The following is a 55,682-nucleotide window of genomic DNA, read 5'->3' on the forward strand; positions in this document are numbered from 1 at the left end:
CGTAGGGCGACACCCAGTTCTCGAGGATCTTCGACGCGCACGTCGTCGGCATGTCGGTGGTCGTGAAGACGTCCTTGAGCGCGATCGGCACGCCCGCGAGTGCCGACGCCGGCTTCTCACCGGCAGCGATCGCGGAGTCGACCTCCCTGGCGGCGACCAGCGCCTGCTCGCCCGCGACGTGCAGGAAGGCGTGCAGCTCGCCGTCGACCTTCGCGATCCGGTCGAGGTGCGCCTGCGTGACCTCCACCGAGGAGACCTCGCGGGAGTGGATCTTCGACGCCAGTTCGGACGCGTCGAGACGAGTCAGATCGGTGCTCATTCGCCCTCTCCCAGGATCTGCGGAACGGCGAACCGATCCTCTTCGACGGCCGGGGCGCCCGACAGCGCCTGCTCCGGCGTGAGGCCCGGGACGATGACGTCCGGCCGGGTCACGTTCGAGATCGGGTTGGGGTTCGCGGTGGGCGGGACATCATCTGCCGCGACCTCCGACACCGCCTTCACGTGGCTGAGAATCGAATCCAGCTGACCGGCGAACTCGTCGAGTTCGGCGTCGGTCAGGGCGAGCCGGGACAGCCGGGCGAGGTGGGCGACCTCGTCACGGGAGATGGCAGGCACCTTCGGTGACCCCTTTCAGGTCGGAAGTGTTCGTTCCCGACCAGCCTAGAGCGTGGCCGGATCGGTCGTGCAGCCCGTCACCCCAGCGGGCGCAGACCGGGAGTGAAAGGATGGAGGAGGCGGGGGCCCGCACCGTGTCCCTTCTTCGGCACCGAACTCGGCATCGAACCCGAGGCTTCGAACGACTGGAAAGGTCACCCGTGTCCTACCTGCTCCGCGTCCAGCTTCCCGACCGGCCCGGCAGCCTCGGCGCACTCGCCGTCGCGCTCGGTTCCGTCGGCGCCGACATCCTCTCGCTGGACGTCGTCGAGCGGGGTGCGGGATACGCGGTGGACGATCTGGTGGTCGACGTCGAGGCCGGATCGCTGCCGGACACGCTCATCACGGCGGCCGAGAAGCTGGCGGACGTCCACGTCGACTCGATCCGCCCCTACTCCGGCATCCTCGACACCCACCGCGAGCTCGAGCTCATCGACCACGTCGCGACCGCGCGCTCCGACCGGCTCCAGGTGCTGGTCGACAACGCGCCGCGCGTGCTGCGGGTGGGGTGGTGCACGGTGATGGACACCGGCCCCCACGGCGCCTTCCGGGTGGTCGGCAGCCCCGGCGCCCCGGAGACCCACGCCGGCGACGCGCCGTGGATGCCGCTGAAGAAGGCGACGGTGCTCCACGGCGACGAGGACTGGGTGCCGCAGACGTGGCGGGACATGGACACCACCCTCGCCGCGGCGCCGCTCGGCTCCACCGGCCGGGCGCTGCTGCTGGGCCGGCCCGGCGGCCCCGACTTCCGCCCCTCGGAGGTGGCGCGGCTCGGCTACCTGACCGGCATCCTCGCCACCGTCCTCGGGTAACGGTCCGACAGTCGGGAGAGTCCTTCTCAGACGAGTTCGCGCACCAGCGCCGTGAGCTCCACACCGGGCACGGGCTCCCAGTTACGCTCCGGGACCGGCACGAAGCCGTTACGGTCGTAGATCCGGCGGGCGTCGACCATGTCGGACTGCGTCGAGATGACGACGGCACGGTCGCCGCGCTCGTAGGCGACGTCGAGCACGTGGCGCACCAGCGCCGATCCGACGCCCTTGCCGCGCGCCGTCTCCGAAACGGCGAGCATGCGGAACTCGAGTTCGCCCTTCTCGGCGACGTCGGCGAACGGTGACGCCGGCTCGGCGATGGTCACCGAACCGACGATCTCGCCGTCGACCTCGGCCACCACGACATCGGCCTGCTCGGCACGGGATGCGGTGTCGCGCAGGCTGTCGGCGTACGTGTCCGTCACCGATACGAAGCCGCCACCGATGTAGACGTCGGCGGTCAGTTCGCCGACGATCTCGTAGTCGGCAGGGGTAGCGGGTCGGATATCGATCATGGCGTCACTATGTCAGCCGCTGGCCCCGGCCGGAAAACCGATTCAGAAGCCGATTTGAGACTCGCGCCACATTTCCGGCGAATACGATCGTCGGCCACATCGCCACCGACCCGGACCGCCGCCGCGCCGGCGCAACCGTGCCCGCACCGACCCCCACCAGCGTCGACGCGACTCGGCGCCACATTCGACCCCAGGGCCCGCGGGGCCCGATTTCCGGCCACCGGGACCAGTCGTCAACGACCGGCCGTCGTAGACGTGGCGTTCATCACGTAGACAAGCGCCGCGCGACAGTGTGAATGTTGCTGTCGCACTGTGCTTCTGCACCGTGCCGGTGGTTTTCTCAGATTCCGTCCGGTCCGTTTTCCAGAAGACGACGGAAACCCGCCTCGTCCAGGATCGGCACGCCGAGTTCCTCCGCCTTGGCCGCCTTCGAGCCCGGGGCGTCACCGATCACGACGAACGCCGTCTTCTTCGACACCGACCCGGCCGCCTTGCCGCCGCGGATCAGGATCGCCTCCTTCGCCTCGTCGCGGGTGAAGCCCTCGAGCGAACCCGTGACCACGATGGACAGGCCCTCGAGGTTGCGCACGATCGACTCGTCGCGCTCGTCCTCCATCGTCACGCCCGCGGCCCGCCACTTCTCGACGATGTCGCGATGCCAGTCGACGCCGAACCAGTCGACGACCGCGGCGGCGATGGTGCCGCCGACGCCGTCCACCGCCGCCAACTCCTCGACGCCCGCATTCTCGATCCGCTCGAGGCTGCCGAACTCGCTCGCGAGGGCCCGCGCCGCCGTGGGGCCCACGTGCCGGATCGAGAGCGCGACCAGCACCCGCCACAGCGGCTGCTGCTTGGCCGCACCCAGGTTGTCGAGCAGTCGACGGCCGTTGGCGGACAGGTTTCCGGCCTTGGTCCGGAACAGCGGCGCCTCGAGCAGGTCGTCCTCGGTGAGCGAGAAGAGATCGCCCTCGTCGCGGATCACCCCGGCCTGCAGCAGCGCGGTGGCCGCCTCGTAGCCGAGCACCTCGATGTCGAACGCGCCACGGCCCGCGACGTGGAACACCCGCTCGCGCAACTGCGCCGGGCACGAGCGCTGGTTGGGGCAGCGGATGTCGGCGTCGCCCTCCTTGGCAGGCGCGAGGGTGGTGCCGCACTCCGGGCACTCGGTGGGCATCACGAACTCGGTCTCGCTGCCGTCGCGGACGTCGACGACGGGGCCGAGCACCTCGGGGATCACCTCGCCGGCCTTGCGGATCACCACGGTGTCGCCGATCAGCACACCCTTGCGCTTCACCTCGGACGCGTTGTGCAGCGTCGCGAGTGACACCGTCGAGCCCGCCACCAGCACCGGCTCCATGTACGCGAACGGCGTGACGCGTCCGGTGCGGCCGACGCTGACGCGGATGTCGAGCAGTTTGGTGGTGGCCTCCTCCGGCGGGTACTTGAACGCGACCGCCCAGCGCGGGGCCCGGGACGTGGAACCGAGACGCCGGTGCAGCGACATCTCGTCGACCTTGACCACCAGGCCGTCGATCTCGTGCTCGACGTCGTGACGGTGCTCGTCCCAGTACTTGACCTTGTCGACCACGGCATCGATTCCGACGACCCGTGACGTGTGCGTCGACACCGGCAGCCCCCACGCCGCGAGGGCGGTGTACGCGTCGTACTGCCCGACGGGGTCGAATCCCTCGGTGCGGCCGAGGCCGTGGCAGATCATGCCGAGCCGGCGGCGGGCCGTCACGGCCGGGTTCTTCTGTCGCAGTGAGCCGGCCGCGGAGTTGCGCGGATTCGCGAAGGGCGCCTTGCCGTCCTGAACGAGCGAGGCGTTCAGGGCCGCGAAGTCCTCGAGCCGGAAGAACACCTCGCCGCGCACCTCGAGCAACGCCGGGATGGGGTATTCGCCACTGGGCGTGAGGGTTTCGGGGATGTCGGCGATGGTGCGCGCGTTGAGCGTCACGTCCTCGCCGGTGCGCCCGTCACCACGCGTCGCGGCGCGGACCAGCTTGCCGTTCTCGTACACGAGGTTGAGCGCGACGCCGTCGATCTTGACCTCGCACAGGTAGTGCAGGTCGGGACCCGTTTCGACCTCGACGCGACTCGCCCAGGTGCGCAGTTCGTCGTAGTCGAAGACGTTGTCGAGACTGAGCATTCGCTCGAGATGATCGACCGCGGTGAACTCGGTCGAGAACCCACCGCCGACGAGCTGCGTCGGCGAGTCCGGCGTCCGCAGATCCGGGTGGCGCTCCTCGAGGGCGTTCAGTTCACCGAGAAGCTGGTCGAATTCGCCGTCGGAGATGATCGGCGAATCGAGCACGTAGTACCGGAACTGGTGATTGCGCACGATCTCGGCCAGTTCCAGCCAGCGTTCGCGATCCTCGGCGCTCGCGGGCTCCACCACGGCGTCGGACGGGTTGGTCATGGCGGTGACGGCTTCGTTCTGGTCCACCTGGGAAGGTTATCGCAGCCTGGCGACAGTTTTCGCGGCCGCGAACACCCGTTCAGGGCATCGCGGACGGGTCCGCACCGTCAGCGAACGCGCGGGTCAGTTCGTTCGCCGCGCGCAGCGCCGCACGGGCCCACTCGATTCCCGCCCCCGCCAGGCCGCAGTTCGGCGTCACGGTCACCCGCGACGACAGCAGGGTGCGGTCGAATCCGAGCCGGTCCAGCAGTCGGGTCGCCGGTTCGGCCAGTTCCCGCCACCCCGGCGCGCGGTCCGGCGCGGTCGTGGGGACCAGACCGAGGGCCAGGTCGACACCCGCGTCGAGCAGTTCCCCGACGCCGTCCAGATCCGACGTGCGCAGTGCGCTCACATCGAAGCCGACCATCGCGGCACCGCTGCGGCGCAGCAGATCCCACGGTACGTCGGCCCCGCAGCAGTGCACCAGGACCGGTGCACCGATGCGTTCGATCGCCTGTTGCAGTAGGTGCAGGGCCTCGGGCTCCGGCAGTGCGGGCGGCGCCTGCAGGATCGACACGCCGGGCAGCGAACCGGCGAGAACCGCCGGCAGCGCGGGCTCGTCGAGCTGGACCACGACGGGCGACTCGAGCCGTCGGGCGGCGTCGGCGACGTGCGTCGCGATCCCCTCGGCCAGCGACTCCGCGACGTCGCGCAGCGCGCCGCGATCGGTCAGAACCCGGTGACCACCGAACAGTTCCACCTGCGCCGCGACGGTCAGCGGGCCGACGGCCTGCACCTTCACGGGCTGGTCGGTGCCGCGCCGTCCGGCCAGCTCCCACGCCTCTTCGAACGCGTCGAGGTCGCGGGCCAGCAGGTCCCGCGCCGTGCGGGTGGCCGCGCCGACCCGCTGGGCCAGGCGGTACCCGGTGGTGGAGGTGTCGAGCGGCATGTCGACCAGCAGCGCCGCCGCCCTGCCGATCATGTCCGCGCCGATGCCCCGCGCCGGCAGCTCCACCAGGTGCGGCAGCGCCGGCAGTTCGCCGACGACGATCTCGGCGGCCGCACGGGGATCGGTGCCCGGCCAGGATCCGACACCCGTCGCGACACCGACGGGGATCCGCGCGTCCGTCACGGCCGATCCGACGGCGAGCCGGTGCCCGTGCCCGAGATGGTGCCGCTGCCGATCACGACGTCGCCGGCCTCGTCCGGGCGGTACAGCACGACGGCCTGCCCCTTCGCGACGCCGGTCAGCGGCTCCGACAACTCGACCACGATGCCGCCGTCGTGACATTCCCCGTCGCTTCGCTCGCCCCGGACTGCCTCGGCGACCGCGCGGGCGGTGCCCCCGTGCGCGCGCACCTGCACGACGCACTCGACCGGGCCGACGGGCGACTGCCCGGACGTCCAGATCGCGCGGTCAGCGGTGATGGTCCACACCTTGAGGCGCTCCGCCGAGCCGACCCGCACGGTGCCCGTCTCCGGTTCGATCGCGGTCACGTACCGCGGCTGACCGTCCGCCGCCGGGCCCTGCACACCGAGGCCCTTGCGCTGGCCGATCGTGAAGCCGTGCACGCCCTCGTGCTGCGCGAGGACCTCGCCGGTGTCGGCGTCGACCACAGCGCCGGGACGGATCCCGATCTTGGCGCCCAGGAACGCGCGGGTGTCGCCGGACGGGATGAAGCAGATGTCGTGGCTGTCGGGCTTGTTCGCGACCGCGAGCCCGCGCTCGGCGGCCTCGGCGCGGATCTGCTCCTTGGGGGTGTCCCCGACCGGGAACATCGCCCGCGACAGCTGGTCCGACGTGAGGACCGCGAGCACGTAGGACTGGTCCTTGTCGGCGTCGACCGCGCGCCGCAGCACGCCGTCCTCGAGCCGCGCGTAGTGGCCCGTCGCGACGGCGTCGAAGCCGAGCGCGATCGCCCGGTCCGCCAGCGCCGAGAACTTGATCTTCTCGTTGCACCGCAGGCACGGATTGGGCGTCTCGCCCGCCGCGTACGACTCGACGAAGTCGTCGATCACGTCTTCCTTGAAGCGATCCGCGAAATCCCAGACGTAGAACGGGATTCCGAGGACGTCGGCCGCCCGCTTGGCGTCGCCCGCGTCCTCCTTGGAACAGCATCCGCGCGAGCCCGTGCGCAGGGTTCCCGGGGCCGTCGACAACGCCAGGTGCACGCCGACGACGTCGTGGCCGGCCGCCACCGCGCGTGCCGCGGCCACTGCGGAGTCCACGCCGCCGCTCATCGCTGCCAGAACTCGCATCTAACGATCCCCTCCGTTGGTTCCCCGGGCGCCGGCACTGGCCAGTCCGGCGGCGCGGGCGCGTTCGATCACCTGCGGCAACGCGGACAGCAGGGCCTCGACGTCCCGCTCGGTTGACGTGTGCCCCAACGAGAAACGCAGCGATCCGCGCGCGACGGCGGGGTCTACCCCCATCGCGATCAGCACATGACTCGCGCTCGCGACACCGGCCGTGCACGCCGAGCCCGTCGAGCACTCGATGCCCGCGACGTCGAGGAGCATCAGCAGCGAGTCGCCCTCGCAGCCGGGGAAGGTGAAGTGCGCGTTGCCCGGAAGTCTGCCGGCGCCAACCGGACCGTTGAGGACCGCGTCCGGCGCGATGCGCTGCACGCCCTCGATCAGGCTGTCGCGCAACGAGATCAGCTCGGCGCCGCGCGCTTCCATCTCCGATGTCGTGATCCGCAGCGCCGAAGCGAGCCCGACGATCGACGCGGTGTCCTGGGTGCCGGAGCGCAGGTCCCGCTCGTGACCGCCACCGTGCGACAGCGGCACGCAGGGCACCTGACGGCCGAGCAGCAGCGCACCGACGCCCTGCGGACCGCCGAGCTTGTGCCCGGCGATGCTGAGCGCGGACAGCCCGCTGGCCGCGAAGTCGACGGGCAGGTGCGCCGCGGCCTGGACCGCGTCGCTGTGCACCGGGACGTCGTACTCGGCCGCGACGGCCGCGATCTGCGCGATCGGGTTGATCGTGCCGATCTCGTTGTTGGCCCACATGACGGTGACGAGCGCCGTCTCCGCCGCGTGCACCGCCAGCTCGGCGCGCACGACCTCGGGGTCCACCGCACCGCTCGCGTCCACCGGCAGCCACGTCACCTGCGCGCCCTCGTGCGCGACGAGCCACTCGACGGCGTCGAGCACCGCGTGGTGTTCGACGGCGCTCGCGAGGATGCGGGTGCGCCTGGGATCGGCGTCGCGCCGCGCCCAGAAGATGCCCTTGACGGCGAGGTTGTCGCTCTCGGTGCCGCCGGAGGTGAAGATCACCTCGGACGGCCGGGCACCGAGGCACGCCGCGATGGACTCGCGGGACTCCTCGATCCGGCGCCGGGCCGCGCGGCCCGAACCGTGCAGCGACGAGGCATTACCCACCGTGGCGAAGATCTCGGTCATCGCCTCGATCGTGGCCGGATACATGGGTGTGGTCGCGGCATGGTCGAGGTAGACCGCAGAGCTGTGGGCAGACGAGATCATGGCCCGTCAAGGATAGCCCTTCGCCCGGAACCGGCACGTCGGCGGACATCCGCATCACGCGGCGTGCTCGCTGCGACCGCCCTCCAGGTCGGCGAGGAGGCGACGGGCACCGAGGTCGGTGGTGCGCCGCACGTGCTGCTCACACCGCTGCGCGAGTTCGCGGCGGCACGATCCCGGATCCTGACGTGCCCCGACGACCACCCGGGCCCGCAGTCCCCGACTGCGCAGGACCCGCCGCATCGCGGACACGATGCCCTCGTCGCCGACGAATCCCGGACCGGTCGTCCGGCCGCCGGAGGCGTCGACGTAGTCGACCGACAGCGGCAGGACCGGGCGGCCCGCGTCCACGGCGGCCTGGAACAGCGCCGGCCGGAACCTACCGAACGACCGACCGCACCACGTGGTGCCCTCGGGGAACGCGATCACCGTCTCGCCCGCGATCAGCCGGTCCCGCACCACCGCGACCGTCGCCGGCAGCCGGCGCAGGCTGTCGCGCACGATGGGGATGACGCCGGCCCGGCGGGCGACCACGCCCAGCAGCGGCCACGACACCAGATCGGCGCGGGCCACGAACCGGCCGGGCAGCACGGCCGCGAGCACCAGCACGTCCAGCCACGACACGTGCCCGGCCACGACGAGCACTCCCCCGTCGACCGCACCCACGCGCCCCGTCACGTCGAGTCGGATCCCGATGCCGCGCAGTGCCGTCCGCGCGAGCAGCCGGTGCACGGCGCACCGCCGCCGGGCCGGCAGCAGCCGCACCACTGGCAGCAGCAGCGAGCACGACGCCACCGCGACCAGCGCAATCCAGCGACCGCACGCCGCGGGGATCGACACCCGCGCGGGCCGCTGCGGCAGACACCCCGCTCCACACGGGCTGACCGGCACCCAAGGGTGGCTCACGCCGCGGCCTCGATGGTGGCCGATGCCCGCCGCAGCCGCTCCAGGTAGCGGACGTCGGCGCCGTGCAGACTCTGCAACGCCACGAAATCCGCCACCCCGAAGTCCGGATCGTGGGCGGGTTCGCCGCAGATCTTCGCGCCCAGCCGCAGGTAGCCGCGCAGCAGCGGCGGCACCGCCGGACGTGCGGGTGCGGCGATGTCGTCGAGCGACCGCCCGTCCACCCGGACCGGGCGCAGCGGCCGCACCCACCGCGAACGGTCCGCGGCGTGCCGGTCGAGCAGGAAGTCGCGCACGGCGCGCACGTTCGCGCCCGCCACCGCGTCCGGCCGATCCTGCATCGGCACCGAGACGCAGCCCATGACCGTGTCGTGGCCCGTCAACTGGAGGTAGTGGAGGATGCCCGACCACATCAGCGCGAGCACCGAACCCGAACGGTGCGCCGTGTCGACGCACGCGCGCCCCATCTCGACGACCCGGTGCGCGGCCGGATCGAGCGCGGAAAGATCGAATTCGGTGGCGGTGTAGTAGCCGCCCGCCGCGCGGGCGCCGTCCGGCGGCAGCATGCGGTAGCAGCCGACGAACTCGTCCGAGACGTTGTCCCGGACCAGCAGGTGGTCGCAGAAGTCGTCGAACCGGTCGACGTCGCGGGCGTCGGGCGACCGCGGGATCACGAAGCCGGGTTCGGTGGCAAACACGCGGTAGCGCAGGCGCTGCGCGGCCTCGCGGTGTTCACGGTCGGAGGAGACGAGGAGGGAGTAGCGGGGCCCCGAGATCTCGGGCGCCGGCGCGGAACAGACGGTCTCGACTAGCGGCGAAGTTGTCATGGCGCAGGTTTATCGACCGTGGGCAGCGCTGGGGCGTCGGCTCCGTGTCGCGTCGGTGCAGGTTCGGTGAACGTGCCGCGCCGCGGCCTCCCCTCCGCACCCACCACCGACGACCATCGATGCCATGACCGAGCCGACACCGCCGGTGCTGCGCCGACGCGACGCGATCGCCCGCGGGTACACCGACGCCGAGATCCGCACTCTCTGCACGAACGGGGATCTGCGGCGCCTACGTCCGGGCACGTATCTCAGCAACGCGGCCCACTCGGGACTCGAACCGTCGCAACGACACCGGGAACTGATCCGGGCGACCCTGCCGGGTGTGGCCGCCGGCGCGGTCGTCAGCCACCAGTCCGCGGCGGTACTGCACGGCTTCTCGCTGTGGGACATCCCACTCGACCGCGTCCACGTCACGCGGGACCGGGCCGGAGGCGGACGACGCACCCGGCACCTGCACGTGCACTGCGCACCGCTCGGGGACGGGGACGTGGGCGTGCTGGACGGCATCCGGCTCACGTCCGCGGCTCGGACCGTCGCTGACCTGTGCCGGACCGCGCCGCTCGAGTCGGCCGTCGCCGTGGGCGACTCGGCCCTGCGTTCCGCAGGACTGCGACGGGCCGCCGTGGCCGAAGCACTGTCGTATGCCGTGGGGAGGCCCGGTCATCCCGCCGCGTTGCGCGCACTCGCCTTTCTCGACGGCCGCAGCGAGAGCGTGGGCGAGTCACGCAGTCGGATCGCGCTGGCCGCGCTCGGCCTGCCGGCACCCGAACTGCAGGCTTCGCTGCTCGATCCGGACGGCCTGCCGGTCGGACGCGTCGACTTCCTGTTCGCCGACACCGGCGTGGTCGGGGAGTTCGACGGAAAGGTCAAGTACGGCAAGTACCTTCGCGCCGGCCAGGATCCGGGCGACGCGGTGTTCGCGGAGAAGCAGCGCGAGGACCGGATCCGCGACGCCGGCTGGGACGTGGTGCGGTGGACGTGGCAGGACCTGGACCGCCCGGCGCGGTGCTGCGCGCGAATTGACGCCCCGCGCGCACGATTGCCCGCGCGGGAGACGCATCCGCGCGCGGCGGAGACCGAACGAACACGAAACCCCCGCCACCGGTTCCGGTGACGGGGGTTTCGAGAGCCTCGAGCGGTATCAGCCCTTGTGAGCCTTGACGGCCTCGGTCAGCTGCGGCGCGACGTTGAACAGGTCGCCCACGACGCCGAAGTCCGCGATCTCGAAGATCGGGGCCTCTTCGTCCTTGTTGACCGCGACGATGGTCTTCGAGGTCTGCATGCCGGCGCGGTGCTGGATGGCACCGGAGATGCCGAGCGCGATATACAACTGCGGCGAGACCGTCTTGCCGGTCTGACCGACCTGGAACTGGCCCGGGTAGTAGCCCGAGTCGACGGCGGCACGCGAGGCACCGACGGCGGCACCGAGCGAGTCGGCGAGCTCCTCGACGACCGAGAACTTGTCGGCCGAGCCGACGCCGCGGCCACCGGAGACGACCACGGACGCCTCGGTGAGCTCGGGACGGTCGCCACCGACGATCGGCTCACGCGAGACGATCTTCACGGCGCTCTCGTCCTGCGCCGGAACCTCGACGACGACCTGCTCGCCGGCAGCGGCCTGCGGCTGGGCCTCGACGGCACCCGGGCGGACCGAGATGACCGGAACCTCGCCGTTGGCCTTGGCGTCGACGGTGAACGCGCCACCGAAGATCGAGTGGACGGCGCTGCCGTCGGCCTTGATGTCGACGACGTCGGACAGCAGGCCGGAGCCGATGCGAGCCGCCAGGCGACCGGCGACCTCCTTGCCCTCGGTGCTGGCGGCCACGACGACGGCGGCCGGGCTGGCGGTCTCGACCAGGCCGGCGAGGACGTCGACCTTGGGGGTCACGAGGTAGCCCTCGATGTCGTCGGACTCGGCGACGTAGATCTTCGCGGCACCGGCGGCGGCCAGCGCGTCGGCCAGCTTGCCGGCGGTACCGGCCGGGCCGGCGACGACGGCGGACGGCTCACCGAGCACGCGAGCGGCGGTGAGGAGTTCGGTGGTGACCTTCTTGAGCGCACCCTCGGCGTGCTCGACGAGCACCAGTACTTCTGCCATTGCTTACTTCTCCCTGTCTTGTCTGCTGGTCTCGAGGGGGCTGGATCAGATGATCTTCTGGCCCACGAGGTACGCGGCGATCTTGGAGCCGCCGTCGCCCTCGTCGGTGACGCGCTCGCCAGCGGTACGCGGGGGCTTGGGGGTGGAGGCGGTGACGGTGGTGCCCGCATTGGCGACACCGACGGTCTCCGGGTCGACACCGAGGTCGGCCAGGGTCAGGACCTGAACTTCCTTCTTCTTGGCGGCCATGATGCCCTTGAAGGACGGGAAGCGCGGCTCGTTGATCTTCTCGGTGACCGAGACGATGGCCGGCAGGCCGGCCTCGAGGCCGAAGACGCCCTCGTCGGTCTCGCGCTCGCCGGTGACCTTGCCGTCGGCGACCGTCAGCTTGCGCAGCTGGGTCAGCTGCGGCAGGCCCAGGTACTCGGCGATGATGGCCGGGACGGCGCCGATGCGGCCGTCGGTGGCCTCGTTGCCGGCGATGACCAGGTCGGCGGCCTCACCGTTCTCGAAGCTGATCTGTCCGAGAGCGGCAGCCAGGGTCCAGCCGGTCTGGATCGCGTCGGAGCCGTGCAGAGCCGGGTCGTTGACGTGGACGGCCTTGTCGGCGCCCATGGACAGCGCCTTGCGGATGGCGTCGGTGGCGCGGTCGGGGCCGGCGCACAGCACGATCACCTCTCCGCCCTGGGCCTCCTTGATGAGGAGAGCTTCCTCGACGGCGCGCTCGTTGATCTCGTCGAGCACGGCATCGGCGGCCTCGCGGTCAAGCGTGAAGTCGCCGTCGGTGAGCTTGCGCTCGGACCACGTGTCGGGGACCTGCTTGATCAAAACGACGATGTTCGTCATGGGTCTTCGTCGACCTCCTGTTTGTAGCTAGCTGATGATCGCGAGCAACTCCGCGACATGCCGAGCTCTCGTAAGCAATTTCGGTTGCACGTTGGCTGTGCGACAGATTACCCCACGGCAAGTTACCAGCCGGTAACTTAGGCGGAATCCGGTCTCACCATAACCGCCGACGAGCGCTTTCACGGCTGTGATGTGGACCACCTCGACGGTTGCCTCGTCCGGTGCCACTAACCTCGCTGAGGTGAGCGAATCCACAGTTGGTTCCACGACCGAGCGCGCCGACGCATCGAACGAGGCGTCCACGCTGCCGTTGACCGGCGAACGCACGGTGCCCGGAATCCCCGAGGAGAACTACTGGTTCCGGCGCCACGAGGTGGTCTACCGCGACCTCCTCCCCCGCTGCGCCGACCGCGTCGTACTCGAGGCCGGGTCGGGAGAAGGCTACGGCGCCAACATGATTGCCGACGTGGCAACGAAGGTCACGGGACTCGACTACGACACCTCGGCCGTCGAGCACGTCCGCGCCCGCTACCCCCGCGTCGAGATGCTGCACGGCAACCTCGCCGAGCTGCCGCTCGCGGACGAGTCCGTCGACACCGTCGTCAACTTCCAGGTGATCGAACACCTGTGGGACCAGGCGCAGTTCCTGCGCGAGTGCCACCGCGTCCTGCGCCCCGGAGGCGAACTGCTCGTGAGCACCCCCAACCGGATCACGTTCTCGCCCGGCCGCGACACCCCGCTCAACCCGTTCCACACCCGCGAGCTCAACGCGGCCGAACTGACCGAACTGTTGGTCGAGGCCGGGTTCCGGGTGGCGCTGATGACCGGTGTCCACCACGGTCCGCGCCTGCGCGAACTCGACGCCAAGCACGGCGGGTCGTTCATCGACGCCCAGATCGAGCGCGCGCTCGCCGGCGAGCCGTGGCCGGAGGATCTCGCGCGCGACGTCGAGCGCATCGGCGTCGACGACTTCACGCTCCGCGAGGCCGACATCGACGACAGCCTCGACCTCGTCGCGGTCGCGATCAAGGATCCCGTGACGTGACACGAACCGAGGGGGACGCCGTGACTTCGCGTGAACCGGGCATGTTCTGCCTGGTCCTGCACTCGCACCTGCCGTGGCTCGCGAACCACGGCCGCTGGCCCGTCGGCGAGGAGTGGCTGTACCAGTCGTGGGCGGCGACGTACCTGCCGGTGACGGCCGTGCTGCGCCGGCTCGCGGCGGAGGGCCGCACGCGGCAGCTCACGCTGGGCATCACCCCGGTGCTCGCGGCGCAGCTCGACGACCCGCACTGCCTCGACGGCATGCACCACTGGCTCGGCAACTGGCAGATCCGCGCGCACGAGGCCGCCGGGATGCGGTCAGCGTCGCAGCGCGAACTGGGGGCGCGCGAGCACCGCGCGTCGGCCGCGGCGCTGGAGGACTTCGAGACCCGCTGGCGTCACGGCGGATCCGCCGTCCTGCGCGAACTGATCGACGCCGAGACGATCGAACTGCTCGGCGGCCCGCTCGCGCACCCGTTTCAGCCGCTGCTCCACGAGCGTCTGCGCGCGTTCTCGCTCACCGAGGGACTCGCCGACGCGCGGGCCCGCTGGAACCACACCCCGTCCGGGATCTGGGCGCCGGAATGCGGGTTCACCCCCGGCATGGAGACCGGCTACGCGACCGCCGGTGTGTCTCACTTCATGGTCGACGGCCCCGCGCTGCGCGGCGACACGTCGGCGGGCCGGCCGGTGTGGGACTCCGACGTCGTCGCGTTCGGTCGCGACCTCGAGGTGAGCTACCGCGTGTGGTCGCCGAAGACCGGCTACCCGGGCCACGCCGCGTACCGCGACTTCCATACCTACGACCACGACACCGGGCTCAAGCCCGCCCGGGTCACCGGCCGCACGGTGCCGTCCGAGAAGAAGGCCCCGTACGACCCGGCGCTGGCCGCGGTCGCCATCGACAAGCACGTCGACGACTTCGTCGAGACCGTGCGCCGACGCCTACGCAGCGAGTCCGAGCGGGTGGGCCGGGACGCGCTGGTGGTGGCCGCGTTCGACACCGAACTGTTCGGACACTGGTGGTACGAGGGACCGCAGTGGCTCGAGAAGGTGCTGCGCGCGCTGCCGGAGGCGGGCATCGAGGTCGGCACCCTCGCCGACGCCCGCGCCCGCGGCTACGTGGGACAACCGGTGGAACTGCAGGACTCGTCGTGGGGTTCGGGCAAGGACTGGCGGGTGTGGGCCGGCGACCAGGTGCAGGACCTGGTCCGGCTCAACGCCGAGGTGGTGCAGACCGCGCTGGACACCATCGACAAGTCCCGCGACGCGAATCCGGAACACCCCGAACTTCGCAATCGGGTCCACGACCAGATGTTGCGTGAGACGCTGATGGCAGTCTCGAGCGACTGGGCCTTCATGGTCAGCAAGGACTCGGCGGCCGGGTACGCCCGGGACCGGGCCCACAAGCACGCACACGCGTTGCGGGAGATCGCCGACGCCGTCGCGTCCGGGCGGGACGACGTCGCACGACGTCTCGCCGCCGGCTGGAACGCCGCCGACGGTCTGTTCCCCGCACTCGACGCACGGCGCCTGCCCGGTCGCGGGGCCGCAACAGCCGCATTCGCTGGGAGCATGTGATGAGAGTTCTGATCGTGTCGTGGGAGTACCCGCCCGTCGTCGTGGGCGGGTTGGGACGACACGTCCACCATCTCGCGACCGAACTGGCCGCGGCCGGCCACGAGGTGGTCGTGCTCGCGCGGCGACCGTCGGGCACCGATCCGTCCACGCATCCCACGACGACGGAGATCGCCGACGGCGTGCTGGTGGTCGCCGTGGCCGAGGATCCGCCGCACTTCGTGTTCGGCGAGGACATGCTGGCGTGGACGCTGGCGATGGGGCACGCGATGGTTCGCGCGGGAGTGGCCCTGTCGAAGGAGGGCATCGGCGAGGGCTGGCAACCCGACGTCGTGCACGCGCACGACTGGCTGGTGGCGCACCCGGCGATCGCACTCGCCGAGTTCTACGACGTCCCCCTGGTCTCCACGCTGCACGCGTCGGAGGCGGGCCGGCACAGCGGCTGGCTGTCGGGCCGGGTGAACCGCCAGGTGCACTCGGTGGAGTGGTGGCTGGCCAACGAGTCCGACTCGATCATCACGTGCTCGGCGTCCATGGAGGACGAGGTCACGGCGCTGTACGGCCCGGAGCTGCCGCCGATCACCGTGATCCGCAACGGCATCGACGTCACCACGTGGAGCTACCGCCCGCGCGCACCGCGATCGGGCCCGGCAACGCTGCTGTACGTGGGACGACTCGAGTACGAGAAGGGCGTGCAGGACGCGATCGCGGCACTGCCGCGGATCCGGCGCAGCCATCCCGGCACGACCCTCGCCGTCGCCGGTGAAGGCACCCAGTTCGAGTGGCTGCAGCAGCAGGCCCGGGCGCACCGCGTCGCCCGGTCGGTGACGTTCCTCGGCAACCTCGACCACGAGGAGTTGCTCGGCTGGCTGCACGGCGCCGACGCGATCGTGCTGCCCAGCCGGTACGAGCCGTTCGGGATCATCGCGCTCGAGGCAGCGGCCGCGGGCACGCCGCTGATCGCGTCGACCGCCGGCGGACTCGGTGAGGCCGTCGTCGACGGCGCGACCGGACTGTCGTTCGCGCCGGGCGACGTGGAGGGTCTCACCTCCGCGGTCCGGGAGACGCTCGACGATCCGGACGCGGCGCAGATCCGGGCGCAGGCGGCCCGCGATCGGCTGACCGCCGATTTCGACTGGGGCAAGGTGGCCGAGGAGACCGTGCAGGTGTACTCGGCGGCCAAGCGCCGGGTCCGGCACCCGTTGGCACGGCCGGAAATTCCCGAGCGCCCGCTACCCGGTCGGTAGCGGGCACCCGGCCCGGCTCACTTCGGGGCGGCCGCCCCGTTGCCGTTCACCGCGGGAGCGGCGTCACCGTTCGCCGCGGCCTTCTTGCGGGCGATGTCCTCGAGGGCGGCGATGTACTTCGCCCGCTCCTCGGCACCGGACTCCCAGTCGACGCGGCGGTTCTTGACGGCCTTGGCCGGGGAACCGACCGCGATGCTGAAGTCGGGGATGTCGCCCTTGACCACGGCGTGCGCACCGAGCACACAGCCGCGGCCGACGCGTGTGTTGCGCAGGACCGTGACTTTCGCGGCGATCCACGTGTCGGGTCCGATCCGGACCGGCCCCTTGACGATGCCCTGGTCCTTGATCGGGACCGTCACATCCTCGGTCCGGTGGTCGAAGTCGCAGATGTAGCACCAGTCCGCGACGAGGGTCGACGCGCCGATCTCGATGTCGATGTAGGTGTTGACGACGTTGTCCTTGCCGAACACGACCTTGTCGCCGATCCGGAGCGAACCCTCGTGGCAGCGTAGGGCGTTGCCGTCACCGATGTGGACCCACTTGCCGATCTCCATCCGCGACAGACCGGGGGTGGAGTGGATCTCGACGTTCTTACCGAGGAACACCATGCCGCGCGTGATGATGTGCGGATTCGCGAGTTTGAACTTGGCCAGGCGGTAGTAGCGGACCAGGTACCACGGCGTGTACGCCTTGTTCGCGATGACCCACTTCAGCGAGGCCAGCGTCAGGAATCGGGCCTGCTCACTGTCCCGACGTCGAGATCCGCGCCACCTCGAGCGCAACGGTGCGCCCCACATGCTCGTCATGACACACAAGCCTACGGACCGCGACTGTGTGTCTCGTCACGTGCCCTCGGTGTCGGTTACGCAGCGCGTCGTCCGACGCCGTGATCACCCCACGCCTCTCCGCTCCAGGACCGGCTCGCCCAACTCGGGATGACGGTGACGTGACGCCGCCGCGCCCGCTGCCGACGCCGGCGCACCAGCCAGTCGTCGTCGTGCGCGACCAGAAAGGCGGTGGCGGCCCCGACGACAGCGGTCACGAGCATGGCGACGATCGACGCCATGAAGAGACCCACCGCACCGGCGATCCCGGCGACGAGGAGAGCGGCGACGACGCGACCCGCCGAAGGGGATCCGAGGAGATAGTCGTCCTGCGGGTCGGCCGCGACGGACGATTTCTCGCGAGTGGGGGGCGCCGCCGGGTCGACGGCCTTACTCGTAACGGGTTGATGCGCTTGCTCTTCGGATTCCATCCCCGATCCCGGCTGCATGAAACCATTAGACACAATCACGGGTGTCGTGTCGCAGGGAAATTAGATAAACGATCGGCAACAATCACCGGACACGCGAATTACACGGTTGACGTTCACACCAATCGGACAGTTCAACCACGCAGTGCATTTTCCACCGACACGTGCGGCAGCGCGTGCGCCAGCGCGACCGGCGCATGTGTCACCTGCCCGGACCAGGTATTGAGCCCCTCCGCGAGCGCGGAGTCGTCGCGCATCGCTGCGCGCCAACCCTTTCCGGCGAGCGCCGACACGAACGGCAGGGTGACATTTACCAAAGCGTGGGTGGACGTGTGGGGAACAACGCTCGGCATATTGGGAACCGCATAAATAATAGAATTGTGAACTACATAGGTCGGTTGATCGTGCGTGGTGGGCTGCGAATCCTCGAAGCACCCGCCCTGATCGATCGCCACGTCCACGAGCACACTCCCCGGCAGCATCCGGGACACCTGCTCGGACGACACGAGATGCGGTGCGCGGGCGCCGTGCACCAGGACCGCGCCGATCACCAGGTCCGCGTCGGTCAGAGTCAGCTCGAGTTCCGTGCGCGTCGAGATCGCCGTCGAGATCCGGGACCCGAACCGCACGTGCGCGGCCCGCAGGCGCTCGACGTCACGGTCGAGCACCGTCACCCGGGCGCCCATGCCGACGGCGACCGCCGTCGCGTGCGTCCCGGCGCTGCCCGCGCCGATGACGACGACCCGGGCCGGCTGGACGCCGGGCACGCCGCCGAGCAGGATGCCGCGCCCGGAGCCGTGCCCGGAGCCGTGCCCCGACGCCGTCGCCTGCAGGGCATGCGCGCCCACCTGGGTCGCCAGGCGGCCGGCGACTTCACTCATCGGGGCGAGCAGCGGAAGCGAACCGTCGGACCGTTCCACCGTCTCGTACGCGATCGCGGTGACACCGCTCGACAGCAGCGCCTCCGTGCACTCGAGCGACGCGGCGAGATGGAGGTAGGTGAACAGGACCTGCCCGCGTCGCATCAACCCATACTCCGGCGCGAGCGGTTCCTTGACCTTCACCACCAGATCGGCCTCGGCCCACACGTCCTCGGCGCGATCGAGGATCCGGGCGCCGGCCGCGACGAATTCGCCGTCGGGCATCGACGAGCCCACCCCGGCCCCACGTTCGACGAGCACCTCGTGTCCCTGCACGCGCAACTCGTTCACCGCGAGCGGCGTGAGCGCGACGCGTAGCTCCCCGTTCTTGATCTCCTTCGGCACACCAATTCTCATGATGTCTCCTCCGCCGGAACGGATCCGTGGGACCCGCCGCGACGACTGACGGAGGGCCTTTCATCGAGGGTCCCACGAAATGCGCCGGGGCGGTTCGCCGACGCCGAATCGTGGCCGGGATAGTCTCTGGTCCGACCAGATTCCGACTCGAGGAGATCCAATGCGGCGTGCCCTCAGGTCGTCGGCGGCAGCGCTGACGGCGATCTCGGCCCTCCTTCTCTCAGGATGCGGCGGGGATTCCGGCACCGAGAACGTCTTCGGCGCGGGCGGCTGGCCGGGGATGCACTCCGACGCCCGCAACAGCGACACCAGTGCAGTGACGGGCTCACGCTCGCTCGACTTCTCGTGGTCGCGTCCGATCGGGGGCCCGACGCCCACTCGGGCGACCGTCGCCGCCAGCGGTCAGGTCTTCCTCACCTCCCAAGCCGAGCAGGGCTGCAATCTCCTGTCGTTCCAGATCGAGTCCGGCCGCAAGCGCTGGTGCAACCGTGTCGGCCCCGGCGCCGCCGCCTCGTCGCCGGTCGTGGACGCTGCCACCAACGTCTACGTCGGCGAGGAAGGCGCGATGAGCTCGTTCAACGAGCACGGCCAGTTGCGCTGGCGCACACCGGTCACCGGGACTCCGCTTTCTGCCCAGTTCACCGGCGACGGCAACCTGCTGTTCGTCACCCAGCTCGGTCAGATCAACGTGCTCGACCCGCAGACCGGCTTCAAGGTGCTCCCGTCGTACGACCTGATTCCGCCGGCGTCGTGGACCCAGGGCTCGAACGTCGAACCGGTGCCCAACGGACTCGGTCTCGACCAGTGCTTCGACGGCGCGTCCCCGTGCCCGGTCTCGAGCTCCCCCGCGCTCGACCTGAGCAGCGGCCGTTTCGTCTTCACGTTCTGGCGGCCCGGTGCGGCGCAGGCCGACCTCGTCGCGATGCGCTACACCGGCGGAAGCGACCCGAGAATCGAGCAGGGCTGGTCCACGAGCACCCTGCCCGGCGGCAGCCCGTCCAGCCCGGTCCTGTCCGCCGACGGAAAGACTGTGTACGGCAACGACAATGCCGGGCATTTGTGGGCGGTGGACGCCGAATCCGGCACCCCCCGGTGGAGCCACGACCTCGGTTACCGGTCGCTGGGCGGCCCGTCCGTCTCGGCGGACGGACTGATCGTCCCGGCCGGCGGCGAGAACGGACGACTGCTGGCCCTGCGGGACCGCGGGGACCACGCCGAAGTGGCGTGGGAGCGCGGCGATCTGCGGCAGGTCGGCGCGCCGGCACAGACGGCCGGCGCGACCGGGTACACGGTGGTGCGCGACGGCGACAGCGGGACCGCGCTGCTCACGTTCGACACGAAGACCGGCGAAACCCTCGACCAGGACGCGCTCCCCGGTGCCACCGGCTTCACCGCGGGCACGTCGATCGGGCCGGACGGCGAGGTCCTCACCCCGACCCTGATCGGCGAACTGTTCGTGCTGAAGTAGACCGGAGGCCGGTCAGTCCCGTGCCGCGCACACGAACGCGACAGGAGTGCGCCCGATCCGGGTGAGCACCACCGACAGCGGTGTGGTGCCCCGCAGCTTCAGGCGCGGCCGCAGCACGGCCGGGTCCACGTCGAGGCCCCGCACCAGGATCTCGGCCGAACCGCAGTCCCGCGCCGCGAGTTCCTGCCGCAGCGCCTTCTCGGTGTACTTGAGCCGCGCCAGCACCCGGAACCCGCGCACCCCCTCAGGGACGCTGTCACCGGTCAGGTAGGCGATCCGGGGGTCGAGTTGCCAGAGCCCGTGCCGGGCCGCGTAGTGGCGCACCAGGCCCGCGCGCACGACCGCACCGTCCGGGTCGACGATCCACTCCCCCGGTTCCTGTTCGGGGATGTCGTCCGACTCGGCGTCGGTGATCTCCCACGCGGACCCGTCCGAGCGCAACACGCTCGCGCGTCGACGCACTCCGGCGCCGGACAGTCCCGGCGACCACAGGCACGCCTCGCGCACCCCGCCGTCGAGCGAGACGATCTCCACCTCGCCGTCCCAGTCGAGACGGTCGAAGTCGAGTCCCGGCGCGCATTTCACCGCGAGATCGCGCCCCGCGTAGACGTCGAGCAGGTCCGGCAGCGGCGGCATCAACGCCGCCGGGTCGTACGTGCGCTTGCCGCCGGACCGGCGCGCCGGGTCGGCGATCACGACGGTCTCGCGCGTGCACGGACGCAGTGCGTCGGCCCGCACGAGCGTCGCGCCGGGCACATTGTACGTGGCCATCGCGAGCCGCACCGGATCGAGATCGCTGCCGATCACAGTGTCCGCCAACGGGACCAGCGCCGACAGCTCGGCGCCGATCGAACAGGTGACGTCGTGGACACGTCGGCCCGCCAACCGGGCGCCGCGGTGCCGCGCGACGGCCAACGGCGTCGCCTGCTGCAACGCGTCGTCGGTGAACAGCCACGACGCGGCGCCGTGCAGTTTCGCCTCCGCCTTGCGCCGCAGCAGCACCGTCTCGATCAGCAGCGCGGCCCGGTCACCGAAACGCGCACGCGCCCGGCCGATGTCGGCCAGGCGCGTGCGCGTGGACAGCTCCGACTCCGCCGTCTCCGCCAGCGCCGTGATGCCTTCCGCGCTGCGCAGGTAGTCGACGTCGTCGATCGTGAAGTCGTATCCCAAAGCTCGTACGAATCGTTCAGTCGGTGGCGCCGGGCTTCACACCGGTGATCATGACGTTGTAGAAGAAGCCGCGCGGGACGACGTGCTGGAGCACCTTCTCGTCCACCCAGCTGAGGGTCTTCCAGCCGCCGAACGCGAACCTGCCCCAGCCCCAACCGAGCTTCTCCGGCGGCACCGCCGCCTCGAAGGTGCGCACCGGCCACCCCAGGAGCGCCGCAGCGAACTCCTCCGTCTTGGCCTTCACCTCGACCGCGCCGGCCGACTTGGCGATGTTCTCGAGGTCCGTCGGATCGAACGTGTGCAGGTCGACGACCGCCTCGAGCGCGGCGGCGCGGGACGACTCGTCCAGCTCGGTCTGCGGGCGGCGCCAGTCCGACAGGAACGGCAGCTTGGTGACGGTCGTCGTCGCGGCCCACGTCGCGCGGCCGAGCCAGCGCGCGTAGAAGTTGCCGATCGTCGTCGGCTCACCGGCGAACACGAAGCGCCCGCCCGGCTTGAGGACCCGCAGGACCTCGCGCAGCGACTGCTCGACGTCCGGGATGTGATGCAGCACCGCGTGCCCGACCACGAGGTCGAACGTGTTGTCCTCGTAGGGGATCGTCTCGGCGTCGGCGACGCGGCCGTCGACCGGGAGCCCCAGGTGCTCGGCGTTGCGCAGCGCGACCTTCACCATGCCCGGCGACAGGTCCGTGACCGAACCCGTCTTCGCGACGCCGCCCTGCATCAGGTTGAGCAGGAAGAAGCCCGTTCCACAGCCCAGTTCGAGTGCCCGCTCGTACGGCAACGGCTGATCGCCGGCGACGGCGTCGAACCGGCCGCGCGCGTAGTCGATGCAGCGCTCGTCGTATGAGATCGACCACTTGTCGTCGTAGGTCTCCGCTTCCCAGTCGTGGTAGAGGACCTGGGCGAGCTTGGTGTCCTGCAGCGCGGCCTCGACCTGTTCGGCGGTGGCGTGCGGGTTCGGCGCGGGATCTGTCGGGCTTGCACTCATGCAGGGAATCCTACCGAAAGGTAAGGAATGAACAAGTTCTAGTTTTCACTCTCTCGGAGGCGCGTTTTGCGCACTTGTCGATGCTCTCGGGGTCCCGCAGACAGCGACAAGTGCGCAAAACGCGGGAGCAGCTACTTACCGGTGAACTTCGCCTTGCCGGGGCCGTTCTCGACGAACGACTGCATGCCGATGGTGCGGTCCTCGGTCGCGAACAGCGACGCGAACAGGTGCTGCTCGATCTTCAGACCCGTCGCGAGATCCGTGTCGAGACCCTCGTCGATGGCGGCCTTCGCGGCCGCGAGCGCACGGCTCGCCGCACCCGTGAACTGCGACGCCCACGTGCGGGCGGCGTTGTACACCTCGTCCGGGGCGACCATCTCGTCGATCAGACCCATCTGCAGGGCCTCCTCCGCGCCGACGAAGCGGCCCGTGAAGACCATGTCCTTCGCCTTGGCCGGGCCGACGAGGCGGGCCAGGCGCTGCGTGCCGCCGCCGCCGGGGATGATGCCCAGCAGGATCTCCGGGACGCCGAGCTTGACGTTGTCGCCGGCGATACGACGGTCCGCACCGAGCACGACCTCGAGGCCGCCGCCGAGCGCGTAGCCGGTGATCGCGGCGACCGTCGGCTTCGGGATGTCCGCGATCGCGCCCAGCGCCGACTGCAGCTCGGCGACGATCTCGCTCATCTGGACGAAGTCGAGCTCGATCATCTCCTTGATGTCGGCGCCCGCGGCGAACACCTTCTCGCCGCCGTACACGACGACGGCCTTGACCTCCGGATCGACGGTCGCCTGACGCGCCGCCTCCCGAATCTCCTCCTGCACCTGACGGTTCAGGGCGTTCATCGGGGGACGTGCCAGACGGATCGTGCCGATACCTTCGGAAACCTCGAGGGTCACAAACTCAGCCATGCGGCTCAGGCTACTGGGCGTCATCCCCAGGGCAGCGCCCCGGTGTCGTAGTAGCCCGCGTCGCCCGGGAACGCCACCCGCGGCTTGCCGTCCACGAAGCTCAGTTCCGGCAGGATCGGCGAGATCTCCGGCTCCGCAGCGAGAATCGCGTCGACGCTGTCGAACTGGCCCAATGCGGCCAGCTGGCTCCAGGTGGGCGGCAACAGGACACTGCGGCGCTCTCGCCAGTCCTCGACGGCCGCGGCCGGCGTCCGCCACGCGACCTCCGCGGCCTCCGACGTCTCCCCGTCGGCCCGCTGCCCCTCCGGCAGCACCGCCACGAAGAAGCGGGTGTCGTAACGACGCCCCTCCTGGACGGGGGTGATCCAGTTGGCCCACGGGCGCAACAGATCCGTGCGCAGGACCAGATTCTCGCGCGCGAGAAAGTCCGCGAACGACAACTCCCGGGACTCCAGCTGGCGACGCGCCTCCGCGTAGCCACTGGTGTCGGCCACGACGGTGTCCTCGGTGGGCCCGGCGAGCAGAACCCCGCACTCCTCGAAGGTCTCCCGCACGGCCGCGCACACGAGCGCCTTGGCACGCGGCGCGTCCACGCCGAACCGCTCGGCCCACCACGACAGCGACGGACCCGCCCAACGCACGTCGGCAACACTGTCGCTCGGGTCGACCCCGCCGCCCGGAAACACCGTCATCCCGCCGGCGAAGGCCATCCCGGCGACCCGACGGAGCAGGAACACCTCGACACCCGACTCCGCATCGCGGACGAGCATCACCGTCGAGGCGTCCTTGGGCGCGGGAGCGGTGGACGCGGTCTGCGTCTCGTCGAACATTCCGGCCTGCTGCGCGGCGCCGGAGGAAGAGGCGCCCGACTCTCGAGTAGTTCCCATACCGGGAACTTACGCCCCGAGTGACGGACGCCTCACCACCAGTCCCATCGCGCGGAGAGGCTCCGCGTGTCGCGGATCGTCTCCGGCGGATGTCAGGCCCGATGCAGACCGGGGTGGCGGGTGCGGCGCGCGAAGTACCGGCCGTCGACCCGGTCGAGGCTGATCGACTGGCTGAACGCCTCGCTGAGATTCTCGGCGGTGATGACGTCGTCGAGCAGGCCCTGCGAGACGACCCGCCCCTCGGACAGCAGCAGCGCGTGCGTGAATCCCGGCGGGATCTCCTCGACGTGGTGCGTGATGAGCACGGTCGCCGGCGAATCGGGATCGGCGGCGAGATCGCCCAGGCGCGCGACGAGTTCCTCGCGGCCGCCGAGGTCGAGGCCCGCGGCCGGCTCGTCCAGCAGCAACAGTTCGGGATCGGTCATCAGGGCACGGGCGATGAGCACACGCTTGCGCTCGCCCTCGGACAGCGTCCCGTAGGTGCGGTCGGCCAGGTGCTCGGCACCGAGGCTCTCGAGCATCTCGACCGCGCGCTCGGTGTCCATGTTCTCGTACTGCTCACGCCACCGGCCGAGCACCGCGTACCCGGCCGAGACCACCAGATCCTTCACCACCTCGTCGGCCGGAACCCGGTGCGCGAGAGCCGACGACGACAGGCCGATCCGCGGACGCAGCTCGGTGACGTCGACGCGACCGAGGGTCTCGCCGAGCAGCCGGGCGACACCGGCGGTGGGGTGAACCTCGGCCGCGGCGATGCGCAGCAGCGACGTCTTGCCCGCGCCATTGGGGCCGAGCACGACCCACTTCTCGTCGAGCTCCACCTTCCAGGAAACCGGACCGACGAGGGTCGCTCCGCCCCGGCGAATCAGGACATCTTCGAAATCGATGAGGAGATCAGGATCTGGTTCCGACACAGCGACCATCTTCCCGCACCGACTTTCGACGGCTCCGACTGGACCGGACCTGCGTGTCGCCTGCCGGCTCAGCGAACCGGGGCGATCACCGTCATCGAACCGGGTGCCACCTCGGTGAACCCAGCGTCGCGCACCGCGATCGCGCGGCCGGCGGCGACCTCGTCACACAGTGCGGCCCAGGCCTTCTCGTCGGCGTCCCGAACGGCACAGCGATAGTCGTCGGCCGCCCACGCGAGGGCGCGGTCCACGGACATCGCGCCGGCCAGGAGCATCGACGCGTGCCCGACCTGCGCGGCGGCCTTGCCGACGGTCATCCCGAGCGAGGCGTTCACCCACAGCGTGGGCAGCGCGTCCGGCACCGCTCCCGGCTGGTCGTGGTCGAGATCCGTGCCACCGATCTGCAGCTTCTTGATCCGCGCGTCCAGGTCTCCGACCCGTCCCGGCACCAGCGCCCGCGCCTGGGCACCGTCGGCGTCGACGGTCACCCCGTCGACGTCCTGAGCAGCGAGCCACTGCGCGCCGCGGGCCCGACGGGCCACCTTGCGGATGCGGGCGTCGGTCCATTCCCGCAGCGCGTGCTGCCACGGTCCGGGTGTCCCGTCCGGGTCCGGTCCGACACGGTCGTCGAGGCACAGCGCGACGGTCGCCGACGCCGCCGCGGCGAGCAGTGCGCTGCGCGCGGGCGGGTCGGTCTTGGGGATGTGCAGCACGATCGGCATCGCCAGCACCTGCGCGGGGTCCGCCGGGTCCGGGCGGCTGCCGTACCCGGCGGCCAGCACGGCGTGACGGGCCGCGAAGCCGTCGCCCGTCTGTGTCACGTGGCGGTCCACGGCCGGTGTCATGGGATCGGCACGCGCCGCACGACACCGTCGACCGCGTCGGCGGCCTCGACCTCGTCGCGGGTGACGCCGAGCACGAACAGCACCGCGTCGAGGAACGGGTGCGACAGCGCGGTGTCGGCCACCTCGCGCAGCGCCGGCTTCGCGTTGAACGCGACACCGAGACCGGCGGCGGTGAGCATGTCGATGTCGTTGGCGCCGTCGCCCACCGCGACGGTCTGCTCCATCGGAACGCCGACCTCGGCCGCGAACTTGCGCAGGGCGGTGGCCTTGGCGGCGCGGTCGACGACGTCGCCGACCACCCGGCCGGTGAGCTTGCCGTCGACGATCTCGAGCGTGTTGGCCTGGACGAAGTCGAGTTCGAGTTCGTGCGCGAGACCCTCGATCACCTGGCGGAAGCCGCCCGACACGACACCGCAGTGGTAGCCGAGCCGACGCAGGGTCCGGATCGTGGTGCGCGCGCCCGGGGTCAGCTGCAGGTCCGCGGCGACGTCGTCGATGACGGACGCGTCGAGTCCGGCGAGGGTGGCCACGCGCTGGTTGAGCGATTCGGTGAAGTCGATCTCGCCGCGCATCGCCGCCTCCGTGACGGCGCGGACCTCGTCCTCGACGCCGGCCCGGGCCGCGAGCATCTCGATGACCTCGCCCTGCACGAGCGTCGAGTCGACGTCGAAGACGATCAGCCGCTTGGCGCGCCGGGCCAGGCCGCCGCGCTCGACGGCGACATCGACGTTCTCCCCTGCCGCGACCTCCGCGAGGCCCGCCCGCAGCTGCGCGTCGGCCTCGGCACCGGTCCCCGACGCCGTGACCATCAGCTCGAGCCCGGTGACCGGGTAGTCGGCGATGCCGCGGATCGAATCGATGTTGGCGCCCTGTCGGGCCAGTTCACGCGACAGCGAGCGGAACGCCCGCGCACTGACGGGGCTGCCGAGGACGACGACCGCGTGGGTCGACACCTGCTGGCGCCCGGCCGGGTCGGCACCGATCTCGACGTCGACGTTCATGCCGACGGTGTCCATGGCCTCCTCGAGCTCCTCCTGGAGGGACTCGGGGTCGGTGGGGCACTGCACGAGGACGCCGAGGGTGAGCCGTCCGCGGATCACCACCTGTTCGACGTCGAGGAGGCTCACATCGTGACGCGACAACGCCGCGAAGAGCACCGACGTCACGCCGGGCCTGTCCGGACCAGTAACCGTCACCAGAACAGTGGCGTCTGACGCACCCACCGAGTAACTCCGTTCGTTTGGGCTCGAACAACGTGGAAGAAATGCCGCTCCCCATTCTGCCAAGTGGGGGCGGCAGCAACGGAAAGGCCCCGCCCGAGATTCGGGCGGGGCCTTCCGGTAGAGCAGGGACCCTGCGGTCCGTCAGGACTTGCTGTCCTCGAGCACTGCGGTGGCGTGCTTGCCGCCGTGGCCCGGTCCGACATGGGCCTCGGCGCGCATGCGGTCGACCATGTGCGGGTAGTGCAGCTCGAATGCCGGACGCTCCGAACGGATCCGGGGCAGCTCGGTGAAGTTGTGGCGCGGCGGCGGGCAGCTGGTGGCCCACTCGAGCGAGTTGCCGTAGCCCCACGGGTCGTCGACCTTGACGACCTCGCCGTAGCGGTAGCTCTTGAAGACGTTCCACAGGAACGGCAGCGTCGAGGCACCGAGGATGAACGAGCCGATCGTGGAGACGGTGTTCAGCGTGGTGAAGCCGTCGGACGGCAGGTAGTCGGCGTAACGACGCGGCATGCCCTCGTTGCCCAGCCAGTGCTGGACCAGGAAGGTGGTGTGGAAGCCGACGAAGGTGGTCCAGAAGTGCCACTTGCCGAGGCGCTCGTCCATCATGCGGCCGGTCATCTTCGGGAACCAGAAGTAGATGCCCGCGTAGGTGGCGAACACGATGGTGCCGAAGAGCACGTAGTGGAAGTGCGCGATCACGAAGTACGAGTCGGTGACGTGGAAGTCGATCGGCGGGCTCGCGAGCAGAACGCCCGACAGGCCACCGAAGAGGAAGGTCACGAGGAAGCCGACGGAGAACAGCATCGGCGTCTCGAACGTGAGCTGTCCCTTCCACATCGTGCCGATCCAGTTGAAGAACTTCACACCGGTCGGGACCGCGATGAGGAACGTCATGAAGGAGAAGAACGGCAGCAGAACCGCGCCGGTGGCGTACATGTGGTGCGCCCACACGGCGATCGACAGGGCCGCGATGCCCATGGTGGCGTAGACCAGGCCGCTGTAGCCGAAGATCGGCTTACGCGAGAAGACCGGGAAGATCTCCGAGACGATGCCGAAGAACGGCAGCGCGATGATGTACACCTCGGGGTGACCGAAGAACCAGAACAGGTGCTGCCACAGCAGGACGCCACCGGTGGCCGGATCGAAGATGTGGCCACCGAGGTGACGGTCGACGAACAGACCCATGAAGGCGGCGGTCAGCAGCGGGAACGCCAGCAGGATGAGGACGCTGGTGATGAGGATGTTCCACGTGAAGATCGGCATGCGGAACATGGTCATGCCGGGGGCGCGCAGGCACGCGATGGTGGTGATGAAGTTGACGCCACCGAGGATGGTGCCCAGGCCGGCGACGGCGAGACCCATGATCCACAGGTCGGCGCCCATGCCCGGCGAGTGCAGCGAGCTGGTCAGCGGGGTGTAGGCGGTCCAACCGAAGTCGGCGGCACCACCCGGGGTGATGAAGCCGGCCGTGGTGATGATCGCGCCGAAGAGGTACAGCCAGTAGCTGAACGCGTTCAGACGCGGGAACGCCACGTCGGGAGCGCCGATCTGCAGCGGGACGATGTAGTTCGCGAAGCCGAACACGACCGGGGTCGCGTACAGCAGCAGCATGATCGTGCCGTGCATCGTGAACAGCTGGTTGAACTGCTCGTTCGACAGGAACTGCAGGCCAGGAACTGCGAGCTCGGTGCGCATCAGCAGCGCCATCAGGCCGCCGATGAGGAAGAACGCGAAAGAGGTGACCAGGTACATGATCCCGAGCACCTTGGGATCAGTGGTCGTCACCATCTTGTAAATGAACGAGCCCTTGGGTCCCTGCCGCGGCGGGTACGGCCTCGCTGCTATCTCTGGGACTGGCTGGGGCGCTACGGCAGTCACTGATCCTCCTGAATGTGCCCTTGGTCGCTCCGCAGGCTCGCTCCGAACCCCCACCCCATGCTCGAGGCAGACGTTCTCTGGCTTGCGCTCATCGAATCGTAGACGGTGCTTTCGCGCCTCGCGGACCGGGTCCTACTCCCTGTCGTACACGGGCCCTTCCACCACCACCTGATAGGGCCGCGAGCAGGACTTTAGTCCTCGATCGCCCACGCAACCCGCCGCGATGGGCGTGTCGAGCATGTCCGACTCGGGAAGACGTGAGCACGTCGCCGGCGACAGCACCGGACAACATTCAGGATGCTGTTAAGGTACCCCTTACTTAACCAAGCCTCACCTTATCTTCCTGGAGCTCCACTCGTGTTCAGATCGCCCCGACGCGTCCTCACCTCACTTGCCGCTGCGGGAGTGGCGGTCAGCCTGACCCTCACCGGCTGCTCGTCCTCCGACACCACCGCAGACACCGACGAGACAACGACCACGGCCTCGACCGAGTTCCCGCGGACCGTCGAGCACTTCCGCGGTGCGGCGAACATCGACGCGCAGCCGCAGCGCATCGTCACCCTCGACAACAGCTACGCCGACGCCGTCCTCCTCCTCGAGTCGCCGCTCGTCGGCTACGTCGACTATCGCGAGCAGGGCCTGCCCGACTACCTCGGCGACGCCCGTACGGAGTACGCCGCCGACGCCGTCTCGGTCGGCAAGGTGTCGAACGCCAGCCTCGAGAAGGTCGCCGAGTTGCAGCCCGACCTGATCCTCTCGGCCGAGGTGCGCGACGGAAAGAACTACGAGGCGCTCTCCGCGCTCGCGCCGACGGTGTTCTCTCAGTCGACCGGACCCACGTGGAAGGACAACATCCGACTCGTCGCACGGGCCCTCGGCAAGGAGGACCTCGCGGAGCAGAAGATCGGCGAGTACGAGGCCCGCGCGAAGGCGATCGGCGACGAGATCAACGCCAAGGCGAACAACCCGGCGGTCTCGGTCGTCCGCTTCGCCGGTGAGCCGACCGCCCGCCTCTACCGGACGACGTCGTTCAGCGGCATCGTCCTCGCCGACGCCGGACTGGCCCGTCCGGCCAGCCAGGGACCGGATCCCGCGGACGCCGGCAGCATCATGAACGCGATCAGCCCGGAGCGGATCAACGAGGCCGACGCCGACGTCATCTTCGTCGCGACGTACGAGGATCCCGCCGGCAAGTCGCTCGAAGCGGCGCAGGCCTTCCTGCAGAACCCGCTGTGGGGAACGCTGAAGGGCCGGATCGTGAACGTCGACGACGCGATGTGGATGACGCCGGTCAGCATCCAGGGCGCGCACGAGATCCTCGACGACCTCGCGGAGGCGTTCGGGGTGGACCCGCACAACAGCTAACCTGGATCGGCCCGCACACGCCGCGCTCGCCGAACAGGAAGTCGTCGCATTGTCCAGTTCCCAGCCCGTTCGCACCGTCCGCCGCGCCGCCGTCGCCGTGATCGCAGCGTCGGCGGTTCTCCTGGGACTCACCGGGTGCGGTGACTCGGCGGACGACGACGCGAGCACCATCGTGCGGACCACCACCAAGATCGCGGGCGCGGGTGTCGTCAGCGTCGAACGCGACACCCGCGCCGCCTGCGCGACGCCCACCCCGGCCGACCCCGGCGCCACCGATCCGCGACGCATCGTCGTCCTCGACGGCGCCGCAATGGATTCGGTGTGCGCACTGGGCCTGTGGGAGCGCGTGGTCGGCGCGGCGACGTCGGACGGCGAGACCCCGCAGCCGGCGTACCTCGGTACCGGAATCTCGTTGCTGCCCAGCGTCGGCCCGGAGTCGGCACCGGACGTCGACCGGATCGCGGAGGCGGCGCCGGACCTGATCCTCGGATCGGCACCGGCGTCCCCCGAGCTCGCCGACCGCCTGAAGACCGTCGCGCCCACCGTCTTCGTCGGCGACGATCCGGTCCAGTGGAAGTCGCGGTTCCTCGCGGCCGGCAAGGCGCTCGGACGGTCCGGTGCGGCGCGGCAGGCACTCGACGCGTACACCGCGGACGCCGCGCGGATCGGCACCGAGATCAACGCGCGCCAGACGCAGGCATCGGTGATCCGGTTCAGGTCCGACGCGGCCGCGATCGAGGGCCCCGGGTCGTTCTCCGGCCAGGTGCTCGCCGACGCGAACGTCCAGCGTCCGCCCTACCAGCGAATCGAGGTGGCGTCGAAGGACATCGACGACCTCGGCGGTCTGTCGGCGGCCGAGGGCGACCTGATCTACGTCAGTTTCGACGGGCCGGGCGGCCTCGAATACGGCACGTCGGTGATGGAGTCGGACGCCTGGTACAACCTCGGTGCGGTCACCGACAGCCGTGTCTTCGCCGTCGACGACGAGGTGTGGAACGCCGGCAACGGCGTGGTCGCGGCCCGCGCGGTTCTCACCGACCTCCAGGAAAGCCTCAACGGGTACGTCAGCTAGGAGCCACCGATGCCGGTACCGGAATTCGTTGCGGCGCTGCGGGAACACGTCGGACACGACCCGCTGTGGCTGCCGGGGGTCAGCGTCGTCTTGCTCGACGACGACGGCCGACTTCTGCTCACCCGGCGCGCCGACAACGGCCTGTGGGCCGTGGTCTCCGGGATCCTCGAACCCGGCGAGGACCCCGGACCGGCGGTGCTCCGGGAGATCCGCGAGGAGACCGGACTCGAGGCGGAACTGGTGCGTGTCATCAGCGTCGGCGCCGCCGGCCCCGTCACGTACCCCAACGGCGACATCGCCAGCTACCTCGACGTGTGCTTCCTCGCCCGGGCGGTGTCGGGTGAGGCTCGCGTCGCGGACGACGAGAACCTCGACGTGCGCTGGTTCTCCCCCGACGCCCTGCCGCCCGACATGACCTCGTCGTCGAAGCGGCGCATCGCCACGGCCCTGCGCGACGACGAACACGCGTGGTTCGCGCAGGGTTGAGAGCTCAGCCCTGCGCCGTCTCCCACAGCCCCATGACGTTGCCCTCGGTGTCCCGGAAGTAGGCGGCGAACCCCATGTCCCCCACCGGTTGTTTCGCCGACACCGTCGCACCGCCCAACGACTCGATCTTGGCCAGCGCGGCATCGATGTCCTCGACGTTGATGGTGATGACCGGGCCGGTCGGGGACTGCTCGGAACGCTCGAACATGCCACCCCCGATGTACCCGGGCTCGGCCGGCATCCCCGATTCGGCGGCCGGTCCGGTCGCCACGCCGGTGTAGTTCAGTTCGGGCATCTCGATGAGGTTCCAGTCGAACGCCTGCCGGTAGAAGTTGCGGGCCCGGTCACCGTCGTCGAACGGGACCTCGAAATGCACTACTCGACCACTCATTGCCGTCTCCTCGATTGACGTCGGGCGCTGTCGTCGGTTGCGAGTCCTACCCTTTCGACAGTAGGCGCGCCGCACCGACCGCCACAACGGGTCGATCGAAACCCGCTCCCGCCATTGCCTTTCGCCGCTCCATCCGTCACCCTTCTCCGGTGACCACATCTGGGTTCGACGCGACCACTCCCCCGGACACGGCGGCGGCGCCGGTGGAAAGTCCGGACAAGCACGGCGAGTCGGGCGACCCGCGGTATCCGTCGCCACGCGATCTGCGTCAGGCGATCGCGTTCGTCGTCGACTGGGTCCTGCACGTAGCGGTGGGCCTGGCTGCCATGGCCGTGTGCATGGACATACCGGACATCGGGGACTGGGCCGCGCTCGCGCTGCCCATCGGCTGGATCGCGGCGTCGCTCGCGGATCGCGTCGTGCTGCAGCGCATCGTCCACGCGACCGTCGGCAAGGCATTGTTCGGCCTGTGCGTGATCCGTCCGTCCGACGGTTCGTGGCCGACGCTCGGCTACCTGCTGAAGTGGTGGCTGCTCGGGGCGCTCGACGCGGTCGCGACCTTCTCCGACAGTCCGTGGCTGGGCGATTACGACGGCTCGCCGGCTGTCGTCCGGCGCCGGGACGTCGCCGCCCTTCACGCCGCGCCCTGAAACGCCGATGGCCGAATGTCACATCGGTTCAGTTGTGCTGAACGAATGTGACATTCGGCCACAGCGGGTGGCGGGAAGCTAGAAGTCCCAGTCCTCGTCCTCGGTGTTGACGGCCTTGCCGATGACGTAGCTCGAACCCGACCCCGAGAAGAAGTCGTGGTTCTCGTCCGCGTTCGGCGACAGGGCCGACAGGATCGCCGGGTTGACGTCCGTCTCGTCCTTCGGGAACAGGCCCTCGTAGCCGAGGTTCATCAGCGCCTTGTTGGCGTTGTAGCGCAGGAACTTCTTGACGTCCTCGGTGAGCCCGACCTCGTCGTACAGGTCCTGGGTGTACTCCACCTCGTTGTCGTACAGCTCGAACAGCAGCTCGAACGTGTAGTTCTTGAGGTCGTCGCGCTCGGCCTGGCTGAGCTGCTCGAGCCCGCGCTGGTACTTGTAGCCGATGTAGTAGCCGTGCACCGCCTCGTCGCGGATGATCAGGCGGATCATGTCGGCCGTGTTGGTGAGCTTGGCCCGCGACGACCAGTACATCGGCAGGTAGAAGCCCGAGTAGAACAGGAACGACTCGAGCAGCGTCGAGGCGACCTTGCGCTTGAGCGGGTCGTCACCCTTGTAGTAGTCGAGGACGATCTGCGCCTTGCGCTGCAGGTTCGGGTTCTCCTCCGACCAGCGGAACGCATCGTCGATCTCCCGCGTGGTGCACAGCGTCGAGAAGATCTGCGAGTAGCTCTTGGCGTGCACGGACTCCATGAACGCGATGTTGGTGAGCACCGCCTCCTCGTGCGGGGTGACCGCGTCGGGGATGAGGCTCACGGCGCCGACGGTGCCCTGGATCGTGTCCAGCAGCGTGAGGCCGGTGAACACGCGCATCGTGAGCTGCTGCTCGTTCGGGGTGAGCGTGGCCCACGACTGGATGTCGTTGGACACCGGCACCTTCTCCGGCAGCCAGAAGTTGCCCGTGAGGCGGTCCCACACCTCCGAGTCCTTCTCGTCGGGGACGCGGTTCCAGTTGATCGCCGAGACGCGGTCGATCAGCTTGATGCGCGTGCCGTCGGCCGGAGAATGCACGTTGGGAGCGGAGGTCATCGTTCTTCCCTCTTCGAGTTTCGTTGCAGGGCTTGAGAATTGGCAATCACAACATGCACGAGACGCAACCCTCCACCTCAGTCCCCTCGAGCGCCATCTGACGCAGGCGGATGTAGTACAGCGTCTTGATTCCCTTGCGCCACGCGTAGATCTGCGCGCGGTTGACGTCACGCGTGGTGGCGGTGTCCTTGAAGAACAGCGTCAGCGACAGGCCCTGGTCGACGTGCTGCGTGGCTGCGGCGTAGGTGTCGATGATCTTCTCGTACCCGATCTCGTACGCGTCCTGGTAGTACTCCAGGTTGTCGTTCGTCAGGTAGGGCGCCGGGTAGTAGACGCGACCGATCTTGCCTTCCTTGCGGATCTCGATCTTCGCGGCCACCGGGTGGATGGAGCTGGTGGAGTTGTTGATGTACGAGATCGATCCGGTCGGCGGGACGGCCTGCAGGTTCTGGTTGTAGATGCCGTACTGCTGCACCGACGCCTTCAGCTCGCGCCAGTCGTCCTGCGTGGGGATGTGGATGCCGGCGTCCGCGAACAGCTGCCGTACCTTCTCGGTCTTGGGCTCCCACACCTGGTCGGTGTACTTGTCGAAGTACTTGCCGGACGCGTAGTCGGACTGCGGGAAGCCCTTGAAGTGGGTGCCGCGCTCCTTCGCGATCAGGTTCGACGCCCGGATCGCGTGGTACACGACCGAGTAGAAGTAGATGTTCGTGAAGTCGATGCCCTCTTCGGAGCCGTAGAAGATCCGCTCACGCGCGAGGTAGCCGTGCAGGTTCATCTGCCCCAGGCCGATCGCGTGAGAGTCGTTGTTGCCCTGCTCGATCGACGGAACCGAGTAGATGTGCGTCTGGTCCGAGACGGCGGTGAGCGCGCGGATCGAGGTCTCGATGGTCTTCGCGAAGTCCGGCGAGTCCATCGTCAGCGCGATGTTGAGCGAGCCGAGGTTGCACGAGATGTCCTTGCCGACATGGCTGTAGGACAGGTCGTCGTTGAACGTCGACGGCGTCGAGACCTGCAGGATCTCCGAGCACAGGTTCGAGTGCGTGATCTTGCCGTCGATCGGGTTGGCCCGGTTCACCGTGTCCTCGAACATGATGTACGGGTAGCCCGACTCGAACTGCAGCTCGGCGAGGGTCTGGAAGAACTCGCGCGCCTTGATCTTCGACTTGCGGATCCGCTTGTCGTCGACCATCTCGTGGTACTTCTCGGTGACGTTGATGTCCGCGAACGGCACACCGTAGATGCGCTCGACGTCGTACGGCGAGAACAGGTACATGTCCTCGTTCTTCTTCGCGAGCTCGAACGTGATGTCCGGGATCACGACACCCAGCGACAGCGTCTTGATGCGGATCTTCTCGTCCGCGTTCTCGCGCTTGGTGTCGAGGAAGCGGTAGATGTCCGGGTGGTGCGCGTGCAGGTACACCGCGCCCGCGCCCTGACGGGCACCGAGCTGGTTGGCGTACGAGAACGAGTCCTCGAGCAGCTTCATGATCGGGATGACGCCGGAGCTCTGGTTCTCGATCTTCTTGATCGGGGCGCCGTGCTCACGAACGTTGCTGAGCAGCAACGCAACTCCGCCACCGCGCTTGGACAGCTGCAGGGCCGAGTTGATGGAGCGACCGATGGACTCCATGTTGTCCTCGATGCGCAGCAGGAAGCACGAGACGGGCTCGCCGCGCTGCTTCTTGCCGGAGTTGAGGAACGTCGGGGTGGCCGGCTGGAAGCGACCGGCGATGATCTCATCGACCAGTTCGGTCGCGAGGGTCTCGTCGCCCGCGGCGAGGGTCAGCGCCACCATGCAGACGCGGTCCTCGAAGCGCTCGAGGTACCGCTTGCCGTCGAACGTCTTGAGGGTGTACGAGGTGTAGTACTTGAAGGCGCCGAGGAAGGTCGGGAACCGGAACTTCTTGGCGTACGCGCGGTCGATCAGCGACTTCACGAACTCACGGGAGTACTGGTCGAGCACCTCGGGCTCGTAGTAGTTCTCCTCGACCAGATAGTCGAGCTTCTCGTCCAGGTTGTGGAAGAAGACCGTGTTCTGGTTGACGTGCTGAAGGAAGTACTGCCTCGCGGCCGCGACGTCCTTGTCGAACTGGATCTCGCCGTTGGGACCGTACAGGTTCAGCATCGCGTTGAGCGCGTGGTAGTCCAACTCGCCCGCCGACGCGTCGGGTCGTGCCGCAGTGCGCTCTACACTCCCAGCCGGGGCTGAATCTGTGATTGTCGGTGCCACTGTTCACTCTCCATGAATAGTTCGAGGCCGTCGCGGACAGCCTGGACATCCTCGGCTGTCCCCATCAGTTCGAAGCGGTACAGGTACGGGACCCGGCACTTCTGGGAAACGATGTTTCCCGCGTAGCAGTAGGACTCGCCGAAGTTCGTGTTGCCGGCAGCAATCACCCCTCGAATGAGGTCGCGATTGTGCGTGTTGTTGAGGAATCGGATGACCTGCTTGGGCACGTAACTCGTGTCGCGACCCATCGCAGTGGTCCCGCCACCGTAGGTGGGCAGGATCAGAACGTACGGTTCGTCGACTTCGAACGTGCCTTCACGGTCATGAATTGGAATCCGCGTAGCGGGGACACCGAGTCGCTGAACGAATCGGTGTGTGTTCTCCGACACGCTGGAGAAGTACACCAGCGAAGCCATCGGCGTTCACCATTTCATTCGTGGATCAGCCCCGCGGCACTGCCGCGCGGCGCCTCACGCAGCGTTTGCGGTGAGGTCCTTGATGCGGTCCGGACGGAAGCCCGACCAGTGGTCGTCGCCTGCGACCACAACGGGTGCCTGCAGGTATCCGAGGGCCATCACGTAGTCGCGTGCTTCGGGGTTCTCGGAGATGTCGACGACGTCGTATTCGAGACCGGCCTTGTCGAGGGCGCGGTAGGTGGCATTGCACTGAACGCAGGCGGGCTTGGTGTAGACGGTGATGCTCATATTGGTCTCTCTTTCCAATGGCCTTGCGAGCTTGGGTTGTGCAGTCTTCGCGCCGAGGATGAGGCCCCACTTCGTGCCCGGGATTCGATTGGTTCCCGTTGTGCCCTCTCGGCTGTGTAGACACTACACCTTGTGGCCGACAGATACGCACAGCGCGAGATCTTGTGAGTTGCACTCGTGAAATTCCCAGGTCGAAACCCCGCAGAGGGATCGATTCAGGAGACCTTCGGCGTGTCGCGGGTCACAGGTTCGGCGGTGATTTCCGGCACATCCACCACGCCGTACAGCCGGGGAACGCAGGTCGGCCCCGCGCGCCCGGTCCAGCCGGTCCGCGACACTCCCCGCGTGTCGTTCCGGGCGCCACCGGGGTGCCGGCACACGTCGCGCACGTCGAGGTCGCCCGCCCGCAAACGACACGCCGGGGCGCGACACGCGGAACCGCGCACGGAACCCGCACGACGATGCCCCTCGGCACACCCGGCCGTTCGTTAACTGAAAAGTAACCATCGACCGTCCGACGGAATTGCGGCCACCGATCTGTGTCAGGGTTGCCCGCGCCCTCGAGTCCGAGTCCCTACCGCTTCGCGGCGGTGTCGCACGTCGCACGCGTCACGCCCAACATGCAGCGAATCACCCTCTACGGTGGCGACCTGACGGGATTTGTCTCGAGCGGCGACCCCGACGAGCGCCTTCTCGTGGTGTTTCCGGACGAGGGCGCGGACTGGCCGCCGCAGCCGATCGGCGACACGTGGGACTACCCCGCGGACGGCCCGCGGCCCGAGATGCGCAGATACACGGTGCGGCGCTGGGACTGCGAGACGTGCGAGATGGACATCGACTTCGCAGTCCACGACGGCGGTGCGGCCGCGCGCTGGGCCCGGCCGACGCGACCGGGTCAGGTTCTGGGCGTCACGACCGCGTCGGGCTGGTACCTCCCGCCCGTCGGGACCGCGTGGCGACTACTCGTCGCGGATATGACTGCGGCCCCAACCGGCGGCGCCGGGTACATCTGGTTCGCCGGTGAGGCGGGCTGTTCGCGTGAGGTGCGCCGCTGGGTGCGCCATGAACTGGGTCTGCTGACCGAACACGTCATCGGCTACTGGCGCGCCGACAAAGAGGCGTGGACCGCCCACTACGGGCAGGTGCGCGACCGGATCAAGGCGGCCCGGACCGCGGCGCTGGCGGCGGGCGGTGACTTCGACGCGGTGCGCGCCGCCGTCGACACGGCAATGGAGGACGCCGGACTCCTAGGCCCCCGATACAGCTGAAGGGTTCCTTCATGCGCTCTGAGCGCATGAAGGAACCCTTCAGCTGTTGGAGACGACAGGGACGTCAGGCGCTGACGAGATCCTTGGAAGCCTCGACCAGAGCGGCGACGACGCCACCGACCTGCTGCGCGACCTCGGCGTTCTCACGCGGGTGCAGGTCGCCGAACTTCTGGATGGTGCCGCCGATGGACAGTTCGGCGTCGAGGACGTTGCCGCCGGCGACGCCGAGGGCCTTGCGGGCGTCGTCGTGCGCCCACTTGGCGGCGTTGGGGCTCGGGGATGCGCTGATGACGGCGACCGGCTTGTCCTTGACGGCACCGGCGCCGTACGGACGCGACAGCCAGTCGATGGCGTTCTTCAGGACTGCGGGAACGGTGCCGTTGTACTCCGGGGTGACCAGGAGCAGGGCGTCGGCCTGGGCGGCCGCGGCACGCAGTTCGTCGACACCGGCGATCGCGGCGCCGGGGACGTCGACGTCCTCGTTGTAGAAGGGCAGGGCGCCGAGGCCCTCGAAGATCGTCAGCTCGACGCCCTCGGGGGCGACGGCTGCGGCAGTCTCGGCGACCTGACGGTTGACGGAGCCGGCGCGCAGGCTGCCGACCAGGACGAGAACGCGGGTGTCAGACATGACGGATTCCTTCGTGGTGCGATCGTTGAAGCTGCAACAGGTATAGCACCACAAACGGACCGCGGTCCACTTATGTTCCCGCTGGGCTACGATGCGTGACGTGAACAGCCCGCTGCTTCCGCTGGTGGATGCCGAGATCCCCGAGCGATGTGACGCTGCCCGCAATCGGAAACTGCTCCTGGACGCGGCGGCCCAACTCGTCGCGGAACGGGGCGTGGACGCGGTGACGATGGAAGCCGTCGCCGCGAAGGCCGGTGTCGGCAAGGGCACCGTGTTCCGGCGGTTCGGTAGCCGGTCGGGCCTGATGAACGCGCTGCTCGACCACACCGAACGCGAGCTGCAGCACGCGTTCATGTTCGGTCCCCCACCCCTCGGCCCCGGCGCGGACCCGATCGTCCGGCTGATCGCGTTCGGACGCGCGCGGCTCGACATGGTGACGGTCCAGGGCGACGTGCTTCGGGCGGCCGAGGACTCCCCCGAGTTCCGCTACTCGAGTCCGGCCCGCGCGGTGAGTCTGCGGCACATCGTGACTCTGCTCACCGACGCCGGTGTCGACGGGGACGTCGAACTGCTGGGGTCCGCACTGCTCGCCCCGCTGGAGGCGAGCCTGGTCCTGCACCAGCTGCGGGTCGCCGGGATGCCGCACCGACGCATCGCCGACGCCTGGGAGGACTTGGCGCGCAGGATCACCGGAGCGGGCCCCGCTTCCCGCTAGGGTGTGGCCATGCGCACGCTTCCGGTCGCTCTCGCCTTGCTGTGTGCCGCCACGCTGAGCGCGTGTGGCAGCACGGCCGACGGAGCCGACACCAATTCCACGGCCGAAACGCCGGCGGTGTCGACACCCGCCTCGCCCGCGGACGCGCTGTGGGGCCGGACGTTCCTGTCGACCTCCGTGACCGGATCGACGATCCCCGGCGGCGGCCCGCTCGAGGTCGCGTTTCCGGAGCCGGATCACATCGCCATGAGCGCGGGCTGCAACCGGGGCGTGAGCAGCGTCGACCTCTCCGACGGAACCGTGAAGACCGGTCCGATCGCGACCACGATGATGACCTGCCCCGGCGAGTTGGCCGGCGCGGACAAGTGGATGACGGACCTGTTCGCCACGCAGCCGTCGTGGACGCTGGCCGACGACGCCCTCACGCTGGCGTCGCAGGACATCACCGTGATACTCACCGACAAGAAGACCACCGAACCTGATCGCCCCGTCATCGGGACCACCTGGGCGGTCGACGCACTGATCAAACCGGATGCGGTCGTCACCTCGGCCGCGATCGAGGCGTCAGCCCCGACGCTGACGATCGGCCAGGACGGCCAGGCCACCGGCTCGACCGGGTGCAACCGCTTCAGCGGCCCGGTCCGCGTGGGCGACAGCACCATCACGTTCGGGAAGCTCGCGACCACCCGGGTCGCGTGTCCGGACGACGTCGCCGTCGTCGAGCGAGCGGTGTTGCACGTCCTCGACGGTGAGGTCACCTACACCGTCGACGGCCCCACCATGAAGCTGACGCAGGCCGACGGCACCGGTCTGCAACTGCGCGGAAACTGAGACGGCGCTACAGCGCGTCGCGCAGCCAGTCGGCGAGCACGCGGGCGCTGGCGTCCACCTGCGCGGGCCAGTCCATCGCGGAGTCGTCGGCGTGGTCGCTGACGTGCTTGACGAGTCGGCACCGCGCGCCCAGTTGCGTGCACGCGAACGCGACGGCGAAACCCTCCATGTCGACCAGATCGGCCCGCGCCGCGAGAGCGTCCCGCACCTCGGCGTCGGAGACGAACGAGTCACCTGTCGCGAGGACCGAGCCATCCCCGTCGTCGAGGTCGATCACATCGCGCACGGGGTGACCGAGCGACCGCAGCACCTCGCTGCTGATGTCGTGGTTGAGCACCGCCGACGGCAGGTAGAGGCCGCCGTGGTGGGCGTGCAGGGCGCCGGCGGTTCCGATGTTGACCACGAGCGGCAGCCGCTCCGGCGGGTACTGCGCGAGGGCACGGGTGACCGCCACCGCGGACGCCACCTTGCCGATGCCGGTGACGACGACGTCGAGGCCGGCCGGCACGTGCGCCGCCTCCTCCCGGGTGGCGCTCACCACGAGGATGCCGGTGCTGTTCATGAAAGGTCTCCCGAGTTCCTGGTCCGGCGCCGATCGGGCGCCGCGCGCACATCCTGCCGTGACGGTTCACGGCTGCGCGCACCCGACGCTACAGTTCTGCCATGGCGATTCCACGTGCACAGATCATCGAGGAACTCGGAGTCCAGGCGACGATCGACCCTGCCACCGAGATTCGACGGCGCGTGGATTTCCTCGCGGACTACCTGCGGTCCACCCCGGCCCGGGGCTTCGTGCTCGGGATCAGTGGCGGGCAGGACAGCACGCTCGCCGGACGCCTGACCCAGCTGGCCGCCGAGAAGCTGCGCGCCGAGGGGCACACCGCCGAGTTCGTCGCGGTGCGACTGCCGTACGGTACCCAGTTCGACGAGGACGACGCGCAGGCGGCGCTGAAGTTCATCGCGCCCGACCGCTCCCTGACCGTCAACGTCAAGCCGGGCGCCGATGCGACCATCGCCGAGGCGTCGCAGGCGATGCACGATCTCCTCGAGGACGGTGACCGGTTGCGGGACTTCGTGCGCGGCAACATCAAGGCGCGCGAACGCATGATGATCCAGTACGCGATTGCCGGCGAGCTCGGCTACCTCGTGGTCGGCACCGACCACGCGGCGGAGGCGCTCACCGGGTTCTTCACCAAGTACGGCGACGGCGGCGTGGACGTCACCCCGCTGACGGGTCTGACAAAGCGGCAGGGCGCCGCGCTGCTGCGTGAGCTGGGGGCGCCGGACAGCACGTGGCAGAAGGTGCCGACGGCGGACCTCGAGGACAACCGGCCGTCGCTGCCGGACGAGGTGGCGCTCGGGGTGACGTACCAGCAGATCGACGACTACCTCGAGGGCGTGGACGTCACCAGCGACGTCGCCGACAAGCTCGAGTGGATGTACCGCAACACCCGGCACAAGCGAACGGTGCCGGTGACGCCGCTCGACACGTGGTGGCGCGAACAGCACTGACGAGGTCCGGACGGACGGGGGACACGGTGACGACGTATCTGGTGGCGGGCGGGACGGGGGTCGCCGGCCGGGCCGTGGTGGCCGAACTGGTGGGGCGCGGCGCGGCGGTGCGCGTCCTCAGCCGGCGCGGCGGAACGAGCAACGGCGTCCGGCACATGGTCGGCGACCTGGTGAGCGGCGACGGACTCGCCGCCGCACTGGACGGCGTGGACGTGGTCGTCGACACGACGGACGGCAAGACCCGAAGCGCCCGTGGCGTTTTCAGTACCGGTGCGGCGAACCTGCTGTCGGCGGCCGAGGCGGCGGGCGTCTCCCGCGCGGTGCTGCTGTCCATCGTGGGCGTCGACCGCGGGCGGTTCGCCTACTACCGGGCCAAGACCCGCCAGGAGCAGTTGTACCGGGACTCGGCGCTGCCGACGCGCGTCGTGCGGTCCACGCAGTTCCACGAATTCGTCCCCATGATCTGCGCGCCCACCGCCCGGATCGGGGTGATCCCCGCCTTCACCCACACCCGCTTCCAGTCGATCGACACCTCCGACGTGGCCCGGGCGCTCGTCGACGCCGCCACCGCGGAACGGCCGGCGTCCGCCGAGCCGACCGTGGTGGGCGGTCCCGAGGTGCTCACGATGCGCGAGATGGTGCTCGCGTGGAAGGCCGCCACGGGCACGCGCGGACGGGTGACGAACCTCCACATGCCCGGCGGCATGGGCGAGTTCTGGCGGAACGGCTGGAACCTGGTGCCGGACAACAAGTTCGGCACCGTCACAGTCGATCAGTGGTTGGCGCGGCGCTGAGGCCGCTCACCCGCCCGCGAACGGCGGCAGGACGTCCACCTGCGCGCCGACCGGACGGGCCAGGTCGCGGGTGAGGTCGGAGCCGACGAGGTAGGCCGCGACGCCGAGGATCTTCTCCATGCGTTCGCCGTAGCGGTCGATCAGCGCCGCCCGCAGGTCCGCGAGCGCGGCGCCGTCCGGCAACGACAGCGTCTCCTCCGTCCGGTCCGCGGCCTCGGCGGCCGCCGCGAAGTACCGGACATCGACGGTGCGCGTCGCCACCCGCACCGGATCCACCGTCTCAGCCACCGATCGCCCCCATGCTGCGTTGCGGGGGAACGAATCCCGCCGCGTTGATGCCGTGCCCGGCCCACTTGTTCCACATCGCGGCCCGCCACAGCTGCGCGACTTCTTCGTCGTCGGCGCCGGTGCGCAGCGCGCCCCGCAGATCCACCTCGCGGTCACTGAACAGGCACGACCGGACGGTCCCCTCCGCGGTGAGGCGGGTGCGATCGCAGTCCGCACAGAACGAGCGGGTCACCGACGCGATGATCCCCACCGTCGCGGGACCGCCGTTCACCAGCCACTCCTCGGCGGGCGCCGACGGGTCCTCCCGGCCCACCTCGCGCAGGTCGAAGCGCTCGCCGAGCACGTCGAGCAGGCTCTGCGCGTCCACCATGTTCTCGCGGGCCCACTCGTGGTCGGCGTCGAGCGGCATCTGCTCGATGAACCGCAGCGCGCAGCCCGACTCGAGGCACCACTGCAACAGATCGGCGGCCCCGTCGAGGGTTTCGGACATCAGCACGGCGTTGATCTTCAGCGGGGCGAGTCCGGCGCCCTGCGCGGCGCGGATACCGGCGATCACCGACTCCAGCCGGTCGCGGCGGGTGAGTTCGGCGAAATGGTGCCGGTCGATCGTGTCCAACGAGACGTTGATCCGGGACAGGCCCGCGCGGGCGAGGGCGGCGGCGCGGTGTTCGAGGCCGACGGCGTTGGTGGTCATCGACAGTGGGACCCCCGGTGCCGCCGCGGCGCAGCCGGCGACGATGGTCTCGAGGTCGCGGCGCATCAGCGGTTCGCCGCCGGTGAACCGCACCTCCCGCACCCCCAGCCGGTGCACGGCGATGCCGACCAGTCGGACGATCTCGTCGGCGCTCAGCAGCTGCTGCGGCGGAATCGCCGGCAGCCCCTCGGCCGGCATGCAGTACGTGCAACGCAGCGAGCACTTCTCGGTGATCGAGACCCGCAGATCGCGGGCGGTCCGCCCGAAACCGTCCACCAGTTCGGGCACGTCGGGGCGCCCGTCCATGGGGGGCACGGCCGGGGCGTTCGACGCCGACGGCACCGTGGGAATCCCCACGTCCACCGCGGTCCGCGCTCGTGTCGCCGTCGTCATCCCACCAGTATGCCGCCGTCCCCGCTCCGGAGTGCGACGAAGATGCCTAGGATTGGCACTCATGGCACAGGCGCAGCGGCACTCAGGCCAGAGACGCACCGCAGGCACCGCACGATCCGTCGAGGACCACGCCGCCGACGTGGCCGAACTGCTCGGACCGCTCCTGACCCGGCCGTCCGAGACCGTCCGACTCGACGACGCGTTGGGCCGGGCCCTGTCGTACGACGTCACCTCCCCCGTCGACCTGCCGCTGTTCCGGAACTCGCAGATGGACGGATTCGCAGTCGATGCCGCGTCGGTCGCGGATGTCCCGACAACCCTGCCGATCGCCGCGACGGTGCCCGCCGGCCCGGCCGAACCCGCCCCGCACGTGCCCGGCACCGCGGTGCGGATCATGACCGGGGCGGTGATGCCCGACGGCGCGGATGCCGTTGTGCCCGTGGAGGACACGGAGGTCTCGGACGGGAAGGTGACGGTGCAGCGGTCGCGCGGCGTCGGCGACTTCGTCCGTGAACGCGGCAGCGATGTGCGCACTGGCATGCTGCTGCTGCCCGCCGGCACCGTGCTGGGGCCCCGCCATCTCGGGGTGCTCGCGGCGGTCGGGCTCGGTTCGGTGGCGGTGCGGACCCGCCCCCGCGTCGCGGTGATCACGACGGGAGCCGAACTGGTCGACACCGGCGCCACCCCGGGTCCCGGTCAGATCTACGACTCCAACGGGCCCGCGCTCGCGTCGAGCCTGCGCGCCAACGGCGCCGAGGTCGCGGTGGTGGACCGCAGCAGCGATGAACCGGACGCCTTCCGCACGGCGCTGCGGCGCGCGGTCGCCCGCGCGGAGCTGGTGATCACGTCCGGTGGGGTGTCGATGGGCGACTACGAGGTGGTCAAGGACGTCCTCACCGAACTCGGCGCACGGTTCGGTCCGGTCGCGATGCAGCCGGGCGGGCCCCAGGGCCTGGCGTCGGTCGACGAGATCCCGGTGCTGACCTTCCCCGGGAACCCGGTCAGCACGATGGTCTCGTTCGAGGTGTTCCTGCGTCCGCTGCTGCGCCGGGCGGCCGGCCTGCCCGCGGTCCCCCGCGAGAACGCCGTCCTCGACCACGACGTCACCTCGGTGGCGGGCAAACGCCAGTTCCTGCGCGGCCGCCGCACCGACACCGGCGTCGAGGTGGTCTCCGGTCCGGGCTCGCACCTCGTGGCGGCGCTCGCGTGGGCCGACGTCCTGATTGATGTGCCCGCCGACGTCACCTCCCTGGCGGCGGGCGAACGAGTGAAGGTGTGGCCCCTGTAGTGACCGAGCACAACACGAGCGAACTGAGCCACCTCGACGGCGAAGGCCGCGCCCGGATGGTCGACGTGAGCGCCAAGGCGGACACCACGCGGATCGCGGTGGCCGCCGGCGAGCTGGTCACCACGCCCGCGGTGGTGGCGCTGGTGCGCGCCGACGACATGCCCAAGGCGGACGTCCTGGCGACCGCCCGGATCGCCGGCATCTCCGGCGCGAAGAAGACGTCCGAGCTGATCCCCCTGTGCCACCAGTTGGCGCTGTCCTCGGTGAAGGTCGAGTTCGGCTTCACGGAGTCGTCGATCACGATCGAGGCGACCGCGAAAACCAAGGGCCCCACCGGTGTCGAGATGGAGGCGCTGACCGCCGTCGCCGTGGCCGGACTCACCCTGCACGACATGGTCAAGGCCGTCGACCCGGCCGCGACGCTCGACGGCGTCCGACTGCTCACCAAGGAGGGCGGCAAGCGGGGCCGGTGGCGGCGCGAGGAAGCGCCCGCTGCCGAGGCGCCCACGACTCACGGCGCCGAGGTCCGCCTCGGTGCGGCCACGGTGCTCGTCGCGTCGACCGGCGGCGCCCGCGGCACCCGCCCGGACACCACCGGTCCGGCCATCGCCGAGTGGCTCACCGCCCGCGGGCACGCCGTCCGCGGCCCGCTGGTCTACGCCGACGCCGACATCGCCGCCGGGCTCGCCGACGCCCTGTCCGACGCCCCCGCCCTGGTGATCACGACGGGCGGGACGGGCGCCTCCCCCACCGATGCGACACCGGAAGCGACGCGCGCGGTGCTGGACCGGGAGCTGCCCGGGATCTCCGAGGAGATGCGCCGACGCGGGACGAAGGTGACCCCGCACGCGTCGCTCAGCCGCGGGGTGGCGGGGCTGTCGGGCCGCACGCTGATCGTGAACCTGCCAGGCTCGCCGGGCGGGGTGAAGGACGGACTGTCGGTGCTGGATCCGATCCTCGAGCACCTGCTCGCGCAGATCGCCGGCGGAGGTGCGCACGATGCGTGAACTGCTGGCCCGCATCTCGGCCGAACCGCTCGATCCGGCGGCCGTCGACGCCGCCGTGTCCGGGCCCGAACACGGGGCCGTGGTCGTCTTCACCGGGGTGGTCCGCGACCACGACGGCGGCCGGTCGGTGTCGGCCCTCGAGTACCAGGCTCACCCGGACGCCGAGCGGTTCCTCCGCCAGTGCTGCGAGCAGGTGTCCGAGCGGACCGGGCTGCCCGTCGCCGCCGTACATCGCGTGGGCCAGCTCACAATCGGGGATCCGGCGCTGGTCGCGGCGGTTGCCGCACCGCATCGCGCGGAGGCGTTCGCGGCGTGCGCCGAACTGGTCGAACGGATCAAGGCCGAGGTGCCGATCTGGAAGCGCCAACGGTTCACCACCGGGGTCTCCGAGTGGGTGGGCCTCTAGCCGACCGCGGGGCCGCGGCCCGGTATGGTGGCAGGAACTGGACGCCTCGCGAGGGGCGTCCAGCGTCGTAGAACGCTTCATTTCTCGAGCATGTCTTGCGGCGCTCGATCTTGCCCACCGGCAAAGTCGCCACCTTGTGCAGGCCGCCGTGCATCCGGGACATCTCCGGCCGCGGGCGTGCATGACGAATGCCCGAAAGGCACCGAGGAACTTGTCCACCAGCGTCACCTCCCCCTCAGGCGAGTCCGCCTCCTTCACGTCCCTGGGTGTTCCGGCCCCCATCGTCGCCGCACTGGCCGACGGCGGGATCACCGCGCCGTTCCCCATCCAGGTCGACACCCTGCCCGACACCCTCGCGGGCCGGGACGTCCTCGGCCGCGGCAAGACCGGCAGCGGCAAGACCCTCGCCTTCTCGATTCCCCTCGCGGCCCGTCTGGCCGGCGGCAAGCGGCGTCCGCGTCGGCCCCGCGGACTGGTCCTCGCGCCGACCCGCGAGCTGGCCACGCAGATCACCGCGACGCTCGAACCGCTCGCGAAGGCCCTCGGCCTGCGGGTGACCACGATCTTCGGCGGCGTCTCCCAGCACCGGCAGGTGAACGCGCTCGAGTCCGGCGTCGACATCGTCGTCGCCTGCCCGGGCCGGCTCGAGGACCTGATGAAGCAGGGCTTCGTCACGCTCGACAACGTCGAGATCACGATCCTCGACGAGGCCGACCATATGGCCGACCTCGGATTCCTGCCGGGCGTCACCCGCATCCTCTCCGCGACACCGAAGGGCGGTCAGCGGCTGCTGTTCTCGGCGACGCTGGACAACGGCGTCGACAAGCTGGTCAAGCGCTTCCTGCAGAACGAGGTGCTGCATTCGGTGGACGAGGCGAATTCGCCGGTCGCGGCGATGACCCACCACGTGTTCGACGTGACCGGCGTGGACGTCAAGAAGGCCCTCGTCCACAAACTGGCGTCGGGCCAGGGCCGGCGAATCCTGTTCATGCGCACCAAACATCAGGCCCGCAAGCTCGCCCGCCAGCTCACCGAGGCCGGGATCCCGTCGGTGGATCTGCACGGCAACCTGTCCCAGAACGCGCGCGACCGGAACCTGGCCGCCTTCTCCGAGGGCTCGGCCCGCGTCCTGGTCGCCACCGACGTGGCGGCGCGCGGCGTCCACGTCGACGAGGTCGAACTCGTCGTGCACGTCGATCCGCCCGCCGAACACAAGGCGTACCTGCACCGCTCGGGCCGCACCGCGCGGGCCGGCAGCGCCGGTGATGTCGTCACGATCGTGCTGCCGGATCAGCGCAAGGATCTGTCGGTGCTCATGCGCAAGGCCGCGATCAAGGTCACACCGGTCCAGGTGACCGCCGAGTCGGAGCACGTGATCCGGCTCGTCGGCGAGCCCGCACCGCACGTGCCGCCGGCCCCGAAGGCGGAGAAGCCGACCGGTGGCGGCCAGCGGCCGGCCCGTCGCGGCGGCGGACAGGGCGGACAGTCGCAGCGCCAGGGGCAGGGCCGCGGGCGCGGTCCCCGGACCGAGAGCGCGGGTGCCGCGGCCGGCGGTGGTCGCCGCCGCTCGGGTGGACGCCCCGGTTCGACCGGTGGCAACGGGTCCGGCGCGGGCGGGTCGACGGGCGGCTCACGCCGCCGCCGTGGGTGAGTTTCCGACTCTTCCGGGGCCGCTTCGTGTTCGAACCGACGGGGTTCACAGCCTTGTGACGCTGTCACCGACGTGCTCCGGCGCCTTGACCGCCGAGGCAAGCAGGTAATCGAGCGGCAGGACGAGTTCGTTGCCGCGGCGTTCTCCCCGTTGCTCGACGAATCGGCGCAGATCCCGGTGCAACTCGCCCCAGCGCCCCTCTGCGGTCAGCCTTTCCTGTTCGCTCACAACGTGGCCCGCCGTGCGAACCAGGAAGTCACCCGCCTCCTCGGATGAGGAGAAGCGCAAGGTGACCCGACCGGATGAGGTGGCGGTGAGCCGCAGCCGGTGAGGTTCGAGCATCTCGGCCAGCGCGGCGGGGTCACCCCAGCGACTGGGAGGGCCGCTGCCGATGGGCGGTGGCGGCAGGTAAACGTTCAGTACCTGCCCCATCGCCGGCAGCACGCTGCCCGGCACCCACGACGCGAGCACCACCCTGGCGCCGGGCGCAGCGACTCGCGCGAGTTCGCGTGCTGCGATCGCATGATCGGCCGCGTACATCACACCGAACACCGAGAGCACGACATCGGCCGATCGATCCGGGAAGGGTAGCGCTTCCAGATCACCCCACCGCCACTCGACGTCGGAGCGGGTGGCGCGGGCACGCACCTCAGCCAACCGCAGCAGCTTCGTCTCGACGTCGATGCCGACAACTCTGCCCCCGCGCGCGGCCGCGAGCAGTGCAGCATTGCCTGTGCCGGTGGCGACGTCGACCACCCGGTCGCCCGGCCCGACCGCCGCCGCATCGACGGCTGCCACGGCCGCGGACTGCAGGCAACGGCCCATCAGTGGGTAGTCTCCGAGGCCCCACGTCGTCATCGGGCTGCTCACTGTCATCCTCCTGAAGCAGGAGGCGCCCTTGGTCGTGTCGTCCGAAGTTGAGCGTGGCGGACCGGTTCCGTCGCAGCGCCTCTCGCCCCGGAAGGGGATGGCGACAGCGTAGCGCCCGATCACAGATCTGGTTGCCGCCTTCGTCAGCGGCCTTCCTCGCCGAACACCAACCCGTCATCGACTTCCCCACCCTCGTCCACCTCGACGAAGTCGCGGCCGCCTACGGCGACTATCCCGAACCTCGCCTTCGATTCGATCGGCACGGCACGAGTCCCGAACTCCACGAGTGAGAGACGGGATGCGGAGGCTTGCGCGAGGTTGCTTCTGTCACCGCACCCGCGTGTGTGTCAGAAGCGTTCCCAGTGGATCGCGTCGGCCAGGTTCCGACGGTTCCGCCAGCCGAAGCGCTCGAGGTCGGGGACATCCTGGAACTTGTCGACCTTGCCGACGCACAGCCACGCGATCGGCCGCACCGGCGTGGGGATGCCGAGCAGTTCGGTGAGGTACTCCTCCTCGTAGAACGACACCCAGCCGACGCCGATGTTCTCGGCCGCCGCCGCGAGCCACAGGTTCTGGATCGCCAGCACCGCCGAGAAGATGCCGGTGTCGTCGATGGTGTGCCGGCCGAGGATGTTCTGGCCGCCGCGCGCCGGGTCATACGTGACGACGATGCCCGTGCCGCTCTCCCGGATGCCCTCGATCTTGATGGGGTCGAACGTCTTCCGGCGATCCTCCGGTAACGAGTCCGCGAACGCCTTGCGGCGGCCGGCGACGTGCTGGGCGAAGGTGTCGAGGGTGTCGGGGTTACGCACGACGATGAAGTCCCACGGCTGGGTGTTGCCGACGCTCGGCGCCGCATGCGCCGCGCCGAGCACGCGCTGCAAGGTTTCGTCCGGGATCAGTTCACCGCTGAACTCGGCGCGGACGTCACGGCGTCGGCGGATGGCTTCGTACACGGAAACGAGAGATTCGGTCACCACTCCACGGTAGTCGCCGCGGAAGTACGACCTGTCGGGGTCCGTCAGGCGTCGACGGTGTAGCGGTGCACGCCCATCATCGTGTCGGCGTCGAGGCTCTCCGCCTGGGGCTCGGTGCAGGCGCCGAGCAGCGCGTCGATCGACTCGGGGTCGAGGTCGGTGCCGATGACGACGAGTTCGGTGCGCCGGCCCTCCCCCGCCTCCCACCGCTGCGGGTGGAACGCGATGTGGTCGCCCACCACCTGCAGCAGATACTTCTGCTGGTGTCCCGGGACACCGAAGTACACATACCCCTTGATCCGGTAGACGCCGGCGGGCTGCTTCTCGAGGAACTGGACGAGCCGCCGCGGGTGCATCGGCAGCTCCGAGGTGAACGTCACGCTCTGGTACATCGAGTGGATGTGGTCGTCGTGGTGCCCGCCGCACTCGCTGCACGTGTCGTCGGCGGCGGCGAGCAACTCGTCGAACGTCAGCTGCTCGCCCGGCTGCGGCGCGCGGCGCGGCCGGGGATCGAACAGCAGGCCCGGGTCGACCCGCCCCCGCACGGTGGAGACCACCGCGGCACGCGGATTGATCCGGCACACGTCGCTGAGGAGCGCGTCGTGGTCGTCCGCGCCGATGCGGTCGGTCTTGTTGAGCACCACCAGGTCCGCGATCGCGACGTGCTGGTCGAGTTCGGGATGCCGCTCCCGGCTGCTCTGGTACTCGGCCCCGTCGACGAGCATGATCAGTCCGCCGTAGGTGATGTACGGGTTCTCACTGCCCAGGACCAGCCGAATCATGTTGCGCGGCTCGGCGAGACCACTCGCCTCGACGACGATGACGTCGATCTCCGACGTGCGGTGCGCGAGCCGGTCGAGCATCGCGTCCATGTCGCTGACGTCCACGGCGCAGCACATGCAGCCGTTGCTGAGCGCCATCATCGAATCGACCTGGCCCGCAACCATCATCGCGTCGATGTTCACCGACCCGAAGTCGTTGACGATCACGCCGATCCGGGTGCCGCCGTTGTTGCGCAGCAGGTGGTTGAGCAGGGTCGTCTTCCCCGAACCGAGGAATCCGGCCACCACGACGACCGGGATCGACCGCGTACTCCGCTTCTTCGCCACCCCGACCCTCCGCGTCGCCGACAACATCGACCGGCCATCGTACTAGCCTCGGGGCCTGGACGATGTGACGGGATTGCGGGATCCACCACCCCGGGATCGAGGGAGGCGATGGACCTACAGCCACACGACTGGCGCCGATCCTCGCCGACCGCCGTCGCCGGGACCCTGGCCGATCTGGCGACCGTCGGCCCATACTTCACCGTCACCACCGGGGAACCCGGCCCGGGGCCGTGGCGCCCCGTCGGACGCCTGTACGACGACCCCGCAACCCTCGCCGCCGTCGTCACCCACGTGGGCGAACAGATCGGCGCCGACGAGCGGCGGGTGGCCGCGTCGACGCTCTTGATGGGCTACGCCGCGCGCCTGTGGTCGCTCGCTCTCGGCGCGGTCGTGCGGGGCCGGCTGGTCCTGGCGCTCGATCCCGAGGAACTGCTGTGGCACGAGAACCGCGGGCAGATCCGCCTGCACGTGCGCGAGCCGCGCGGCCGGGACGGCGGGGATCTCGTCGCGTCAGCGCGGGAGACGGTGCTCGACCGGCACCTGCAACCGCTGATCGCCGCGATCCGGGCCGCCGAGCCGATGTCCGCACACTTGCTGTGGGGCAACGTCGCGTCGGCCCTCGTCGGCACCGCCCACGTGCTCGACGGCGAAACGGGCTCCGACGCGATCACCGTCGCCGACCAGGTCCTGCACGACCCACGATTGGTGCCGACCCTCGAACGGGGACCGTCCGGCTATCGGCGCCGGAGCTGTTGCCTGTTCTATCGGACCGCGGTCTCGGGTTACTGCGGCGACTGCCCGCTACCCCACCGCGAGTGAGCCGTCCCACGCAGAGATCCTCCGTGCGACCTGGGACACACTCTGTCGATCGACCTGCTTTCGACGTGCTTCACACCACAAATTGCACTACAGTTCAAAAAGTTGCCCCTCCCCCCTGGGCAGCAACGGCGCTCACCCGGCGATTCCCCCCCCTGCCCGGGTGAGCCGTCGGGTGGTGGCGTGTGAGACAACTCCACGCCACCACCTGGCACCGTCTGCGAGGATGCCCCGATGATCCTCGAGCACGCGCCCCTGCAGGTGAAGCCCGGACACACCGCCGAGTTCGAGTCGGCGTTCGGTCGGGCGAAGCAGATCGTCGCCGGGATGCCCGGATTCCGAAGCCTCCACCTGTCCCGCTGCATTGAACGCCCCGACGCGTACCTACTCCTCGTCGAATGGGACAGCCTCGAGGCACACACCGACGGATTCCGGGGCTCGCCCGAATACCAGGAGTGGCGTCGACTGCTACACCACTTCTACGACCCGTTCCCCACCGTCGAGCACTACGCGGACGTCGACTCGGCCTGAAGCGCGCCGCTCCTCCGTTGGTCGTGCCGCGCTCCCGATCGGCGGCGCGGCACGACCAAAACCCGAGCGACACGACCGCGGCCCGGACATGCAAAAACTCCGGGCCACGATCGGATGATCGTGGCCCGGAGTTTCGGAGTGGAGCTAAGGGGACTCGAACCCCTGACCCCCACACTGCCAGTGTGGTGCGCTACCAGCTGCGCCATAGCCCCGTGTTGAGTTGTTCTCTGCGCTTCCGGAGTGACTCCCTCGCGCTGAAAGAAAGTTACACCATCGCCGTCGCGGGCTACAAATCGCCTGGTCAGAGGCAAGATGCCCGCCGGTGGCCGGCCCGGACGAGCCGGCCACCGGGCACGTTCTACTGCGAAACCTGGGAAACCCAGTCCGGGTTGCCGAGCGCGTCCACGTCCTGGCCGTTGTGGATGACGGCCGGGGTGCCGGTCGCGCCCGACGCGGCGAGGGCCGCACGGCCGGTCTCGGCGTCCGCCGCCGCCTGCTGCATGCGCTCACCGCTGGTGATGCAGTTGACGGCCGCCTCGTTGGCGCCGGCGTCCTTCGCCAGCTTTGCGAGATCCTCGTTCGACAGGTCCGACTTGCCGTTCTCGGGCGGCTGGTTGGCCGGGGAGAACAGCTCGCCGTGGAACTTGGAGTAGGCCATCGCGTCGCCGGTCGTCGCGACGCACTGCGACGCGGCGACAGCGCGGGTCGAGTAGTCGCCGCTCGCCGAGAGCCGGTTGAGGAAGTTCAGGATGTGGTAGCGAACCGCGAGCTTGCCCTCGTCGATGGCCTGCGCCACCTCCTGGCCGTGCTTCTCCTCGAGCTGCGCGCAGAACGGGCACATCGGGTCCTCGAACATGTCGATGGTGTTCGTCACGTCGGGAAGTCCGAGGCGCACCACGCCCGCGTCCTCCATCGTCACCTGGACGGCCGAGTTCTGTACCGCGCCGTAGCCTGCGTTACGCGGCTCGTCGCTGCTCTTCGTCAGCAGGATGCCGCCGATCACCAGGGCCGCGATCACCACGATCGCGAGACCGCCGATGATGTACGTGGCCTTGCTGGATGTCGGCTGCGGGTTGTACTTGACCGACTTCGGTTTCTTCGAACTCACTTCGCGTCCTTCGTCATGGGTGTGAGATCCGTTCGGAACTGACCGGAGCGCCCGCCACGGGAACGTGCGACAGGCACTACTCGGCCCCTACTCTGCCACCGCAGCCTGAGCAGGCACTGAGAACGGCGCGCGCGACCGCGGCCCTAGGGATAGGGGGCTGCGCGGGAAGACCACGAGCCACACCGCCAACGCCAGGAATCCGACATCTCGGGCGATCTCCCGCGCATAGTCCCAGGAGTCGACGTCCGCCGCGCCGCCGCCGCCGAAGCATCCGCAGTCGATCGACAGCCCGCGCGCCCACGCCGAGATGATCACGCCGATGAGGACGAGCAGCATCGCGCTCGACGCGACAGCCACCGCGCGCACCCCGAGACCGATCACCAGGAACAGGCCGAGGGCAATCTCGAACATCGGCATCGAGTACGCGACCGGTCGCACCAGGTCCTCGGGCAGCAACTGATAGGCCCGGACCGCGACCACAGTCTGCGTGGGATCGATGAACTTGATCCACCCGGAGATCAACCACACGGCGGCCAGGCCGAAGCGTGCGAGCAGGCTGACAATGCGTATCCACACGCCCCACACGCTACCGAACAGGACCTTTCACGACGGGGCGACGGGACAGGCCACCGACCTGGGCTGACGTCGGCCGGACGTACGGCCAGGAACTTACATGCTCGCGCTGAGCGACCCCAGCAGCGTCGCGAGGTCGATGTTGCCGATGCTGGAGGTGTAGTCCCCTCCACAACCCTCAGGCGCGGGGTAGATCAGGGGACAGATGATGATGCCATCCGAGTTGATCTCCTCCGCGGCGGCGGTTCCGGCCGCCGGCACCGTCAGGATTCCCGCAGTGACGAACATGAGGCCTGCCATAAAACGCCGATTCACTCCCGATCCCCCAGTCTGCGCGTCTCCGGCGCCGCCGACCGACACCGGATCTCGATGCGCGGCACGCTAAATAAGCGTTCTCCCCAGCACAGCGAAAGTCAGAAATTCCTGCTTCCCGACATCTACAACGGAACACTCATGCGGTCTACTGCTCGCGGGCGCGCTCGCGGCGCATTTCACCGCCCAGTCCCAGATCCGTGGGGCCGTTCGGCAACTGCTGTTCGGTGCGGTCGCGGTCGGCGCCACCTACCTGGTGGGCCCGCTCATCGGCGTCGGCGTGCCCGGCTGAGCCGTCGGCGTCGGCGGAGTCTCCCCGCCGTCCGCGTCGTCCGCGACACGCCCCTTGGGCACGAGGATCCACAGCAGTATCGGCAGCAGCATGATCACGCCGGTCACGGCCCAAGCCGCCTCGAAGGACCACTTCTGTGCGACGACGCCGGCAACGAGCGGTCCGGCGAACGCACCGATGTCGTTCGTCATCTGGAACGCGGCCAGGACCGGGCCGCCACGCCGCTCGGAGCCGACCACGTCGGCCACGGCGGCCTGTTGCGCCGGTCCCATCAAGCCCGAGCCGACGCCGCACACCGCCGTCGCGAGATAGAAGAGGACGATGTTGTCGGTCTGCCCCATCGCAATGGTGGCCGTCCCGCAGATGACCAGTCCGGTCACCACGAAGGGCTTGCGGCCGATCCGGTCGGACATC

Annotated in this window: 60 protein-coding genes and 1 tRNA gene (2 of these 61 cut by a window edge); 22 read left to right on the top strand and 39 right to left on the bottom strand. The window is 69.6% G+C overall.

Going from position 1 to position 55,682, the window contains the following annotated elements; all coding sequences use genetic code 11:
* Both gatA and gatC read right to left on the bottom strand, forming a co-directional pair.
* Positions 1-319 carry the beginning of an Asp-tRNA(Asn)/Glu-tRNA(Gln) amidotransferase subunit GatA gene (gene gatA, locus ABTV10_RS17075; protein ID WP_499028743.1) on the bottom strand. Its footprint begins 1,166 nt before the window's first position, so only the first 319 of its 1,485 coding nucleotides appear in the window; it begins with the start codon at positions 317-319; its stop codon lies beyond the left edge, outside the window.
* On the bottom strand, positions 316-615 hold the full coding sequence (gene gatC, locus ABTV10_RS17080) for an Asp-tRNA(Asn)/Glu-tRNA(Gln) amidotransferase subunit GatC (RefSeq protein ID WP_127914347.1): 300 nt from the start codon (positions 613-615) through the stop codon (positions 316-318). The genes gatA and gatC overlap by 4 nt, the downstream gene beginning before the upstream one ends.
* Positions 616-815: 200 nt before the next feature.
* Here gatC and ABTV10_RS17085 point away from each other — a divergent pair, with 200 nt between their 5' ends.
* On the top strand, positions 816-1,466 hold the full coding sequence (locus ABTV10_RS17085; RefSeq protein ID WP_499028745.1) for an ACT domain-containing protein: 651 nt from the start codon (positions 816-818) through the stop codon (positions 1,464-1,466).
* Between the two features lie 26 nt (positions 1,467-1,492).
* On the opposite strand, the gene ABTV10_RS17090 is transcribed toward ABTV10_RS17085, so the two are convergent.
* The 7 genes from ABTV10_RS17090 to ABTV10_RS17120 all read right to left on the bottom strand — a co-directional run bounded on the left by ABTV10_RS17090 (position 1,493) and on the right by ABTV10_RS17120 (position 9,592).
* A complete protein-coding gene (locus ABTV10_RS17090) occupies positions 1,493-1,981 on the bottom strand; it encodes a GNAT family N-acetyltransferase (protein WP_433605805.1) in 489 nt (162 codons plus the stop codon).
* A gap of 340 nt (positions 1,982-2,321) precedes the next feature.
* On the bottom strand, positions 2,322-4,427 hold the full coding sequence (gene ligA / locus ABTV10_RS17095) for an NAD-dependent DNA ligase LigA (RefSeq protein ID WP_499028746.1): 2,106 nt from the start codon (positions 4,425-4,427) through the stop codon (positions 2,322-2,324).
* Positions 4,428-4,479: 52 nt separating this feature from the next.
* On the bottom strand, positions 4,480-5,511 hold the full coding sequence (locus ABTV10_RS17100; RefSeq protein ID WP_499028748.1) for a methionine synthase: 1,032 nt from the start codon (positions 5,509-5,511) through the stop codon (positions 4,480-4,482).
* Complete coding sequence (mnmA, locus tag ABTV10_RS17105) at positions 5,508-6,638, bottom strand: tRNA 2-thiouridine(34) synthase MnmA (RefSeq protein WP_499028749.1); 1,131 nt, start codon at positions 6,636-6,638, stop codon at positions 5,508-5,510. The genes ABTV10_RS17100 and mnmA overlap by 4 nt, the downstream gene beginning before the upstream one ends.
* Positions 6,639-7,865: a cysteine desulfurase family protein gene (locus ABTV10_RS17110; protein WP_499028750.1), complete on the bottom strand. Its 1,227-nt coding sequence runs from the start codon at positions 7,863-7,865 to the stop codon at positions 6,639-6,641. It abuts the gene before it with no gap.
* Positions 7,866-7,919: 54 nt separating this feature from the next.
* The gene (locus tag ABTV10_RS17115; RefSeq protein ID WP_499028752.1) at positions 7,920-8,768 is read right to left on the bottom strand and encodes a lysophospholipid acyltransferase family protein; all 849 of its coding nucleotides are present in this window, start codon (positions 8,766-8,768) and stop codon (positions 7,920-7,922) included.
* Entirely contained in the window at positions 8,765-9,592 is an 828-nt protein-coding gene (locus tag ABTV10_RS17120; RefSeq protein ID WP_499028754.1) for a GNAT family N-acetyltransferase, read from the bottom strand. Before ABTV10_RS17120 ends, ABTV10_RS17115 begins: the two co-directional genes overlap by 4 nt.
* 124 nt (positions 9,593-9,716) lie before the next feature.
* On the opposite strand from ABTV10_RS17120, the gene ABTV10_RS17125 reads away from it, so the two are divergent.
* Positions 9,717-10,706, top strand: a complete 990-nt coding sequence (locus tag ABTV10_RS17125; RefSeq protein WP_499028755.1) for a type IV toxin-antitoxin system AbiEi family antitoxin domain-containing protein — start codon at positions 9,717-9,719, stop codon at positions 10,704-10,706.
* Between the two features lie 27 nt (positions 10,707-10,733).
* Here ABTV10_RS17125 and ABTV10_RS17130 read toward each other — a convergent pair whose 3' ends face one another.
* Together ABTV10_RS17130 and ABTV10_RS17135 are read right to left on the bottom strand one after the other, a co-directional pair.
* The gene (locus ABTV10_RS17130) at positions 10,734-11,690 is read right to left on the bottom strand and encodes an electron transfer flavoprotein subunit alpha/FixB family protein (protein ID WP_499028757.1); all 957 of its coding nucleotides are present in this window, start codon (positions 11,688-11,690) and stop codon (positions 10,734-10,736) included.
* A gap of 45 nt (positions 11,691-11,735) precedes the next feature.
* Positions 11,736-12,536 carry an electron transfer flavoprotein subunit beta/FixA family protein gene (locus ABTV10_RS17135; protein ID WP_433605821.1) on the bottom strand — a complete coding sequence of 267 codons (801 nt, stop codon included), beginning with the start codon at positions 12,534-12,536 and terminating at the stop codon, positions 11,736-11,738.
* Between the two features lie 241 nt (positions 12,537-12,777).
* Here ABTV10_RS17135 and ABTV10_RS17140 point away from each other — a divergent pair, with 241 nt between their 5' ends.
* The 3 genes from ABTV10_RS17140 to ABTV10_RS17150 are packed head-to-tail and all read left to right on the top strand — an operon-like array spanning position 12,778 to position 16,405.
* Positions 12,778-13,581, top strand: coding sequence for a class I SAM-dependent methyltransferase (locus ABTV10_RS17140; protein ID WP_499028759.1), 804 nt, complete (start codon positions 12,778-12,780; stop codon positions 13,579-13,581).
* Entirely contained in the window at positions 13,578-15,161 is a 1,584-nt protein-coding gene (locus tag ABTV10_RS17145) for a 1,4-alpha-glucan branching protein domain-containing protein (RefSeq protein WP_499028761.1), read from the top strand. The genes ABTV10_RS17140 and ABTV10_RS17145 overlap by 4 nt, the downstream gene beginning before the upstream one ends.
* Complete coding sequence (locus ABTV10_RS17150) at positions 15,161-16,405, top strand: glycosyltransferase family 4 protein (RefSeq protein ID WP_499028763.1); 1,245 nt, start codon at positions 15,161-15,163, stop codon at positions 16,403-16,405. Before ABTV10_RS17145 ends, ABTV10_RS17150 begins: the two co-directional genes overlap by 1 nt.
* A 17-nt stretch (positions 16,406-16,422) precedes the next feature.
* Here ABTV10_RS17150 and ABTV10_RS17155 read toward each other — a convergent pair whose 3' ends face one another.
* The 3 genes from ABTV10_RS17155 to ald all read right to left on the bottom strand — a co-directional run bounded on the left by ABTV10_RS17155 (position 16,423) and on the right by ald (position 18,934).
* On the bottom strand, positions 16,423-17,211 hold the full coding sequence (locus tag ABTV10_RS17155; protein WP_433605827.1) for an acyltransferase: 789 nt from the start codon (positions 17,209-17,211) through the stop codon (positions 16,423-16,425).
* A 56-nt stretch (positions 17,212-17,267) separates the two neighbouring features.
* The gene (locus ABTV10_RS17160; protein ID WP_499028765.1) at positions 17,268-17,660 is read right to left on the bottom strand and encodes a hypothetical protein; all 393 of its coding nucleotides are present in this window, start codon (positions 17,658-17,660) and stop codon (positions 17,268-17,270) included.
* A gap of 131 nt (positions 17,661-17,791) precedes the next feature.
* The gene (ald, locus tag ABTV10_RS17165; protein WP_499028768.1) at positions 17,792-18,934 is read right to left on the bottom strand and encodes an alanine dehydrogenase; all 1,143 of its coding nucleotides are present in this window, start codon (positions 18,932-18,934) and stop codon (positions 17,792-17,794) included.
* Between the two features lie 160 nt (positions 18,935-19,094).
* Here ald and ABTV10_RS17170 point away from each other — a divergent pair, with 160 nt between their 5' ends.
* Positions 19,095-20,402, top strand: a complete 1,308-nt coding sequence (locus tag ABTV10_RS17170) for an outer membrane protein assembly factor BamB family protein (protein ID WP_499028769.1) — start codon at positions 19,095-19,097, stop codon at positions 20,400-20,402.
* A gap of 12 nt (positions 20,403-20,414) precedes the next feature.
* Here the strand turns inward: ABTV10_RS17170 and ABTV10_RS17175 are convergent, their stop codons facing one another.
* From ABTV10_RS17175 to ctaD, 8 genes are all read right to left on the bottom strand, one after another.
* Entirely contained in the window at positions 20,415-21,572 is a 1,158-nt protein-coding gene (locus ABTV10_RS17175; RefSeq protein ID WP_499028771.1) for a THUMP-like domain-containing protein, read from the bottom strand.
* A 16-nt stretch (positions 21,573-21,588) separates the two neighbouring features.
* Positions 21,589-22,563 (bottom strand): methyltransferase domain-containing protein, encoded by a 975-nt coding sequence (locus tag ABTV10_RS17180; RefSeq protein ID WP_499028773.1) that lies wholly within the window; start codon positions 22,561-22,563, stop codon positions 21,589-21,591.
* Between the two features lie 131 nt (positions 22,564-22,694).
* Positions 22,695-23,474 (bottom strand): enoyl-CoA hydratase/isomerase family protein, encoded by a 780-nt coding sequence (locus tag ABTV10_RS17185; protein ID WP_433605839.1) that lies wholly within the window; start codon positions 23,472-23,474, stop codon positions 22,695-22,697.
* Between the two features lie 20 nt (positions 23,475-23,494).
* The gene (locus ABTV10_RS17190; protein WP_499028774.1) at positions 23,495-24,361 is read right to left on the bottom strand and encodes an NUDIX hydrolase; all 867 of its coding nucleotides are present in this window, start codon (positions 24,359-24,361) and stop codon (positions 23,495-23,497) included.
* Positions 24,362-24,453: 92 nt separating this feature from the next.
* Positions 24,454-25,275 (bottom strand): ABC transporter ATP-binding protein, encoded by an 822-nt coding sequence (locus ABTV10_RS17195; RefSeq protein WP_499028776.1) that lies wholly within the window; start codon positions 25,273-25,275, stop codon positions 24,454-24,456.
* Positions 25,276-25,343: 68 nt separating this feature from the next.
* Positions 25,344-26,093, bottom strand: a complete 750-nt coding sequence (locus ABTV10_RS17200; RefSeq protein WP_499028777.1) for a peptidyl-tRNA hydrolase — start codon at positions 26,091-26,093, stop codon at positions 25,344-25,346.
* A gap of 20 nt (positions 26,094-26,113) precedes the next feature.
* Positions 26,114-27,313, bottom strand: a complete 1,200-nt coding sequence (gene serB, locus ABTV10_RS17205) for a phosphoserine phosphatase SerB (protein WP_499028779.1) — start codon at positions 27,311-27,313, stop codon at positions 26,114-26,116.
* A 168-nt stretch (positions 27,314-27,481) separates the two neighbouring features.
* Positions 27,482-29,128, bottom strand: coding sequence for an aa3-type cytochrome oxidase subunit I (gene ctaD / locus ABTV10_RS17210; protein ID WP_499028780.1), 1,647 nt, complete (start codon positions 29,126-29,128; stop codon positions 27,482-27,484).
* Between the two features lie 447 nt (positions 29,129-29,575).
* On the opposite strand from ctaD, the gene ABTV10_RS17215 reads away from it, so the two are divergent.
* From ABTV10_RS17215 to ABTV10_RS17225, 3 genes are read left to right on the top strand one after another with little or no spacing between them, the layout of a single operon-like run.
* Complete coding sequence (locus ABTV10_RS17215; RefSeq protein WP_499028782.1) at positions 29,576-30,583, top strand: ABC transporter substrate-binding protein; 1,008 nt, start codon at positions 29,576-29,578, stop codon at positions 30,581-30,583.
* 49 nt (positions 30,584-30,632) lie between these two features.
* A complete protein-coding gene (locus ABTV10_RS17220; RefSeq protein WP_499028784.1) occupies positions 30,633-31,655 on the top strand; it encodes an ABC transporter substrate-binding protein in 1,023 nt (340 codons plus the stop codon).
* Between the two features lie 9 nt (positions 31,656-31,664).
* A complete protein-coding gene (locus ABTV10_RS17225; RefSeq protein ID WP_499028786.1) occupies positions 31,665-32,141 on the top strand; it encodes an NUDIX hydrolase in 477 nt (158 codons plus the stop codon).
* Positions 32,142-32,145: 4 nt separating this feature from the next.
* Here ABTV10_RS17225 and ABTV10_RS17230 read toward each other — a convergent pair whose 3' ends face one another.
* A complete protein-coding gene (locus tag ABTV10_RS17230) occupies positions 32,146-32,532 on the bottom strand; it encodes a VOC family protein (RefSeq protein ID WP_433605855.1) in 387 nt (128 codons plus the stop codon).
* A gap of 149 nt (positions 32,533-32,681) precedes the next feature.
* Here ABTV10_RS17230 and ABTV10_RS17235 point away from each other — a divergent pair, with 149 nt between their 5' ends.
* The gene (locus tag ABTV10_RS17235; protein WP_499028787.1) at positions 32,682-33,182 is read left to right on the top strand and encodes an RDD family protein; all 501 of its coding nucleotides are present in this window, start codon (positions 32,682-32,684) and stop codon (positions 33,180-33,182) included.
* Between the two features lie 78 nt (positions 33,183-33,260).
* On the opposite strand, the gene nrdF is transcribed toward ABTV10_RS17235, so the two are convergent.
* Genes nrdF through ABTV10_RS17255 form a run of 4 tightly spaced genes read right to left on the bottom strand, consistent with a single transcriptional unit; the run spans position 33,261 to position 37,205 of the window.
* On the bottom strand, positions 33,261-34,268 hold the full coding sequence (nrdF, locus tag ABTV10_RS17240) for a class 1b ribonucleoside-diphosphate reductase subunit beta (RefSeq protein WP_433605859.1): 1,008 nt from the start codon (positions 34,266-34,268) through the stop codon (positions 33,261-33,263).
* A 46-nt stretch (positions 34,269-34,314) separates the two neighbouring features.
* A complete protein-coding gene (gene nrdE, locus ABTV10_RS17245; protein ID WP_499028789.1) occupies positions 34,315-36,420 on the bottom strand; it encodes a class 1b ribonucleoside-diphosphate reductase subunit alpha in 2,106 nt (701 codons plus the stop codon).
* A 38-nt stretch (positions 36,421-36,458) separates the two neighbouring features.
* Positions 36,459-36,917 (bottom strand): class Ib ribonucleoside-diphosphate reductase assembly flavoprotein NrdI, encoded by a 459-nt coding sequence (gene nrdI, locus ABTV10_RS17250; RefSeq protein WP_433605863.1) that lies wholly within the window; start codon positions 36,915-36,917, stop codon positions 36,459-36,461.
* Between the two features lie 54 nt (positions 36,918-36,971).
* Positions 36,972-37,205 carry a redoxin NrdH gene (locus ABTV10_RS17255; RefSeq protein WP_280761381.1) on the bottom strand — a complete coding sequence of 78 codons (234 nt, stop codon included), beginning with the start codon at positions 37,203-37,205 and terminating at the stop codon, positions 36,972-36,974.
* A 590-nt stretch (positions 37,206-37,795) separates the two neighbouring features.
* Between ABTV10_RS17255 and ABTV10_RS17260 the strand changes: the two genes are divergently transcribed.
* Complete coding sequence (locus ABTV10_RS17260) at positions 37,796-38,473, top strand: siderophore-interacting protein (protein WP_499028792.1); 678 nt, start codon at positions 37,796-37,798, stop codon at positions 38,471-38,473.
* Between the two features lie 64 nt (positions 38,474-38,537).
* On the opposite strand, the gene ABTV10_RS17265 is transcribed toward ABTV10_RS17260, so the two are convergent.
* On the bottom strand, positions 38,538-39,101 hold the full coding sequence (locus ABTV10_RS17265) for an NADPH-dependent FMN reductase (RefSeq protein ID WP_499028794.1): 564 nt from the start codon (positions 39,099-39,101) through the stop codon (positions 38,538-38,540).
* A 100-nt stretch (positions 39,102-39,201) separates the two neighbouring features.
* On the opposite strand from ABTV10_RS17265, the gene ABTV10_RS17270 reads away from it, so the two are divergent.
* Together ABTV10_RS17270 and ABTV10_RS17275 are read left to right on the top strand one after the other, a co-directional pair.
* A complete protein-coding gene (locus tag ABTV10_RS17270; RefSeq protein WP_499028796.1) occupies positions 39,202-39,816 on the top strand; it encodes a TetR/AcrR family transcriptional regulator in 615 nt (204 codons plus the stop codon).
* 9 nt (positions 39,817-39,825) lie between these two features.
* Positions 39,826-40,647 carry an META domain-containing protein gene (locus tag ABTV10_RS17275; protein WP_499028798.1) on the top strand — a complete coding sequence of 274 codons (822 nt, stop codon included), beginning with the start codon at positions 39,826-39,828 and terminating at the stop codon, positions 40,645-40,647.
* Positions 40,648-40,654: 7 nt separating this feature from the next.
* Here ABTV10_RS17275 and ABTV10_RS17280 read toward each other — a convergent pair whose 3' ends face one another.
* The gene (locus ABTV10_RS17280) at positions 40,655-41,209 is read right to left on the bottom strand and encodes a nucleosidase (protein WP_499028800.1); all 555 of its coding nucleotides are present in this window, start codon (positions 41,207-41,209) and stop codon (positions 40,655-40,657) included.
* Positions 41,210-41,310: 101 nt separating this feature from the next.
* Here ABTV10_RS17280 and nadE point away from each other — a divergent pair, with 101 nt between their 5' ends.
* Positions 41,311-42,159, top strand: a complete 849-nt coding sequence (gene nadE, locus ABTV10_RS17285; RefSeq protein ID WP_499028802.1) for an NAD(+) synthase — start codon at positions 41,311-41,313, stop codon at positions 42,157-42,159.
* 26 nt (positions 42,160-42,185) lie between these two features.
* Entirely contained in the window at positions 42,186-42,953 is a 768-nt protein-coding gene (locus ABTV10_RS17290) for an SDR family oxidoreductase (protein WP_499028804.1), read from the top strand.
* A gap of 6 nt (positions 42,954-42,959) precedes the next feature.
* Here ABTV10_RS17290 and ABTV10_RS17295 read toward each other — a convergent pair whose 3' ends face one another.
* On the bottom strand, positions 42,960-43,241 hold the full coding sequence (locus ABTV10_RS17295; protein WP_433605880.1) for a MoaD/ThiS family protein: 282 nt from the start codon (positions 43,239-43,241) through the stop codon (positions 42,960-42,962).
* The gene (gene moaA / locus ABTV10_RS17300) at positions 43,234-44,328 is read right to left on the bottom strand and encodes a GTP 3',8-cyclase MoaA (protein ID WP_499028805.1); all 1,095 of its coding nucleotides are present in this window, start codon (positions 44,326-44,328) and stop codon (positions 43,234-43,236) included. The genes ABTV10_RS17295 and moaA overlap by 8 nt, the downstream gene beginning before the upstream one ends.
* Before the next feature lie 61 nt (positions 44,329-44,389).
* Here moaA and ABTV10_RS17305 point away from each other — a divergent pair, with 61 nt between their 5' ends.
* The 4 genes from ABTV10_RS17305 to ABTV10_RS17320 all read left to right on the top strand — a co-directional run bounded on the left by ABTV10_RS17305 (position 44,390) and on the right by ABTV10_RS17320 (position 48,680).
* Positions 44,390-45,616: a molybdopterin molybdotransferase MoeA gene (locus ABTV10_RS17305; RefSeq protein WP_499028807.1), complete on the top strand. Its 1,227-nt coding sequence runs from the start codon at positions 44,390-44,392 to the stop codon at positions 45,614-45,616.
* Complete coding sequence (gene moaCB, locus ABTV10_RS17310; RefSeq protein ID WP_499028809.1) at positions 45,616-46,623, top strand: bifunctional molybdenum cofactor biosynthesis protein MoaC/MoaB; 1,008 nt, start codon at positions 45,616-45,618, stop codon at positions 46,621-46,623. The genes ABTV10_RS17305 and moaCB overlap by 1 nt, the downstream gene beginning before the upstream one ends.
* Positions 46,616-47,029 (top strand): molybdenum cofactor biosynthesis protein MoaE, encoded by a 414-nt coding sequence (locus ABTV10_RS17315; protein ID WP_499028811.1) that lies wholly within the window; start codon positions 46,616-46,618, stop codon positions 47,027-47,029. The genes moaCB and ABTV10_RS17315 overlap by 8 nt, the downstream gene beginning before the upstream one ends.
* A gap of 211 nt (positions 47,030-47,240) precedes the next feature.
* The gene (locus ABTV10_RS17320) at positions 47,241-48,680 is read left to right on the top strand and encodes a DEAD/DEAH box helicase (RefSeq protein ID WP_499028813.1); all 1,440 of its coding nucleotides are present in this window, start codon (positions 47,241-47,243) and stop codon (positions 48,678-48,680) included.
* A 45-nt stretch (positions 48,681-48,725) separates the two neighbouring features.
* Here the strand turns inward: ABTV10_RS17320 and ABTV10_RS17325 are convergent, their stop codons facing one another.
* From ABTV10_RS17325 to ABTV10_RS17335, 3 genes are all read right to left on the bottom strand, one after another.
* On the bottom strand, positions 48,726-49,478 hold the full coding sequence (locus ABTV10_RS17325) for a class I SAM-dependent methyltransferase (protein WP_499028815.1): 753 nt from the start codon (positions 49,476-49,478) through the stop codon (positions 48,726-48,728).
* A 419-nt stretch (positions 49,479-49,897) separates the two neighbouring features.
* Entirely contained in the window at positions 49,898-50,527 is a 630-nt protein-coding gene (gene bluB, locus ABTV10_RS17330) for a 5,6-dimethylbenzimidazole synthase (RefSeq protein ID WP_433605892.1), read from the bottom strand.
* Between the two features lie 44 nt (positions 50,528-50,571).
* A complete protein-coding gene (locus ABTV10_RS17335; protein WP_499028817.1) occupies positions 50,572-51,636 on the bottom strand; it encodes a CobW family GTP-binding protein in 1,065 nt (354 codons plus the stop codon).
* Positions 51,637-51,744: 108 nt separating this feature from the next.
* On the opposite strand from ABTV10_RS17335, the gene ABTV10_RS17340 reads away from it, so the two are divergent.
* Together ABTV10_RS17340 and ABTV10_RS17345 are read left to right on the top strand one after the other, a co-directional pair.
* Positions 51,745-52,455 (top strand): (2Fe-2S)-binding protein, encoded by a 711-nt coding sequence (locus ABTV10_RS17340; RefSeq protein WP_499028819.1) that lies wholly within the window; start codon positions 51,745-51,747, stop codon positions 52,453-52,455.
* Positions 52,456-52,686: 231 nt separating this feature from the next.
* Complete coding sequence (locus ABTV10_RS17345) at positions 52,687-52,983, top strand: antibiotic biosynthesis monooxygenase family protein (protein WP_499028821.1); 297 nt, start codon at positions 52,687-52,689, stop codon at positions 52,981-52,983.
* Between the two features lie 139 nt (positions 52,984-53,122).
* Here the strand turns inward: ABTV10_RS17345 and ABTV10_RS17350 are convergent.
* From ABTV10_RS17350 to ABTV10_RS17365, 4 genes are all read right to left on the bottom strand, one after another.
* A tRNA-Ala gene (locus ABTV10_RS17350) sits at positions 53,123-53,195 on the bottom strand.
* Between the two features lie 146 nt (positions 53,196-53,341).
* Positions 53,342-54,091 carry a DsbA family protein gene (locus ABTV10_RS17355; protein ID WP_433605900.1) on the bottom strand — a complete coding sequence of 250 codons (750 nt, stop codon included), beginning with the start codon at positions 54,089-54,091 and terminating at the stop codon, positions 53,342-53,344.
* Between the two features lie 87 nt (positions 54,092-54,178).
* Positions 54,179-54,667: a MauE/DoxX family redox-associated membrane protein gene (locus ABTV10_RS17360; RefSeq protein WP_499028823.1), complete on the bottom strand. Its 489-nt coding sequence runs from the start codon at positions 54,665-54,667 to the stop codon at positions 54,179-54,181.
* A 93-nt stretch (positions 54,668-54,760) separates the two neighbouring features.
* Positions 54,761-54,952 carry a hypothetical protein gene (locus ABTV10_RS17365; RefSeq protein WP_499028825.1) on the bottom strand — a complete coding sequence of 64 codons (192 nt, stop codon included), beginning with the start codon at positions 54,950-54,952 and terminating at the stop codon, positions 54,761-54,763.
* 175 nt (positions 54,953-55,127) lie between these two features.
* On the opposite strand from ABTV10_RS17365, the gene ABTV10_RS17370 reads away from it, so the two are divergent.
* A complete protein-coding gene (locus ABTV10_RS17370; RefSeq protein WP_499035202.1) occupies positions 55,128-55,268 on the top strand; it encodes a VIT1/CCC1 transporter family protein in 141 nt (46 codons plus the stop codon).
* Here the strand turns inward: ABTV10_RS17370 and ABTV10_RS17375 are convergent.
* Positions 55,226-55,682 carry the final stretch of an MFS transporter gene (locus ABTV10_RS17375; protein WP_499028827.1) on the bottom strand. It continues 827 nt past the right edge of the window, so 457 of the gene's 1,284 nt are visible here — the last part of the coding sequence; the start codon falls outside the window, past its right edge; the stop codon is at positions 55,226-55,228. The two genes, ABTV10_RS17370 and ABTV10_RS17375, sit on opposite strands and share 43 nt — an antisense overlap.

The organism is Paraburkholderia sp. RHO2 (genome assembly GCF_050955445.1).
GTDB classification, from domain to species: domain Bacteria; phylum Actinomycetota; class Actinomycetes; order Mycobacteriales; family Mycobacteriaceae; genus Prescottella; species Prescottella agglutinans_A.

Bases quoted from the DNA above. Each gene is read 5' to 3' on its own strand.
- ABTV10_RS17340 (WP_499028819.1), top strand. From the start codon at position 51,745: ATGGACCTACAGCCACACGACTGGCGCCGATCCTCGCCGACCGCCGTC.
- nadE (WP_499028802.1), top strand. From the start codon at position 41,311: ATGGCGATTCCACGTGCACAGATCATCGAGGAACTCGGAGTCCAGGCG.
- ABTV10_RS17225 (WP_499028786.1), top strand. From the start codon at position 31,665: ATGCCGGTACCGGAATTCGTTGCGGCGCTGCGGGAACACGTCGGACAC.
- ABTV10_RS17315 (WP_499028811.1), top strand. From the start codon at position 46,616: ATGCGTGAACTGCTGGCCCGCATCTCGGCCGAACCGCTCGATCCGGCG.
- ctaD (WP_499028780.1), bottom strand. From the start codon at position 29,128: ATGGTGACGACCACTGATCCCAAGGTGCTCGGGATCATGTACCTGGTC.
- nrdF (WP_433605859.1), bottom strand. From the start codon at position 34,268: ATGACCTCCGCTCCCAACGTGCATTCTCCGGCCGACGGCACGCGCATC.
- ABTV10_RS17185 (WP_433605839.1), bottom strand. From the start codon at position 23,474: ATGGCTGAGTTTGTGACCCTCGAGGTTTCCGAAGGTATCGGCACGATC.
- moaA (WP_499028805.1), bottom strand. From the start codon at position 44,328: ATGACGACGGCGACACGAGCGCGGACCGCGGTGGACGTGGGGATTCCC.
- ABTV10_RS17160 (WP_499028765.1), bottom strand. From the start codon at position 17,660: ATGGAATCCGAAGAGCAAGCGCATCAACCCGTTACGAGTAAGGCCGTC.
- ABTV10_RS17130 (WP_499028757.1), bottom strand. From the start codon at position 11,690: ATGGCAGAAGTACTGGTGCTCGTCGAGCACGCCGAGGGTGCGCTCAAG.
- ABTV10_RS17255 (WP_280761381.1), bottom strand. From the start codon at position 37,205: ATGAGCATCACCGTCTACACCAAGCCCGCCTGCGTTCAGTGCAATGCC.
- ABTV10_RS17155 (WP_433605827.1), bottom strand. From the start codon at position 17,211: ATGACGAGCATGTGGGGCGCACCGTTGCGCTCGAGGTGGCGCGGATCT.
- ABTV10_RS17125 (WP_499028755.1), top strand. From the start codon at position 9,717: ATGACCGAGCCGACACCGCCGGTGCTGCGCCGACGCGACGCGATCGCC.
- ABTV10_RS17135 (WP_433605821.1), bottom strand. From the start codon at position 12,536: ATGACGAACATCGTCGTTTTGATCAAGCAGGTCCCCGACACGTGGTCC.
- ABTV10_RS17275 (WP_499028798.1), top strand. From the start codon at position 39,826: ATGCGCACGCTTCCGGTCGCTCTCGCCTTGCTGTGTGCCGCCACGCTG.
- ABTV10_RS17280 (WP_499028800.1), bottom strand. From the start codon at position 41,209: ATGAACAGCACCGGCATCCTCGTGGTGAGCGCCACCCGGGAGGAGGCG.
- ald (WP_499028768.1), bottom strand. From the start codon at position 18,934: ATGAGAATTGGTGTGCCGAAGGAGATCAAGAACGGGGAGCTACGCGTC.
- ABTV10_RS17150 (WP_499028763.1), top strand. From the start codon at position 15,161: ATGAGAGTTCTGATCGTGTCGTGGGAGTACCCGCCCGTCGTCGTGGGC.
- ABTV10_RS17180 (WP_499028773.1), bottom strand. From the start codon at position 22,563: ATGAGTGCAAGCCCGACAGATCCCGCGCCGAACCCGCACGCCACCGCC.
- nrdI (WP_433605863.1), bottom strand. From the start codon at position 36,917: ATGGCTTCGCTGGTGTACTTCTCCAGCGTGTCGGAGAACACACACCGA.
- ABTV10_RS17090 (WP_433605805.1), bottom strand. From the start codon at position 1,981: ATGATCGATATCCGACCCGCTACCCCTGCCGACTACGAGATCGTCGGC.
- ABTV10_RS17365 (WP_499028825.1), bottom strand. From the start codon at position 54,952: ATGTTCGTCACTGCGGGAATCCTGACGGTGCCGGCGGCCGGAACCGCC.
- ABTV10_RS17345 (WP_499028821.1), top strand. From the start codon at position 52,687: ATGATCCTCGAGCACGCGCCCCTGCAGGTGAAGCCCGGACACACCGCC.
- ABTV10_RS17265 (WP_499028794.1), bottom strand. From the start codon at position 39,101: ATGTCTGACACCCGCGTTCTCGTCCTGGTCGGCAGCCTGCGCGCCGGC.
- ABTV10_RS17190 (WP_499028774.1), bottom strand. From the start codon at position 24,361: ATGGGAACTACTCGAGAGTCGGGCGCCTCTTCCTCCGGCGCCGCGCAG.
- ABTV10_RS17120 (WP_499028754.1), bottom strand. From the start codon at position 9,592: ATGACAACTTCGCCGCTAGTCGAGACCGTCTGTTCCGCGCCGGCGCCC.
- ABTV10_RS17230 (WP_433605855.1), bottom strand. From the start codon at position 32,532: ATGAGTGGTCGAGTAGTGCATTTCGAGGTCCCGTTCGACGACGGTGAC.
- ABTV10_RS17305 (WP_499028807.1), top strand. From the start codon at position 44,390: ATGGCACAGGCGCAGCGGCACTCAGGCCAGAGACGCACCGCAGGCACC.
- mnmA (WP_499028749.1), bottom strand. From the start codon at position 6,638: ATGCGAGTTCTGGCAGCGATGAGCGGCGGCGTGGACTCCGCAGTGGCC.
- ABTV10_RS17110 (WP_499028750.1), bottom strand. From the start codon at position 7,865: ATGATCTCGTCTGCCCACAGCTCTGCGGTCTACCTCGACCATGCCGCG.
- ABTV10_RS17170 (WP_499028769.1), top strand. From the start codon at position 19,095: ATGCGGCGTGCCCTCAGGTCGTCGGCGGCAGCGCTGACGGCGATCTCG.